Annotated in this window: 49 protein-coding genes and 8 pseudogenes (1 of these 57 running past the window's edge); 32 read left to right on the top strand and 25 right to left on the bottom strand. The window is 47.4% G+C overall.

What is annotated here, in order from left to right:
* From BGE37_RS21500 to fimA, 3 genes are all read right to left on the bottom strand, one after another.
* On the bottom strand, positions 1-1,026 hold the 5' end (the start) of the coding sequence (locus tag BGE37_RS21500; RefSeq protein ID WP_105288425.1) for a fimbria/pilus outer membrane usher protein. Its footprint begins 1,626 nt before the window's first position; the window shows 1,026 of its 2,652 coding nt (coding positions 1-1,026); it begins with the start codon at positions 1,024-1,026; its stop codon lies beyond the left edge, outside the window.
* A gap of 43 nt (positions 1,027-1,069) precedes the next feature.
* Positions 1,070-1,780: a fimbria/pilus periplasmic chaperone gene (locus BGE37_RS21495; RefSeq protein ID WP_105277016.1), complete on the bottom strand. Its 711-nt coding sequence runs from the start codon at positions 1,778-1,780 to the stop codon at positions 1,070-1,072.
* 361 nt (positions 1,781-2,141) lie between these two features.
* On the bottom strand, positions 2,142-2,705 hold the full coding sequence (gene fimA / locus BGE37_RS21490) for a type 1 fimbrial major subunit FimA (protein ID WP_024218640.1): 564 nt from the start codon (positions 2,703-2,705) through the stop codon (positions 2,142-2,144).
* Between the two features lie 456 nt (positions 2,706-3,161).
* Here fimA and BGE37_RS25240 point away from each other — a divergent pair.
* The 4 genes and pseudogenes from BGE37_RS25240 to BGE37_RS21480 form a co-directional block, all read left to right on the top strand.
* Positions 3,162-3,332: pseudogene (locus BGE37_RS25240) on the top strand (alpha/beta hydrolase); the annotation flags it as partial.
* Positions 3,289-3,444, top strand: a complete 156-nt coding sequence (locus BGE37_RS25350) for a hypothetical protein (RefSeq protein WP_157944755.1) — start codon at positions 3,289-3,291, stop codon at positions 3,442-3,444. The pseudogene BGE37_RS25240 and the gene BGE37_RS25350, both read left to right, overlap by 44 nt.
* Positions 3,422-3,568 (top strand): annotated as a pseudogene (locus BGE37_RS21485) (IS481 family transposase); the annotation flags it as partial. The gene BGE37_RS25350 and the pseudogene BGE37_RS21485, both read left to right, overlap by 23 nt.
* A gap of 85 nt (positions 3,569-3,653) precedes the next feature.
* Positions 3,654-3,791: pseudogene (locus BGE37_RS21480) on the top strand (helix-turn-helix domain-containing protein); the annotation flags it as partial.
* Between the two features lie 55 nt (positions 3,792-3,846).
* On the opposite strand, the gene BGE37_RS21475 reads toward BGE37_RS21480, so the two are convergent.
* Entirely contained in the window at positions 3,847-5,802 is a 1,956-nt protein-coding gene (locus BGE37_RS21475) for an ankyrin repeat domain-containing protein (protein WP_105288424.1), read from the bottom strand.
* Between the two features lie 169 nt (positions 5,803-5,971).
* On the bottom strand, positions 5,972-6,361 hold the full coding sequence (locus BGE37_RS21470; RefSeq protein WP_105277015.1) for a hypothetical protein: 390 nt from the start codon (positions 6,359-6,361) through the stop codon (positions 5,972-5,974).
* A gap of 192 nt (positions 6,362-6,553) precedes the next feature.
* Here BGE37_RS21470 and BGE37_RS25705 point away from each other — a divergent pair.
* From BGE37_RS25705 to BGE37_RS21445, 3 genes and pseudogenes are all read left to right on the top strand, one after another.
* Positions 6,554-6,697, top strand: a pseudogene (locus BGE37_RS25705) (helix-turn-helix domain-containing protein); the annotation flags it as partial.
* A 246-nt stretch (positions 6,698-6,943) separates the two neighbouring features.
* The gene (locus BGE37_RS21460) at positions 6,944-8,539 is read left to right on the top strand and encodes a hypothetical protein (RefSeq protein WP_105288423.1); all 1,596 of its coding nucleotides are present in this window, start codon (positions 6,944-6,946) and stop codon (positions 8,537-8,539) included.
* Positions 8,540-9,477: 938 nt separating this feature from the next.
* Positions 9,478-9,672 (top strand): MbcA/ParS/Xre antitoxin family protein, encoded by a 195-nt coding sequence (locus BGE37_RS21445; RefSeq protein ID WP_000956368.1) that lies wholly within the window; start codon positions 9,478-9,480, stop codon positions 9,670-9,672.
* Positions 9,673-9,787: 115 nt separating this feature from the next.
* Here BGE37_RS21445 and BGE37_RS21440 read toward each other — a convergent pair.
* Positions 9,788-10,173 (bottom strand): annotated as a pseudogene (locus BGE37_RS21440) (hypothetical protein).
* Between the two features lie 230 nt (positions 10,174-10,403).
* On the opposite strand from BGE37_RS21440, the gene BGE37_RS21435 reads away from it, so the two are divergent.
* Together BGE37_RS21435 and BGE37_RS21430 are read left to right on the top strand one after the other, a co-directional pair.
* Positions 10,404-11,804 (top strand): ISNCY family transposase, encoded by a 1,401-nt coding sequence (locus BGE37_RS21435; RefSeq protein WP_105277013.1) that lies wholly within the window; start codon positions 10,404-10,406, stop codon positions 11,802-11,804.
* 206 nt (positions 11,805-12,010) lie between these two features.
* On the top strand, positions 12,011-13,363 hold the full coding sequence (locus BGE37_RS21430) for an SIR2 family NAD-dependent protein deacylase (protein ID WP_001544475.1): 1,353 nt from the start codon (positions 12,011-12,013) through the stop codon (positions 13,361-13,363).
* A gap of 198 nt (positions 13,364-13,561) precedes the next feature.
* Here BGE37_RS21430 and hipA read toward each other — a convergent pair whose 3' ends face one another.
* From hipA to lsrR, 5 genes and pseudogenes are all read right to left on the bottom strand, one after another.
* Positions 13,562-14,884: a type II toxin-antitoxin system serine/threonine protein kinase toxin HipA gene (hipA, locus tag BGE37_RS21425; protein WP_001125414.1), complete on the bottom strand. Its 1,323-nt coding sequence runs from the start codon at positions 14,882-14,884 to the stop codon at positions 13,562-13,564.
* Entirely contained in the window at positions 14,884-15,150 is a 267-nt protein-coding gene (hipB, locus tag BGE37_RS21420; RefSeq protein WP_001296726.1) for a type II toxin-antitoxin system antitoxin HipB, read from the bottom strand. The genes hipA and hipB overlap by 1 nt, the downstream gene beginning before the upstream one ends.
* Before the next feature lie 214 nt (positions 15,151-15,364).
* Positions 15,365-20,785, bottom strand: a pseudogene (locus tag BGE37_RS21415) (ECSE_1600 family autotransporter).
* Between the two features lie 529 nt (positions 20,786-21,314).
* Positions 21,315-22,907, bottom strand: coding sequence for an autoinducer-2 kinase (gene lsrK / locus BGE37_RS21410; protein WP_000113145.1), 1,593 nt, complete (start codon positions 22,905-22,907; stop codon positions 21,315-21,317).
* A gap of 78 nt (positions 22,908-22,985) precedes the next feature.
* The gene (gene lsrR, locus BGE37_RS21405; protein ID WP_000154346.1) at positions 22,986-23,939 is read right to left on the bottom strand and encodes a transcriptional regulator LsrR; all 954 of its coding nucleotides are present in this window, start codon (positions 23,937-23,939) and stop codon (positions 22,986-22,988) included.
* A gap of 249 nt (positions 23,940-24,188) precedes the next feature.
* On the opposite strand from lsrR, the gene lsrA reads away from it, so the two are divergent.
* Genes lsrA through tam form a run of 7 tightly spaced genes read left to right on the top strand, consistent with a single transcriptional unit; the run spans position 24,189 to position 30,803 of the window.
* On the top strand, positions 24,189-25,724 hold the full coding sequence (gene lsrA, locus BGE37_RS21400; protein ID WP_000958013.1) for an autoinducer 2 ABC transporter ATP-binding protein LsrA: 1,536 nt from the start codon (positions 24,189-24,191) through the stop codon (positions 25,722-25,724).
* Positions 25,718-26,746 (top strand): autoinducer 2 ABC transporter permease LsrC, encoded by a 1,029-nt coding sequence (gene lsrC, locus BGE37_RS21395; RefSeq protein ID WP_021552079.1) that lies wholly within the window; start codon positions 25,718-25,720, stop codon positions 26,744-26,746. The genes lsrA and lsrC overlap by 7 nt, the downstream gene beginning before the upstream one ends.
* A complete protein-coding gene (gene lsrD / locus BGE37_RS21390) occupies positions 26,746-27,738 on the top strand; it encodes an autoinducer 2 ABC transporter permease LsrD (RefSeq protein WP_105288422.1) in 993 nt (330 codons plus the stop codon). Before lsrC ends, lsrD begins: the two co-directional genes overlap by 1 nt.
* A gap of 11 nt (positions 27,739-27,749) precedes the next feature.
* Positions 27,750-28,772, top strand: coding sequence for an autoinducer 2 ABC transporter substrate-binding protein LsrB (gene lsrB, locus BGE37_RS21385; protein WP_072686653.1), 1,023 nt, complete (start codon positions 27,750-27,752; stop codon positions 28,770-28,772).
* Between the two features lie 26 nt (positions 28,773-28,798).
* Positions 28,799-29,674 (top strand): 3-hydroxy-5-phosphonooxypentane-2,4-dione thiolase, encoded by an 876-nt coding sequence (gene lsrF, locus BGE37_RS21380; protein WP_000774178.1) that lies wholly within the window; start codon positions 28,799-28,801, stop codon positions 29,672-29,674.
* Positions 29,675-29,697: 23 nt separating this feature from the next.
* The gene (gene lsrG / locus BGE37_RS21375) at positions 29,698-29,988 is read left to right on the top strand and encodes a (4S)-4-hydroxy-5-phosphonooxypentane-2,3-dione isomerase (protein WP_000558527.1); all 291 of its coding nucleotides are present in this window, start codon (positions 29,698-29,700) and stop codon (positions 29,986-29,988) included.
* Between the two features lie 56 nt (positions 29,989-30,044).
* On the top strand, positions 30,045-30,803 hold the full coding sequence (gene tam, locus BGE37_RS21370; protein WP_105288421.1) for a trans-aconitate 2-methyltransferase: 759 nt from the start codon (positions 30,045-30,047) through the stop codon (positions 30,801-30,803).
* A gap of 3 nt (positions 30,804-30,806) precedes the next feature.
* On the opposite strand, the gene BGE37_RS21365 is transcribed toward tam, so the two are convergent.
* The 6 genes from BGE37_RS21365 to sad form a co-directional block, all read right to left on the bottom strand.
* Positions 30,807-31,721: a bestrophin family protein gene (locus BGE37_RS21365; RefSeq protein WP_039021838.1), complete on the bottom strand. Its 915-nt coding sequence runs from the start codon at positions 31,719-31,721 to the stop codon at positions 30,807-30,809.
* Between the two features lie 196 nt (positions 31,722-31,917).
* Positions 31,918-33,369 (bottom strand): tagaturonate reductase, encoded by a 1,452-nt coding sequence (gene uxaB / locus BGE37_RS21355; protein WP_105272077.1) that lies wholly within the window; start codon positions 33,367-33,369, stop codon positions 31,918-31,920.
* 227 nt (positions 33,370-33,596) lie between these two features.
* Complete coding sequence (locus BGE37_RS21350) at positions 33,597-35,015, bottom strand: sensor domain-containing diguanylate cyclase (RefSeq protein WP_123057346.1); 1,419 nt, start codon at positions 35,013-35,015, stop codon at positions 33,597-33,599.
* Positions 35,016-35,153: 138 nt separating this feature from the next.
* Positions 35,154-35,513, bottom strand: coding sequence for a DUF4186 domain-containing protein (locus BGE37_RS21340; protein WP_001191038.1), 360 nt, complete (start codon positions 35,511-35,513; stop codon positions 35,154-35,156).
* A complete protein-coding gene (gene glsB / locus BGE37_RS21335; RefSeq protein WP_000257402.1) occupies positions 35,513-36,439 on the bottom strand; it encodes a glutaminase B in 927 nt (308 codons plus the stop codon). Before glsB ends, BGE37_RS21340 begins: the two co-directional genes overlap by 1 nt.
* Positions 36,440-36,502: 63 nt before the next feature.
* Positions 36,503-37,891, bottom strand: coding sequence for a succinate-semialdehyde dehydrogenase (gene sad / locus BGE37_RS21330; RefSeq protein WP_105288420.1), 1,389 nt, complete (start codon positions 37,889-37,891; stop codon positions 36,503-36,505).
* A gap of 100 nt (positions 37,892-37,991) precedes the next feature.
* On the opposite strand from sad, the gene ptrR reads away from it, so the two are divergent.
* The 3 genes from ptrR (at position 37,992) to ydeA (ending at position 41,404) form a co-directional block, all read left to right on the top strand.
* A complete protein-coding gene (gene ptrR, locus BGE37_RS21325) occupies positions 37,992-38,873 on the top strand; it encodes a putrescine utilization regulator PtrR (RefSeq protein WP_105288419.1) in 882 nt (293 codons plus the stop codon).
* Between the two features lie 77 nt (positions 38,874-38,950).
* Entirely contained in the window at positions 38,951-40,066 is a 1,116-nt protein-coding gene (gene yneK, locus BGE37_RS21320) for a putative protein YneK (protein ID WP_088541883.1), read from the top strand.
* Between the two features lie 147 nt (positions 40,067-40,213).
* The gene (gene ydeA, locus BGE37_RS21315) at positions 40,214-41,404 is read left to right on the top strand and encodes an L-arabinose MFS transporter (RefSeq protein ID WP_088541882.1); all 1,191 of its coding nucleotides are present in this window, start codon (positions 40,214-40,216) and stop codon (positions 41,402-41,404) included.
* A 24-nt stretch (positions 41,405-41,428) separates the two neighbouring features.
* On the opposite strand, the gene marC is transcribed toward ydeA, so the two are convergent.
* Positions 41,429-42,094, bottom strand: coding sequence for an NAAT family transporter MarC (gene marC / locus BGE37_RS21310; RefSeq protein WP_000885033.1), 666 nt, complete (start codon positions 42,092-42,094; stop codon positions 41,429-41,431).
* A 211-nt stretch (positions 42,095-42,305) separates the two neighbouring features.
* On the opposite strand from marC, the gene marR reads away from it, so the two are divergent.
* Genes marR through marB form a run of 3 tightly spaced genes read left to right on the top strand, consistent with a single transcriptional unit; the run spans position 42,306 to position 43,394 of the window.
* Positions 42,306-42,740, top strand: coding sequence for a multiple antibiotic resistance transcriptional regulator MarR (gene marR / locus BGE37_RS21305; RefSeq protein WP_000843424.1), 435 nt, complete (start codon positions 42,306-42,308; stop codon positions 42,738-42,740).
* A gap of 20 nt (positions 42,741-42,760) precedes the next feature.
* Entirely contained in the window at positions 42,761-43,144 is a 384-nt protein-coding gene (marA, locus tag BGE37_RS21300; RefSeq protein WP_000091199.1) for an MDR efflux pump AcrAB transcriptional activator MarA, read from the top strand.
* Between the two features lie 31 nt (positions 43,145-43,175).
* Positions 43,176-43,394 carry a multiple antibiotic resistance protein MarB gene (gene marB / locus BGE37_RS21295; protein ID WP_088541881.1) on the top strand — a complete coding sequence of 73 codons (219 nt, stop codon included), beginning with the start codon at positions 43,176-43,178 and terminating at the stop codon, positions 43,392-43,394.
* Positions 43,395-43,424: 30 nt separating this feature from the next.
* Here the strand turns inward: marB and eamA are convergent, their stop codons facing one another.
* Complete coding sequence (eamA, locus tag BGE37_RS21290; RefSeq protein WP_088541880.1) at positions 43,425-44,324, bottom strand: O-acetylserine/cysteine exporter; 900 nt, start codon at positions 44,322-44,324, stop codon at positions 43,425-43,427.
* 194 nt (positions 44,325-44,518) lie between these two features.
* Here eamA and ydeE point away from each other — a divergent pair, with 194 nt between their 5' ends.
* The 3 genes and pseudogenes from ydeE to mgtT all read left to right on the top strand — a co-directional run bounded on the left by ydeE (position 44,519) and on the right by mgtT (position 46,033).
* On the top strand, positions 44,519-45,706 hold the full coding sequence (gene ydeE, locus BGE37_RS21285; RefSeq protein ID WP_032184271.1) for an efflux MFS transporter YdeE: 1,188 nt from the start codon (positions 44,519-44,521) through the stop codon (positions 45,704-45,706).
* Between the two features lie 126 nt (positions 45,707-45,832).
* On the top strand, positions 45,833-45,928 hold the full coding sequence (mgtS, locus tag BGE37_RS21280; RefSeq protein ID WP_000901364.1) for a protein MgtS: 96 nt from the start codon (positions 45,833-45,835) through the stop codon (positions 45,926-45,928).
* Positions 45,928-46,033 (top strand): annotated as a pseudogene (mgtT, locus tag BGE37_RS25700) (protein MgtT). The gene mgtS and the pseudogene mgtT overlap by 1 nt, the downstream one beginning before the upstream one ends.
* 114 nt (positions 46,034-46,147) lie before the next feature.
* Here the strand turns inward: mgtT and dgcZ are convergent.
* Together dgcZ and ydeI are read right to left on the bottom strand one after the other, a co-directional pair.
* The gene (dgcZ, locus tag BGE37_RS21275) at positions 46,148-47,038 is read right to left on the bottom strand and encodes a diguanylate cyclase DgcZ (RefSeq protein ID WP_088541879.1); all 891 of its coding nucleotides are present in this window, start codon (positions 47,036-47,038) and stop codon (positions 46,148-46,150) included.
* A gap of 254 nt (positions 47,039-47,292) precedes the next feature.
* The gene (gene ydeI / locus BGE37_RS21270) at positions 47,293-47,685 is read right to left on the bottom strand and encodes a YdeI family stress tolerance OB fold protein (protein ID WP_000671737.1); all 393 of its coding nucleotides are present in this window, start codon (positions 47,683-47,685) and stop codon (positions 47,293-47,295) included.
* 275 nt (positions 47,686-47,960) lie between these two features.
* Between ydeI and BGE37_RS21265 the strand changes: the two genes are divergently transcribed.
* Entirely contained in the window at positions 47,961-48,479 is a 519-nt protein-coding gene (locus BGE37_RS21265) for a 2-oxo-tetronate isomerase (protein WP_001024558.1), read from the top strand.
* Between the two features lie 44 nt (positions 48,480-48,523).
* Here BGE37_RS21265 and dcp read toward each other — a convergent pair whose 3' ends face one another.
* Positions 48,524-50,569, bottom strand: a complete 2,046-nt coding sequence (gene dcp / locus BGE37_RS21255; protein WP_105288429.1) for a peptidyl-dipeptidase Dcp — start codon at positions 50,567-50,569, stop codon at positions 48,524-48,526.
* A 136-nt stretch (positions 50,570-50,705) separates the two neighbouring features.
* On the opposite strand from dcp, the gene ydfG reads away from it, so the two are divergent.
* From ydfG to ydfZ, 3 genes are all read left to right on the top strand, one after another.
* Complete coding sequence (gene ydfG, locus BGE37_RS21245; protein ID WP_000636571.1) at positions 50,706-51,452, top strand: bifunctional NADP-dependent 3-hydroxy acid dehydrogenase/3-hydroxypropionate dehydrogenase YdfG; 747 nt, start codon at positions 50,706-50,708, stop codon at positions 51,450-51,452.
* 88 nt (positions 51,453-51,540) lie between these two features.
* Positions 51,541-52,227 (top strand): DNA-binding transcriptional regulator rspR, encoded by a 687-nt coding sequence (gene rspR / locus BGE37_RS21240; protein ID WP_000215540.1) that lies wholly within the window; start codon positions 51,541-51,543, stop codon positions 52,225-52,227.
* A gap of 176 nt (positions 52,228-52,403) precedes the next feature.
* Positions 52,404-52,607: a putative selenium delivery protein YdfZ gene (ydfZ, locus tag BGE37_RS21235; protein WP_000214712.1), complete on the top strand. Its 204-nt coding sequence runs from the start codon at positions 52,404-52,406 to the stop codon at positions 52,605-52,607.
* Positions 52,608-52,642: 35 nt separating this feature from the next.
* Here ydfZ and BGE37_RS21230 read toward each other — a convergent pair whose 3' ends face one another.
* A complete protein-coding gene (locus tag BGE37_RS21230) occupies positions 52,643-54,103 on the bottom strand; it encodes a mannitol dehydrogenase family protein (protein ID WP_088541878.1) in 1,461 nt (486 codons plus the stop codon).
* An 89-nt stretch (positions 54,104-54,192) separates the two neighbouring features.
* Positions 54,193-55,476 (bottom strand): annotated as a pseudogene (gene ydfJ / locus BGE37_RS21220) (MHS family MFS transporter YdfJ); the annotation flags it as partial.
* Positions 55,477-56,079: 603 nt separating this feature from the next.
* On the opposite strand from ydfJ, the gene BGE37_RS25235 reads away from it, so the two are divergent.
* From BGE37_RS25235 to BGE37_RS21210, 3 genes are all read left to right on the top strand, one after another.
* On the top strand, positions 56,080-56,193 hold the full coding sequence (locus BGE37_RS25235; RefSeq protein ID WP_120795384.1) for a YnaM/YnfT family protein: 114 nt from the start codon (positions 56,080-56,082) through the stop codon (positions 56,191-56,193).
* Positions 56,194-56,261: 68 nt separating this feature from the next.
* Positions 56,262-56,495 carry a cold shock protein YdfK gene (ydfK, locus tag BGE37_RS21215; RefSeq protein ID WP_000836768.1) on the top strand — a complete coding sequence of 78 codons (234 nt, stop codon included), beginning with the start codon at positions 56,262-56,264 and terminating at the stop codon, positions 56,493-56,495.
* Between the two features lie 316 nt (positions 56,496-56,811).
* Positions 56,812-57,402 (top strand): recombinase family protein, encoded by a 591-nt coding sequence (locus BGE37_RS21210; RefSeq protein ID WP_105288418.1) that lies wholly within the window; start codon positions 56,812-56,814, stop codon positions 57,400-57,402.
* 97 nt (positions 57,403-57,499) lie between these two features.
* Here BGE37_RS21210 and BGE37_RS21205 read toward each other — a convergent pair.
* A partial coding sequence (locus BGE37_RS21205; protein WP_032354230.1) for a tail fiber assembly protein occupies positions 57,500-57,671 on the bottom strand: 172 nt, incomplete at its 5' end.

The raw sequence follows: 57,671 nt of genomic DNA, 5'->3' as shown, positions 1-57,671 counted from the left end.
AGAGTTAATATCATCAATAGTAAAAGGGCCGGGAGGGACCGTAGTCTGATAAACATCGTATCCGTTCTGTTTAACACTGACTTGGGCTGTGCCACGGGCTATACCATGAATCACCGGAGCAAAACCATGTTGGCTATCGGGCAACATCGCTTCCGTTGAGTTTATTTTAAGGCCACGAAAGTTCACACTTTCAAAAATATCGCCATCGGTATAACTATCACCCACCGTTAACCGTGAGCGTAAGGGAATAATGTCACGTTCAGCAGACGTATTGATATGTTGCCATTTATTTCTGTCAGATGGGTTGTTACTCCCACTGTTATAACTCCACGTTGAGTTATCACGTAGTCGCCAGCTGCCAATGTTGATGCCACTCTGCAAATTCAGATATGCATAGTTGGTTTTGCTGGCGTTATGGTTACTACGATTGTTGATAGAATTACCATTAAAACTATAGTTCAGTAGGCCTGCGTTTATTCCTTCTTCCCACAGGTCAGGAGAGACATAACCACGGGCCATTCTGCCGACATAAATCTGCGGAACGGAAAGCGACAGATGTTGCTGACCAACATCAAACTCAGTAGATGCATCAGCCAAACGATCCTGAAGTGGTGTACATGCGTTGTTATCCGGCACATTTTTTCCTGCCAAATGGTCCTTATTGGCTAATAACGCTGATTTTTTTATGCCAAGACTGACAAGAAGGTCTGTACTCAGACATGGGGTGAGATCTGAGTTATTCTCATCTGCAACAAAAGTAACATCCCGAGTGGTCATAAATTCGTCGTTCAAATAAATATCGACCCGATATGTACCAGGTGGTGCCTCGCGTCCCTTAGCAAAGGCAGATAAATCAACAGACTCAGCAAGATCATTGCTTAAAAACCGTGGATTAAAATAATACTCTGCTTCTACGGGAAAAACCGCTGTAGCTAAGCCAAGGGCAAAGGTAAGCCGTGCAAAGCGAGGCAATAGTAACACATGATGCATACGATATGCCTTAAATGCGGCACGAAAGGCTGTCATTATTAGTTCCGATTGAGTTTATGCTTATTAATTAGGTCAGTTCTTAATGCATGGTTGCCTTAATACGCGGTGTTAATGCACCGTAATCATTGATCGTCTGAAAGCTGATATCCCCGGATGTACCATGAGGAAAATCCACCGAAATTTCACCTTTTGGAGGCACCATGGTGTTTGGGAGATCGCTATTTCCTGCTTTCATATTCGTTACGGTAATGAAGTAGGGGGTCGGATTAATAAGTGTCAGTTTGCTACCACTGCGGCGGAAACGAAGCATTTCCGGAGCTTGGTCAGGTGCTATTGCCAAATTCATTGGGCGATAGAACATTTTTATGCGGCTAATAATTGCGAGCTGTAATGTATTTGCATTTTTCTGATCTTTTTCCATAGCAGGAATAGCTTTGACATTTACCCAAAACAGGCTTTCCCGGTCGCCCGGTAACTGATGATTAGTGGCGTTGATAATCCGCAGCGTATTCTCTTTTTTGCCTTGCATAGAAAAAAGCGGTGGGGTAATGACAAACTGGGTATCTTTTTGGTCACCCGCATTTTCTATCCATGACTGAATAAGATAGACACTGGCAGGATCATTATTCGTGACAGGCAATAAAACCTGTTTCTGATTTGCTGGAAATATTACACGAGTTGCACCTAGAGCTACCGCTGCATTGGCAATGGTACTATGGCAAAGAAAGATCAATGAAAGTAATACTGTCGCCATAAAAGAAACAGAGTAGGGCGTACGAGTCGTCTGCATCTGATGTGTTCTCCATGTGTTGATAGGCTAAGCGGGGGAAACCGTCACATCAGAAAATGGTAAATATTGCTAATGCTATGGCGGATGGCCGGGTTTCCAGACTTAATGCGCTGGTAATAAAACTTGGTTCTCTATTGAAATAAAAAATTGTCTTCAGAGTGATTTTTAAAATCACAGTAATTTTAACTGCCTTGTTTATTAATCGTTTAGATACTCTATGATTTTTTCATATCGTTCCAAAATATAAGTCATTCCTTAGTAATAATGAGATAAACATTGATGAATTTTTTCGGGTGTGAGTAGCCATGCCACACACACCCTGTTTTAATTTCAGATGACGTATAGCCACCTGAATACTGAATTATAGGTATTGGACTTTGAAGGTCGCATCTGCATTTGCAGTACCGGCCACTGACTGCCCGAGGGCAATATAACGAGCCTGGAATGGCAGTATATTCGTGCCATCAATCAAGTCAGTTTTAGCGCTAAAAGTTGCCCCATCCAGTATTAATACCTCCCCCGTACGGTCCAAAATTTGGATACCGACATTCTGGGCAGAGCCTGCCGCTGAACTCTGAAGCGCCAACGTATCGTCATTACTGGTGACAGTAGTCCCAAGGAATGCAACAGCCGCATTACTGGAAACATTGGTATCACAATCATTCAGCTTGATATTGAAGCCTACAGCGCTACTGAGGTCACCCGCTTTAGCCAGGCGAGAAGAACGGACCTGACCCAGCTCAACCGTTTGGTTCATTGATTCTGAGTCAATCGCACAAGCGGCATTTACCACTTCACCTTTAAAATGAATAACACCGCCATTTACGGTGGTCGCAACTGACTCATCACCTTCGGCTGCGTTAACCGCAGCCGAAGACATCGCCAACACAGATACGACAATCATTCCGACATGTTTGAGTTTCATAATTCTCCAAAGTTTATATTTAAGCAGCTGAATAAAGAAATATAACAATTCAGTCATTCGGTTATTGCTTATAAAAAAGAATCATTCTTGATTAGCCTGTCACCCTGAAAATATAATTTCCTGAGTTATTACATCTGATGAAGAACGATAATATCTTTAAATCACAAGGACGCTCAGTCACAACAAGCTTATAACTGCACTTGTTGTAGAGAGTATTTTCAAAGACTTTTTTATATCGCCAAATAACATGACGATTTCATTATGCATGATGTTTATAAACAACGTCTAAACAGAATATGATTGCGAATATGGAAAATGTCAGGAAAGGTCAAGAGTTATTAATGTTTTATATGGCCAAATAACATTAGGAATGCTTGATGTTTTTTGTTGTCATTATTTCTTGATGGATTATTATTTGGCAATCTATCATCCACGCACCAATCTTATTGTTGAAGTATCATGTTATCCGGTATTTGCGGCTGGGGAGGTATGGTTTTGAACGACGCCGCAATGGATACCCGCGTGAAAGCGATGGCTACTAACGTGATGTAAGACATGAGCCGGGCGCTGGGCCATGGCGTAGGTGAGGGCAAAGACCGTTATTTCACCGCCGACCGTCGTTCTGTTTACAGTCAGCAGGAAAGTCGTTGCCGCAGGCGACTGTGTGAATCGTCAGTTCGTGGCAGAACATCCTGACCAGCTGTGGGTGGCTGATAACTCCGATGGCGGGCTACTTTGAACTTGCTAAGAAAACGCCATACTCTGATGCCGTTCACGCAAACTATCAGCCCAATGAGGAGCATATACAGGAACAGAATAACCAGCTTGAACTTGAGCTGAGAAAATTGAAACGATGTCTATGAATCACACAATTTATTATCGAATACGGTGACCGCCTGAGCGGCCACCTTTAATCGTGGGCAGTTACACAGAATTATTTACAGGGTCCGTCACTACGGCATTTCTCCTGCCACGAGCTACAAGTGGCTTAAACGTTGGACCGATGAAGGTTTATCCGGTCTTCAGGACCAGATACGTACTCTTCAGCCTTCCCCGAACCGTTCGTCCTACGACCTCATTGCGCTTTTTCTTCCGCTTTCCATGCTATAGCCATGCAGGGGGCCACGGGATGTGCAGGACCTTACTCCACAACAGTGAGCCCCGGCACTTTTACATTATCCCGCATCTCTACGCCGAGGGGAGTAAGCCCGTCTGGGGTCAGGTAGGGTTTGACAGTGTCCACATTAATGTTTAGGTTCCGACAGTAATCCTCTAAACTCCTGGCCGCCCGCCGTACACACGGTTCACTCCATTGCCGGAGTTGTCCGTAGGTGAGTCTGGTTTCAGACTGCCTTGCTATTTCGTCTGTTTTTGGTTTTCCAGTTTCTGTCAATACAATATGGCTGACAATATTTAATTCCCTCAGCAAATCAACAGGAATATCTGACTTATTATCCATCAGTATGTTATCGAACAGCATTTTGTACATGCTTATCAGTTTGTCCTTATTCCCTCTGTCCATACCTTTGGTCCAACCCGAGATGTCTTCGTCGATTTTTGCAAACAGAAACTTTTGTATATCCGCGCCGGTAATGTCAAAATTATCATTCAGCATGGGGAGCGCGTCCAGTATGGTCTTCAGTATTTCCACATGTCCGTGCGCTATGGCTAAAGATATCCCTGTCCAGCCGTTGCCGTTTTTTGAAGCCAGTATATTATTGAGGACATAGTCTTTGGTAATATTAAACTCCCCCTTCATCGAGCAGAGACGGTCCAGCATGGCCTTCACTATTTCCACATGACCATAAGACATAGCATGCGCCATCCCCGTCATGCCATTCGCATTTCTTACAGCCAGGAAACCCAGAATATCCTCTTTGGTAAATACCTCCTCCGGTAGCGCGCAGAGATTATCCAGCATGAACTTCAGCATATTTACCTTCCCATGTGACATGACCTTAAATAAACCCGAGGGGTTTTGGGAAGTTTTATCGTTGAATGAAGACAGTATATTAAAGACATCCTCTTTGCTGAGTTGTAATTTCTCGGCATGGTCGGGGAGTAACCGTTGCATAGCGGTCACTATGTTTTCTTTCCCATTAAGCATGGCTTTGCTCAAAGCACGATCATCACCCCTACGTGGATTGATTAAATCCCGCATCTCATCATTGGTAATTCCAAACCTCTTGACCACGTCGGGAAGCATTTCCAACATCGTTATCAGTATTTTATCATGTCCTTCCGTCATAGCAATTTCCAACCCTTCAATCGAATTAGATCTCGGATCAGAGTTTTTTGCTTTCAGTAACCTCAGTACATCATTTTTGTTAATGTTATAATTATCGGGCAGTTTGGCGAGCAAGCCCAGTATTGTATCCAGCATGTCATAGCGTCCGTTCTTCATGGCCATATACAAACCCGGGGTACCCCCTTCGCTTGACGCCTCCAGTAATTTTAGCATCTTACTGGAGGTGAGTCCGCCTTTACCGGTAAGTTCGGACAGGTGAAGGCTTTCAATCAAATCTGTATCCCCGTCCCGCATAGCCCTGAACAAAATGCTCTCACCCCTGTTGTCGCAAGCCATCAGCTCTTCTAAAATGTCATACCTGTAAAGCTTGTTCGCAACCAGATCATAGGACGTTTGGTAATTTCTCGGACAATATTTTTCTATGAGGTTTTGTTTAACGTTTGTAAACTCTTTTTCTGTACAACATATTGATTCTTTCCCCCCGGCACAACTGATGAACAACTGTTTCGCTTCCGGGTCAAAGTTTATTTCTACATAAACCTCGCCACTCTCATCCCGGATGACATATCTGTACTTCTCTTCCTGAATGGCGCTTTTAAAAATCAACTTAAGATATTCCATGCCTTCCCGCATATTCTCATTGTTCGGAATTTTTTCGCTTCCTAACAAATGAGCAATAGCATATAATAACTTTTTGACCCAACTGGAAAATCCTCCGGTACTTGTATCAAGTATGGCTTTGACACCCGCCAGTGGCATCATGTTTCCATCATAGTACAGGTCTTTTGTAGTATTTGTAGTAGAAGATCTGAGTATTATAGTGTGGACATCACCATTAACGGACATCATAATAATCACCTTTTAATTTATCGAACCCATTACTGACATTAACAGAAATCTGAATATTATCCCGGATAATGTCGGGATAAAGATTCACCTGATACTATTGATACTATTTTAAAACCGGAGAAAAACTATCAAATATCGCTCATTTTAAATGATTTCTTTTATGCCTTTGTCATTCAGAAGTTACCCCACCTGGGGCACCTGCCTCACGATATTCGAATTCGAGTTTCTCCACAGGGATACCAGACAGGTCGGTTTTGTCGAAACAGTCACTGGCTGGTATATTCAGCTTAAGGCAGGCGCTGATACTCAATCTCTGTAAATTTTTTATTACTTTTTTCCAATCCGTACCAGGTGCCATACAATGAGGTTCGCCAAATAATTCCCCGTCGCTATTGTCGCAGTTTGTATTATTCACATCAAAATCATCCCGGGAAATTCTATCCACCAGGGAAACCCAGTCTTCTTTTAGCGAAATAATATCATTGTAAATTTTATCCTTCACAGTCGGCGGTGTAGAAATACCGCGATACTGGTCATTTACACTATGAACAGGTTGCATGGTTGTAGCTCCGTTAAACGTCTGACTAAAAGTAAACTATTATCCACAGATGCAGGTAAAACATTCTCAGGTGTTCATCTGAATTCAAAAGAAAAAAGCAACTGACTTGAACGAGAAATTTACGGGGTCACATGATGATACGATTCATTCCATTCTTCGTTCTAAGCATTCGAGGCAAATGAAGATGAATCAGTGTCTGAAAAAAATCCGATACCAGAGCGACTTAAGGAAGCGAGATGCAGGGCGGGATTATCACAGCGCTCTCTGGGTCTCCTTGTTGGCTTTGACCCTGCATCGGCTAGCAGTCGTATGAATCATTATGAGACAGGACGCCATTTTAAGCCGCCATTGACGATGCATCTTGGTTCATGAAGTAAGTTAACAGTCAATATGATTTAACTTATGTTGAGTATAAATGTGCCGTTGCTAGCGATTGTAGCTGGTGAACTGCAAAACCACCGGAAACGCACCAGATAAATTTTAACCACATGAATACCTGGCAAAATGCGCGAATTTTGATAGCCGGTTCACGGGAATATGGACAGAATCCGGCTTTTCATCAACACATTTTTGTGAGGTATCATGCTCCAGCCTACTTCTTTATCCGGTGCATCCGGTGTATATGTTAAACCCAATGAAAATGAATATTGGGCACCCGATGAATCCAGCCAGACAGCAAACCGTCTTCATATCGGCTATGTATTAACCGATTTATTAAACAATTCATTAAACGATATCGCAGCCAGCAAGACCAGCAAGACCAGCAAGACCAGCAAGACCAGCAAGACCAGCAAGACCAGCAAGATAGAAAACTGGGATGATTTATCCTCATCAGATTATACAACCATATTACACAACGCATCCGAAGAAACTTTCATCCACATGGTTTGTCGTTCCCTCCTTCACGATCAATGTTTGACCAAAAGTGATCAGCTGACAAATATGTTCCTGAGCTTCGAGTCCACAGACAATCCCAATATTTACACCATCCCGGCCAAAAAGGAAGACCCGCCGATAGGGCTCTTACTGAACCTGTCCGTCGTCGATGAGCCCATCATGACAATGTACATACCAGGTATGCCAAAAGTAGCGTTGTCTGTAACTCTGACTGGCGATAAACCACACTGTAAACTGCTCCGGAAGTATATCGATAAAGTCCCGGACTGGGTGGCCCAGATAACGGCATGGCGTGCCTGGGCCAAGGTGAATGCTCCCGGGGAATACAGGGCAGAAGCTCTTAGTAGGGTGAAGGCATATATATACAATAGAGCATGCAATAGAGCTTCAGCACTGGAACTAGAACTGGCAAATCTGATGCTGACCAGCCTGCCGGAGCTGCCCGCCGGGCTGGAGAAGCTTGATGTGAGTGGAAACCAGCTGTGCAGCCTGCCGGTCCTGCCCACCGGGCTGGAGGAGCTTTATGTGAGAAGAAACTTGCTGGACAGCCTGCCGGTCCTGCCCGCCGGGCTGAAGAAGCTTGATGTGAGTAGAAACCGGCTGTGCAGCCTGCCTGTCCTGCCCGCCGGGCTGAAGCACCTTAATGTGGGTGGAAACAATCTCTTCAGGTCCACCGGGCTGGAGCTGCCCACCGGGCTGGAGGAGCTTGATGTGAGAAGAAACTGGCTGGACAGCCTGCCGGTCCTGCCCGCAGGGCTGAAGCATCTTTATGTGTGTAAAAACCAGCTGTGCAGCCTGCCGGTGCTGCCCGCCAGTCTGGAGAAGCTTGATGTGAGTAGAAACCGGCTGTGCAGCCTGCCGGTCCTGCCCGCCGGGTTGGTGATGCTTGATGTGAGTAATAATCAGCTGTCCGGCCTGCCGGCGCTGCCCGCCGGGCTGGTGACGCTTGATGTGCGTTTTAACCTCATGAGCAGCCTGCCGGAGCTGCCCGGCTATATGAGGACGCTTAATGTGAGTAATAACCAGCTGATCCATCTGCCGGTGCTGCCCGTCAGGCTGAAGGTGCTTGATGTGAGTAATAACCAGCTGACCAGCCTGCCGGACCGCCTGCCCAGCGGACTGGAGATGCTTAATGTGTGTTGGAACAAACTGACCAGCAAGCCCAGCCGGCCGCCCAGCCGGCCGAACGCTTGGTACTTTGGCTGTACGATTAATTATGAACCCCAGAGGCCTCGCTCCGGGGAAAACCCGTCTGCTGAGGTATCGGACTATACGCCCTGAAGCAGTACAGAGAACAACCAGAACCGTTTGATTTTCCGGGGGGCACCGACTACATCGGCGAATTGCGCAATGATAAAGCGGCAGTCATGAGGAAAACCATGCGAAGTCGACGCATTGCGCAACTGAAGGCTATAAAACAGGCGCACCGTAAAAACAGTTTGACCAGTACACCCGGATTAACCGGTGCGCAACAATTTCACCTCATATTCTGGTGGAGACAGATGTAGTGCGTATGGTGTTATATCAATAATTGAAGGAAATCCACCCGCTGTCAGATATGTCAGTAAAACAGGGTATATATCATTGATTGAGCAATTCAGGAGCGTTACTTTTATCCGTATCAGTGCACTGTCTACACGTTTGTGGCTATTCGTTGTTTAATTTGTTGCGTTGAAGTGTTAAAGGTTGCATCTGGGACTGGCTGAGATTATATTTTTCAGGTCTAGCATACAGTGGTACGCGCTGCTAACACTCCTATTAGTGAGGCTTATCAGTGCATGAAGGGAGAGGGCGGGGTCGGCTTTGCCCTCTCTTTTTCATGACTGTATTAAACTTCAAATCCTTTTTAAAATTCATTGCCTTATTGTAATATTTTTATTACCAATCCTAATCAGTGTTTTTATTTTTTCATTTATCTTAATATGTGTTTTATCTTGCTCAAGAGAAAGTTTCCGGAATTCATTTTCTCTGCTCGGCACGGCAATTATCAATTCTTCATGTTGGCTTTGATCCCGCATCGGCTAGCAGTCGTATGAATCATTATGAGAAAGGGCGCCATGTCCCCGATATTGATACGATTCGACGGATGGCGGCAGAGTTAAACGTGCCTTTTTGTGATGATCAGACAACAGCAGAACTTGCATTGCTCATATCCCGGATGACAGAGGAAGAGCGAAGTAGTCTTATCGAAGCACTCAAAACGTCTTCAGGTGTAAAACATGCTGACAAAAAATGATGTTCTTCAAAAGGCTATTGATCTTTTTGAAGGTAACGAAAGTGCAGCATTAAACTGGTGCAATGAACCAAACAGAGCATTACAGTGGAAAACGCCCTCTGAGATAATGGACTCAGAAGAGGGGGTGTTGAAAGTTGCCATGCTCATTTTTCGAATAGAGCAAGGGGTTTATTCATGATTTACGACTCATCTAATTTCTCCAACTAACGGTTGGAGAAATTTGGGAAGGTAAGCAATATACAGAATGACGGAAATAAATCGTCCATGCCCTTTGCCGAAAATTATAACCAGCATTATGACGACTTGTGTAACTCCCGAATTACATGTTTGGCAACAGACTTTCCACCGGAATAACCGTATTGATTTTTACCGCTTTGACAATTTCTATCAACGATAGGGTATTCTGCGCCAGTTGGTCTTGCAGTTCACTGACTTCCGCCTGCAACTGCTGGTTTCTGGCCAGCAAGGCCTGACGGGTTTTGCGGTTGACGTATTGCTGTTTTTCTTTTGGGCGTAGATTCAACGGGCCAAGTTGCTGATCAACATAGGCAGCAATTAGGCGTTTTCGCTCAAGGCTGCTCAGCGTACTTAAACCACCGTTAACGATACCTTTTGCCTTGAGCCGAATATGCAGGGCCTTGGCGGAAATAGGGGACTTGTCAAAGCCTTCAGCCAGCATCAGTTGTAATTCGTGCTTGATCAGTGTGTCCAGTTCCTTTCGTGAGAGGCAATGGAGAGATATGAAGTTGTTTACCATCGTAGGCTATTTAACATAATATACATTATGCGCACCAACATTGTAGAGGCTCAATGCTAATGTCTATTTGTGGCTCATTGGAATGTCCAGGCTATAGTTCTCAGACCTGTATGTCTAGACAACGACTCACTTTTCCTGATGAGGAGTTTTCTATGGCTATACATGACGCCGGGATGTTCAACGTGAAAGAAATCAACCGCCTCAAAATCCTTCAGGATGTCATCGATCGCAATCTGCGTCCTGGCCAAGCTGCGGAGATGCTCGGCATTACACCACGTCATTGCAGCCGACTGCTGAAACGCTATCGTCAACTCGGACCGCTTGGCATGAACAACCAGAGTCGTGGCCGCACTGGTAACCGTCTGTTGCCAGCGTCACTGACAGATCAGGCTCTCAGTATAATCAGGGAGCAATACCGTGATTTTGGCCCCACGCTGGCGCGGGAAAAACTGGAGGAAGTTCACGGTCTGGTCCTTGGCAAAGAAACCATCCGACGTCTCATGATAAAAGCCGGACTCTGGATCCCACGCAGACAGCGCGCACCTAAAATTCATCAGCCTCGTTACCGGCGGCCTTGTACTGGCGAGCTGATACAAATTGATGGCTGTGACCACCACTGGTTTGAAAACCGGGGTCGACCCTGTACAGCTCTTGTCTATGTTGACGATGCCACCAGTCGCCTGATGCACTTGCTGTTTGTGAAATCTGAATCCACATTTACCTATTTTGAAGCAACTCTTGGCTATATCGAAAAACATGGTAAGCCCATGATCCTCTACAGCGACAAAGCCAATGTCTTCCGGGTAAACAATAAGCATGCTACCCTCGGTCCCGGTGAAACTCAGTTTGCCAGGGCCATGCGCTCCCTCAATATCACACCGCTGTGCGCAGAAACCAGTCAGGCAAAAGGCCGTGTGGAACGTGCTCATCTAACCCTTCAGGACCGGCTGGTTAAGGAACTCAGGCTTAGGGGAATCTGTACTATAGAAGCGGCCAATGGATTTGCAGAAGAATACATTGCGGATTACAACCGACGCTTTGCCAAAGCGCCCTTGCATGATTTTAACGCGCACCGGCCACTGGCACTAGACGATGACCTTGATGCGGAATTTACCTGGCGAGAGCCCCGGCGTGTATCAAAAAGTCTGACTGTACAATACGATAAAATCCTCTATCTGATTGAGGACAGCGAATACAGTCGAAGAGCCATCGGCAAGTACATTGATGTCTGGCATTATCCTGACGGACATAAGGAGCTGCGACTAAATGGCATGCTGCTGCCCTACTCCACCTATGACCGGCTTTCTGAGGTTGAGAGCGTCGCCATTGTAGATAACAAGAGACTTGGCCATGTGTTGGATGTTGCCCGTCAGATCCAGACAAAACGGGACAATAATCGCTCACAATCGTTACCTTGTTCTGGTGATGAGCCTTCCCGCAGACGGCACGCCCCTAGCATCAACAAATCTCAGCGCTCACTGAACGAAGATGACCTACTTGAAGCCATGATAAAGCTTCAGGGAAGCTCTGAAGCCATCTTTGGTAAAAGGTGAACTTGGCGGAAACCTCGTACTAACTGACCAACGGCGATGTGTGCGCTATCTTTCGGCTATAGCAATTAAAGCCAGAGAAGATTTCTGAGAAATGCAAATAACTTCAATGATATTATATAACCGAGGTAAAATTCGAGTGTCACAGAACCCCGAACCGCTCCGCGGCGATTTACTACTCCAGCATCTCACATCCTAAAGGCTAAAGTATGGACTTCTCTGAATATCAGACAGAAATAATTGAAGATATCAAATCATGTCTTGAAGGTTTACAGGTACAGCCAATTCTCTTTATGGGTGCAGGGGTATCTCAACGCTACTTGAAAGCTCCTGATTGGGAAAACCTGTTAAAGTATCTCGCTGAAACTTGCCCATTAATCACTCGCCCGTATGGTTACTACAGTCAAACAAGAAATGACAATAAACCATTGATAGCAAGTGATTTTTCTGAGTCATACGCTGAGTGGGCTTGGGATGTGGGGACATCTCGTTATCCTGAACAGTATTTCAATGGAAAAAGCTCTAAAGATATTTATATCAAGCATGAGATTGCAACATTGTTGAATAACCTTTCAGACTCGGTTGATTTTTCAGCAATGGAGTACACTGAAGAAATTGAAAAGTTAAAAAAAGTAAGGCCCCATGCCATTATTACAACAAACTATGACGATCTGCTTGAAAAGATATTTGATAACTACCAACCGATAGTTGGCCATAATGTTGTGACTGTTAACTATACTACATACGGTGAAATCATGAAGATTCACGGCAGTAGTAAAGAACCAGAAAGCATCATTATAACAAATGAAGATTATGTTGAGTTTTATAAGCGTAAAAAGTATATCAGTGCAAAACTTTTAACATATTTCGTCGAGCATCCGTTGTTCTTCATTGGCTATAGTATTAATGATGAGAATATTAAAGCCATCCTGTCTGATATTGATGAGATAATTGCGCCGAATAACGCTTTGATTCCGAATATTTATTTGGTTTCCTTTAGTCCAGAATGTGAAGGTACAGGTTCACACCAGAAAGAGATTTTGATTGGTGTTGGTGAAAATAAAAGCATCCGAATCAAAGTGATCTATGCCAATGATTTCGGTTGGATTTATGATGCCCTATCGTCAAATACGCCAGAAATCAGTGTTAACCCAAAATTAGTCAGGGCGCTATTAGCCAGAACCTATACATTTGCCTCTCAATCTCTTGTAAAACAAGAGCTTCCATATGATTTTGAAATGCTTAAGAACATTGCTGAGCAAGATAACGTGTTAGCGAAACTTTATGGAATTGCAGAGTTAAATAATGGTCAAGCACTTAACGCAAGCTATCCCTACACCATATCTGAACTTGCAAAATTACTTGATATGGGATCTTGGCATTACGTCCATAAAGTATTAGAAAGAATACACAAGGAAACTGGTTTTAATATTAAATCCTCAGATAATAACTATCATGTGCTAGTGAAAACGGGGAAGGAAGGTGTTCATAAATATTCCCCCGCTGCATTAGAGTTAATCAAAAAAATCATTAATGGTCAGAAGTATAAACTCAAACCATAATTGGTTCGCATAATGACGTTATGCTAAAGAGGCCGCTGCGGGAGGGTTTTTCGCAGCGGCCTTTTCAACATATGGACATTTCTAATGAGCCAGTGATTAGACATTTTCACTGAGCTTTGACAAACATAAACCAAGGCAGAATCCAGTCGTTGGCGGTCATGATTGTCCTGCTCATTAACAACGTCCAAACCCCATATCTTACTTAATACCGTATTCTCGGCTTAACCGACGGTGCAACCTCAACACATTGGTTTCAACTGCCGTCACCACGTTCTCCGGAAAATCTGTCGGTAATGAAGTCTTCACGTTATCCAGTGCTGCCGGAATCATTCTGGCAAAGTCACTCAGGATTTCATGCATCTGCACTTCCGGAAATTTCAGCACCTTTGCTGTCGCCAGAAAATGTCGCGGATAAATTTTATCGATTGCCGTTTTTTTGCCTTTGGATGCGTTAAGCCCCATTGCCAGTTTGAGATCGCTGATGTGTATTCCTGCGCCACCCAATACCGGAAATGCTGAAATGATGTCGTAAAATGGCGTGAGTCGATAACTGCCGCCAGCCTGAATAAATACGGAGAAGTTTTTTGCATGGCCATCCGTTGCGCCAATCAACCACTGGAACACCTGAAACTTCATAAAATCATAGCGATCTTTCAGCGCCTCGCTGGACCCCATCAAAAAAGCCATGATCCGCGCGATGCCTGGGCCTCCATCTGATTCATATTTCACCGATGAAGGTAAACCGAATGTCTGACACATATCCTCCTGTGGCAAGCGAAGTAAAACCGTTCGCTCAGCATTCCAACGCCTGTCAAAACGTTCGACCGCTAACGCGCGCACATTTCCCGCTTTAATGATTTCTGCGTCCGGCACATTCAACCCAAGTTCTTTCGCCAGCAGCAGACAGTAATACTCATTATCAACGCTTTGGCTGAGATCGAGCGTCGCATTGGGCTGCCTGATTTCGCCAATCGGTAATTTAATGATGTGCGTCGTCGGCGTTATTCCTTTCGGAATGCACCAGTCATTGCCTATTCTGAGCAGCGCTGTCTTCTCCTGCGCGCCAGCAACCGAGATGCGAAAGTCATTTTCTTCTCTAATCATGCCTAGAGGGATATCTGCTTTATAAGCCGTTAATACTTCTTCAAGCCTGGCTTCAGTGAGCTGTTCCCATGCCATTATCGGGCGCGTTATGGTTTCATTTTCGGGTAATAACGTTACGGCACCAACGCTATCTCGCCCTATTTCTGACAATAAATCAAACGGTTGCTTGGATTTAGCATGATAACGTTTAACGATCCGGTCACGTACAATCGGGCTATCGGGTAACAGGTTATCGAAGAAGTTAAATACGGCATCAGAGGTGATATTCCCCCTCTGCAATGGCAGCGAAAGTGATAACGGTCTGGCATAACGGTTGGCTAACCACTCCGGTGCATACTTAAAGGTGTGCGCGCCATTGGCTAACTTCGTTAACTCGCCTACCCGCTGGTTGTTCATCCAAGTGACAAGTTTAGGCATTACCACTCCAGATCTTGCTGTTCTGTTGATTCTGGCGAGGCATTTTTCGTGTCGCATAGCGTCATTGAGAGTTCAAGCGACTGTAAAATCTTAAAAAATGTCGTGAGCGTGGTATTGTCAGGATTGTTTTCGAAATTGGAAATTGTCGCCTGCTTAATACCGATTTTTTTCGCCAGCTCGCTCTGCGTCCAGCCATTTTGCTGACGAACCAGTTTCATTGCATTCGCTAATTGCGTTGGGCTATAGATCTTCTGAAAGCTCATCATGTCATACGTCCACAGCATATTTATCCGTTCAAGGGGATATTATCAGTTTTATCCTTTAGTGGGGATAAAGTCAATCAGGAAACACATCTTATCCGCTCTACGGGATAAACACTGTGATATCCGCGATCGCGGATAAAAAGGAGGATTTAAAAGTCGTTTGAAGTCGGCAATATTAAGCAGCCGCATGCCATCTTCGACATGCGGCTTATACGGTTTACCAGCTATATTTCACACCCAGCATGCCCTGAGTATCGCTATAGCCTTTATCACCTAGTTGCACACCGACATTCCCCCACAGGCTAAGGTTGTTATTTACTTTCGCCTCAACCCCGGTACGTACTTCACCGAGATTACGCGCACCATCACGGCTTACGGTTTGACCATTCATCTTCACGGCGTAGACTTTGCTGTTGTTGATCCAGTTCGCTTCAATGTAAGGCTGGAACTCACGCTGTTTACCATTGTCACGCTGGTGATGACTGTTCAAGTAGGTTTTCACCCCAAGTCGCGTTTGCACGTTTCCGTCACCTTCCGTTTCAATGCGTGTTCCGTCTTTCCGGGTATGGTCAGAATCTTTCACACCCATCCAGGTGATTTGCACCTGTGGCTGGACGTACCAGGTATTCAGCGTCCCTTCGCTGCCGCTAAATGTTCCCGCTTCAAAGGTATATCCACCCTCAACAGAGGCCGTCACACCGCGAGAATCATAGTCGTCAGCAGAACGGTTATCGGAACTGACGCTGTTATCAAACCAGTTATACAGCGCCCAGCTGTCAACATAAGCGCCGGTCTTATTCGCATCGTTCTGATACCAGGTCGCGTACATCCCAGCGCTGTAACCGCTGATGCGCCCATCCGATTTATAACCCACACGATTACTCTGAGTATTACTGTGCTGATTGGCATAGCCTGCCATGACGCCGAGATGCCAGCGATCCTGCGCGTTGCTACTCCACTGCGCCAAATCGCCGCCTAGCTGCAATACATAGCGGTTAGCCTGAGTATTTAGCTGACCGTCACCGGCCCTTGAACGTTCGTGCCCTCCGACATGACGCATCCACATACTGCTTGCCGAATCCTGAGAATGCAGTGAATCTGTATACTGCGGCTCACCCAGACGGTCGTGTAAACGATGGCTAAACAGCGAGTTGGCTGCGGCAATGTTGCTGATATAGCTTCCGGCCTCCGGGCGATAAACTGATGGGCCTTCCGGATCCACAGCAGGAGGATTATTGATGGGATCGGGTGTATCCGGTGGCGTTACGCCTTCCTATTTACTGGTTAGATACCAGTTTTTCTCGTCATTCCCCTTCCCTTTAGCCAGTGTGTAGACGTAAGCCCCAGCTTCGACAGTTCCGGTGGTCAGCGCGAAGTTACCTGCAGAATTACCGCCAACCTCAATGAGTTCAATACCGTTGACCGTTTGTGCACCGACGCCGCCAATGTTATCAACCCGAACGCGAGTGTTCCCTTGGGTATCGCCTTTCACGTTCATTTTATCCGTGGGTGAATTATCGCCGCCCAGCGTCGCGTTGAACGTCATCAGGCCATTGTTTCCGGTATAGTTGCCGTTAACGGTCAGTACATTCCCCGGTTTCCCCCCTTCGCTATTCATTTGAACCGTGCCACCATTCTCCAGATTGCCGCCGATAGTGGTTTTGGCGACACGCAGTGTCCCCCCAGGCATAATGTTCACATCACCTGCAGTGGTGACATTTCCCGACATCACACCGCTGTTATGGATATTAATGTGCTGACTTGCCATATTAATGGCAGAGTCGGAACCGAAAGCAATTTCACCACCCACGATATCCGTCGTACCCTGATACGCCGCGGAATCGTTGTTAAGAGTCAGGATCCCGGTCCCCAGTTTTGTCACATCGCCGCTACCGGTGATACTGTGCGTCATCGCCCAGCTACGCTCAGTGGCGATGGTGAGCAGGCCATTATTGATAACGGAAGCATCACCCAGGTTTTTCTGCTCGTTGACGCTGAGCGCGCTGCCTGCATCGATGTTGAATTGCCCCACAAAGCGGCTATTATCGCCATCCAGCTCTATGTCTGTGCTGGCGGTTGCGCTCACGATACCTTTACCGCTTATGCTATTGCGCAGTTCGCCGGTCACGTTTTTTAGCGTTAACAGACCGTCATTGGCAATATTCCCTCTGCCTAACCCCTGCGTATTGTCGAGGCTGACTTCCGCATTTGGGCTAATGCTGGTTAACGCATTGTAGCGTGCATTAAGCCCCTCGATAGCCAGTGTTCCCCCTGTAACATTCAGGTTTCCGCCACCTGTCAGTTCGCCCTGACTGATCCCACCTTTATTCACCGTCAGCGAACCTTCTTTGAACAAAATAGTCGAACCCATCAGCCCGGTGAATGTCTCTACCGTCTGCTCCGATCCATTAAGATCGACGATGGCCGCGTTGCTGATGTTCAGTTCCCGAGTATTGCCCAGCGCGCCATCCGCATCGGTACGTAATGTCCCCATCTGAACATAGGTTGCCCCCTGATAGTCGTTCTGACCGTTGGAAAGCGAAACCTGTCGCACCGTATTGATTGCCAGATCCCCTTCACCACCGATTTTTGCCGACATATCGGCCGTTGCGCCATAGGCTCCGCCATGTTCGGCTAACGTCAGCGTCTGCCCACCATGGATGTTCAGCGCTTTCAGCCCATAGTTAACATACAAACCATCACCAGGTGCGGTCGTGAGTCGGAATCCATAATCACCCTCGGCGACCACTGTTCCGTTTTGTGCAATGTGTAACGTTTTGTCCGCTTCCACCTCGTCACCCTGTAAATCACGTAACGTTAATGAGCCACCCGACCCAATAACCGTTTGCGCCTTCACCAGTTGAACGCCGACATGGCTATCATCGTGTTCCAGCAAATTGAGCGTAGTCAGAGGGTTATTCGCCATGGGATCATTCCACGGTTTAGGCACGTCGATAAGCACGTCGCCCGTCCCGTTTACCTGATAGTTACGGCCTTTCCAGGTGTAGTCACCCGCGCCGACAACCAGTGTATCGACGCTGATATATCCCTCCGCAAGCGTCGCAGCAGGTATATCCGTATCGAAAGTGAGCGTACCGCCATTCATGGCTAGTCCACCAATGGATTGCTCTCCCACTTTTACCGATGTGGTATTTTCACTGTCAGACTGAAGCATCGCGTGAGTAAGCACAGCGGTGTTGTCGCGTTCCAGTGTGAAGGTACTGTCTTTCAGTTGGGCAACACCGGCGAATTCAGTTCCTGTTGCATGGGTAAAGCCAAACATTTTGTCGGAGGATGACAGCTGCACTCGCATCAAGCCATCGCCTTTGAGCGCATTGGTCAGCGTGTAATCTCCTGCGCTGTTCGTTGATGCGAGAATGTCGAGCGTACCGGGGCTTGCAATGGTTACTTCACTCGAACCCATGCCTGTTACCCCATCTGCCGTATGTGACGCAATAGTCAGGAGGCCGTCATTGACCAGCGTTTTGCCGCTATAAGTATTCCCTGCAGTGAACACCGTATGGCCTGCATCATGCATCACTTTTCCGTCTTTATCGTCACCCGTAATCAGCATATCGACCTGGTAGCCGGCATCACTGTTATTGGTATGATTAAAGACAAAAACGCCTTCGCCAAGACCGAACTCCACCTTCGTCGCATTGGTGATAAACCCGGCATCTGCCGCAGCCTCACCGTGGGCAGCACCAATGTTTAGCGTTCCTACAGCAGGCTCAAAAACACCTAAGTAAACTTCTCCACCTTCGACATTCAGCGTGCCGTTATTCGTCAGGGTTAACGTACCTGTGCCAGTCGTCCCTACGTTCATATTGAATGTTTCAAGAAGAGAGTTCTGCCCATCCACCCGCACGTCGCCCTTACTTTTGTCATTGAGAGCTATCTGTGTATCACGCGCTTTAACTATACCTCCGGTGGTAATATTCAGTTCACCCGTGCCTAATACACCGACCTGTAGCAATTGGGCGTTAGTAGATGACGTTTTTAAATTCCAGAGACTATCCGTTGAAATATTAACTATCCCCTTACCGGAGGCATTTCCTCCGATAAATCCATAGCCCGTTGAATTAAGGGTGGCACCATTACTGACATTTACGATGCCGCTACCAAAATTACCGATATTGATACCTACAGTATCGAACGATGATGTCGCATCCATCAGGTTCAGTGTGCCGATACCGCTTGCTTTATCGCCCAAAAAAGTAATATTTTGCGATACGAACTTACCGCCATCGCTGATATTGAGGTTTCCGACGCCCGCAACACCAATAGTGGTATAGACATTCTTATTGACCTCCCACATCCCCCCCGTGGTGATGTTAACCTTCCCGACGCCGGTTTCTCCATAACCGAGTGAGCTTCCTCCGTTGCTGACAACAAGCCCCTCATTACTGATATTCATTTCGCCGTGGCCGTCATAACCAAGATTAGTTCCGAGATTAGTGATAACGGAGTTCTTATCCTTAACAGTAATGTTGCCTGTGCCTGTTTCTTTCATCCCCGCAGTGATAATTCCCGAATCTACTTTGCCTTCACTCGAGACATTAAGTTCACCGTCGCCAGCATCACCGATATAGATATAGCGGAAAGCTTCGCCCGTTCCGAGGAAATTCCAATGCCCTTTATCGGTCACGTTGACGACACCGTGGGACCCGTCCTGAACGCCCACCAATGAATATTCTTTATTATTAATCAGTCCATTATTGGAAATGTTGACTGTGCCATTACCGAAATATCCATTATAGAGTCTGCGTACCGTGATGACAGAGTCTTGATCCTGCACATTCAGGGTTCCGATACCGGTGAGGTTGCCACCGATAATCGTATTTTCAGCCGTAATCAGCCCCCCATCGCGAATAGTTGCTTCGCCCGTCCCTTGATTACCAATTTGAAATTCAATTGAGGAATCATTATTTTTTATTAGCCACTCGCCACCCTTTTCAACGACAACCTTACCATTACTGTTCGCCTGATATCCTACAATGGCGACTATTGAACTCGTGACGTAACCCTTATCCGTAATATTTAATGAGCCTGTACCGTAACTCCCTATTTCGAATAATTCGGTCGTCAGAACCGAGTCCTCTCCTTCAACATTGACCGTCCCGACGCCTCCTGTCGAAGAACCTATCCTTAAATATCCTCCGTCAACGTGACCCTTCTGTTTAATATTCAGCGTCCCCGTTCCGGATTGCCCCACATTTAAAGGCCTTGCATTATTTCCGCTATCATACAATCGCCAGGTGCCACCCAAAACGTTAACGGTGCCCTCTGAGTCCTCATTACCACCAATGACGCTGGTAGTAATAGTGGTTAAGGAGGCATTACCGCCAGCCAAAATATTAAGCACTCCAGTGCCATACCACCCAACCAGGTAGGCATCGTAAGCAACATCAGTATTAATATTGGTAATCTGACCATTATCAACTTCCAGACTCGCACCAGACGCTGAACCGCTTAGTGCCAGCAAAACACCCAGCGTCAATCTACTGAATTTCGTTGTCAATCCAGAGGATTTACGCAAATTAACCGTTGATGTTTTACCTACCCTGCGAGTTAATTCCGAGCAGGCCTGAAATACCTGTAGGGTGCAATTCCATATCACGCGAAAGATTCTATTCATATAAACGCTCCATATACAAACAATACAGCCACGAAAGAGATGAGTCATCAGACGTTAAAAATGAAACTTATTAAGTTGTCAGAGGTCTGTATTGAGTGTTGGTTGGAGGTGGGAAGGTGTCAATTTGGCTAATTTGCTAATACTTTCTAATCGATAGATTAAAAATTGCATAGTTCTTATTTTATTTAAAAATGAACCATGAGTTATTGTTGCTTAATAAGAAAACTGTTTCTTTCAATAAGAAGATTATCATCATCATATTTAACAAAGAATAGCACTAATTGCTAAAAACAGAAGTTTATTAAAACCCTTTTTAATCCATTAATGCCTTTAGGAATATTCGCTATAAAATAAGGGTTATGCTTAATGCTTTAAGAAAAATAGCGATTTTCCCTTGAATATAGTACTGGTGATGGAACGATGAATCTGCAAGCTGGCATTTAACAAGCCAGCTCTAAAGAAGGGAAATAAGAATACCAATACTCAAAAACTAACAGCCACAGTCATCATGATGTGGCTGTCAATGAAACTATAACCCAGGCGCTTTCCATAACGACGTCGTCAGTCCATGATCAACCAGCCCCAGCTGATCCTGATAAACTGCCTGCCACTTATCGCGTGAATCCTGATAAAGTTCATGCTTTTCCGGGTCTGGTGTGTGCGTCCGTTCCCAGCGAACCAGGCGTTCTCCGGTTTCTGCCATTGATGAAAAAATTCCGGCACCGACGCCAGCTGCAATGGCACATCCTAATGCGGTGGCTTCTTTGACCACCGGAATATTGACGGGTAATCCCGAGACATCAGCGAGAATTTGACTCCATAATTTCCCTTTTGAACCTCCGCCTGCAAAGACTAACGATGAAGGATGAATATTCGAGAAATCAGCGATTTGCTGCAAGTTACACGCTGATACAATCGCCGCATTTTCTTCCAGCGCACGGAACAATGTCGCTTTGTTACATTTATCCGGGTCAATAGACAAATTAATAAAGGAAGGCGCAGCGTGATACCAGGTTTTAAAGCGCATTCTGTCGGAGAATATCGGCATTACGCCCCACGACCCAGGCGGCACACGACTTGCCATCTCTTCAAGCAACGTATAGGTGTCGATGCCTAAACGTTCGGCAATCAGTTTTTCTTCGGCACAGAAAGCATCGCGGAACCAGCGCATGGTGAGTCCGGTAAAAAAGCTAATAGATTCAGCTTGTACCATGCCAGGAATAACATGAGGATTAACGCGCACGTTCATTTCTGGGTCTGTCACCGGCGCGGCTAAATTTACAACTTGCTGCCAGAATGTACCGCCAAGAACAGCGGTTTGTGCCGGACGGACAACGCCTAACCCCAGGCAACCAAGTTGCACGTCGCCTCCTCCAACGACCACCGGAGTGCCCGCCTTCAGACCGCAGAGTTCCGCCGCTTGTGAACTTACCACGCCCAGCAATGTGCCGGTTTCTTTGACAGGAGAAAGAATATCGGCCCGCAGTCCGGCCATATCCAGCAATGCAGGTTTCCAGTCACGGGTGGTTAGATCAAGAAGTCCCGTGGTGCCAGCGTTAGAGGGATCCACCGCCAGTTCACCGCTGAGCATATAGGCCAGCCAGTCGCTGATCATGGTGATGGTCGACGCCTGTCGGTAGATATCAGAACGATGGTGCGCCAGCCAAAGTAATCTGGGAATAGCGCTTAAAGCCAGCGTTTGTCCGGTGGCGCGATAAACTTCGTTTTCAAAGGTATTGTTGTGCAGTTCTTTAAGTTCGCTAACTTCGCGCGCCGCTCTGGCATCCACATTGGCGCAGGCCCAGATCGGTGTTCCTTCATTGTTATATAAAACAATGCCTTCGCGCATCGAACATGCCGAAACGGCAGCGATATACTCCGGGGCTATGCCGGCGTTGTGCAGCGCCTGGCGCATACACTCACACGCCAGTTGCCAGTTTTTGTTGAGATCAAATTCCATAGAACCAGGAACGTCCGGTACTGCCAGATGCCGCCACTCCGCCTGTCCCACTGCTATTTGATTGCCTTCCAGGTCGAATATCACAGCCCGAATACTTCCGGTGCCTGCATCCAGCGCCATCAGGTAGTACTTTGATTCTGAAGGGGTAAAGAGTCGAGCCATTAGATTATCCTCGGCTTATGCGTTCTGTCTGTTCCTCTATACGTTCTCCATCATTCCCGGTAATAAGGTCATGCAAATTTAACTACGTAAAATCGCCGCTGCTGTGTCCTGATCGGTAACCAGTGCGTTGATATAGCCGCCTTTAATTGCAGCGGCGATGGCTTCGGCTTTATTTTCTCCCCCTGCCACGCCAACCCGGACGGGAATGGTCTTCAGCGCGCTTAAAGGTAAGCCAATCAGTTCGTTATGTATTTTGATATCCGTGACAACGTCACCTTTTGCATCAAAAAAGTAGCCTAAGATGTCGCCAACCGCCCCTTTTCGACCAATCATTAACTGTTCGCCCTGACTGATATAGCCGGAGCGAATGATCGTCGCGTCGTCTTGTTGACTCACGGCCCCAATGCCGACAATCGCCACATCCGCAGCTTGTGCGGCTAACAGAACATCTTTGACGCAATTTTCATTTTTTAGCGTATGGGCAATGTCAGCGGAGGATGCCCGCAGCGGAGCCGGAATAATATTCACACTGCACGCCGCATTAAGCTGCCCGATACCCGTCATATAAGAACCGACGCCACCGGAGAGCGTGACCAGGCGAATTTGCTGCGACGAAATAAAACCACTTAAGCGTTGCAGCGTATTCATGGTTGCCTCGCCAAAACCAATCGCCAGCATCTGTTGTGGTTGAAGTAAACTCATCAACATATGCGCCGCGCCTATCCCTAGTCGCCCGCCGACATCAGCATCCGCAAGCCCAGGGATCACCCGGACATGTTGCAGCGAAAACTGACAACGTAATTGAGTTTCATATTCCAGACAGCCTTCAAAGCGAGAATTAATCTGCACGCGAATAATGCCGGACTGATGCCCTTTTTCCAGTAATCGCGACACTTTCAAGCGAGTCAGCCCGAGACGCTCGCTGATCTCGCTCTGGGTCAGCCCGTCGTGATAGTAAAACCACGCGATCCGCGCGACCTGTTCTTCTTCACACATTCCCTGTTCTGAAATTGCCGAATCGTTGATTGTCATAATTCATTCTTCACTTTGAACATATTTAAATCTTTAATGCAATTGTTCAGTTCTTGCGCATTTATATCTGTGATAGCAACCACAGTTTGACTCTACGAGCATGAACAAACGCAACCGTGAAAATCAAAATAGCATAAATTGTGATCTATTCGTCGGAAATATGTGCAATGTCCACCTAAGGTTTATGAACAAATTGAAAGCAGAAATACATTTGTTCAAAACTCACCTGCAAAACTGAACGGGGGAAACATGCTAACGAGTGATACCCGCGCGTTACCGCTACTTTGCGCCCGCTCGGTTTATAAACAGTATTCAGGGGTTAATGTCCTGAAAGGCATCGATTTTACGTTGCATCAGGGGGAAGTCCACGCCCTACTTGGCGGCAATGGTGCCGGTAAATCGACGTTAATGAAGATCATTGCCGGTATTACCCCTGCTGATAGCGGTACGCTGGAGATTGGGGGCAACAACTACACCAGATTAACGCCAGTTCATGCTCATCAGTTGGGTATTTATCTCGTTCCCCAGGAACCGCTGCTTTTCCCAAGCCTGTCGATAAAAGAAAACATTCTGTTTGGGCTGGCAAAAAAACAGCTCTCCATGCAGAAACTGAAGAACTTGCTGGCGGCGCTGGGCTGCCAGTTTGATCTGCATAGTCTGGCAGGATCGCTGGATGTCGCCGATCGCCAAATGGTGGAAATCCTCCGCGGGCTGATGCGCGACTCGCGGATTCTGATCCTCGATGAACCTACCGCCTCGCTTACCCCCGCCGAAACCGAACGTTTGTTTAGTCGCTTGCAAGAGTTGCTTGCTACTGGCGTGGGTATTGTTTTTATCTCGCATAAGCTGCCGGAAATTCGCCAGATTGCCGATCGAATTAGCGTGATGCGCGACGGAACCATCGCCTTAAGCGGCAAAACCAGCGAACTGTCTACCGACGATATTATTCAGGCCATCACGCCAGCGCTACGGGAAAAATCGCTCTCTGCCAGCCAAAAATTATGGCTGGAGTTACCTGGCAACCGCCCACAACATGCCGCCGGAACGCCGGTGCTGACACTGGAAAACCTGACCGGCGAAGGTTTTATGAATGTCAGCTTGACGCTTAATGCCGGAGAAATTCTGGGTCTGGCTGGGCTGGTGGGGGCCGGACGCACAGAACTGGCCGAGACGCTCTATGGTCTGCGTACTTTGCGTGGCGGACGCATTATGCTGAATGGTAAAGAGATCAATAGATTATCCACTGGAGAACGTTTACTGCGCGGTCTGGTTTATCTGCCGGAAGATCGCCAGTCATCCGGACTGAATCTCGATGCTTCGCTGGCCTGGAATGTCTGCGCCCTTACTCATAACCTTCGTGGATTCTGGGCGAAAACCGCGAAAGATAACGCCACACTGGAACGTTATCGTCGGGCTCTGAATATTAAATTTAACCAACCGGAACAAGCTGCGCGGACCTTATCCGGCGGCAACCAGCAAAAAATCCTGATTGCCAAATGTCTGGAAGCTTCGCCGCAAGTTTTGATTGTCGATGAGCCGACGCGCGGCGTGGATGTCTCGGCCCGTAATGATATCTACCAGCTGTTGCGCAGCATCGCCGCACAAAATGTGGCTGTGCTGCTTATCTCCTCTGATCTGGAAGAGATCGAACTGATGGCAGATCGCGTATATGTGATGCATCAGGGCGAAATTGCCCACTCTGCATTGACCGGACGCGATATTAATGTCGAGACCATTATGCGCGTTGCCTTCGGCGATAGTCAGCGTCAGGAGGCATCATGCTGAAGTTTATCCAGAACAACCGTGAAATCACGGCACTGCTGGCGGTGGTGTTGCTGTTTGTATTACCCGGTTTTCTCGACCGCCAGTATTTAAGTATGCAAACGCTGACCATGGTTTATAGCAGCGCGCAAATCCTGATCCTGCTGGCAATGGGCGCGACGCTGGTGATGCTCACGCGCAATATCGATGTTTCGGTAGGTTCGATTACCGGAATGTGCGCAGTGCTGTTGGGAATGTTACTGAACGCGGGGTATTCACTACCTGTTGCTTGTGTCGCGACTTTACTGCTTGGTTTGCTCGCGGGATTTTTCAACGGTGTCCTGGTCGCGTGGCTAAAGATCCCTGCCATTGTTGCCACGCTCGGTACATTAGGATTGTACAGGGGCATCATGTTGCTGTGGACTGGCGGTAAATGGATTGAGGGGTTACCCGCCGAACTGAAACAACTCTCCGCCCCGCTGCTGTTTGGCGTTTCAGCAATTGGTTGGTTGACGATAATTCTGGTGGCATTTATGGCCTGGCTGCTGGCGAAGACGGCGTTTGGACGCAGTTTTTATGCCACGGGCGATAATTTGCAGGGCGCTCGTCAACTGGGCGTTCGTACGGAAGCCATTAGGATTGTGGCATTTTCGTTGAACGGCTGCATGGCGGCACTGGCGGGGATTGTGTTTGCTTCGCAGATCGGTTTTATTCCCAACCAGACCGGTACCGGGCTGGAGATGAAAGCGATTGCAGCCTGCGTGCTGGGCGGTATTAGTTTGCTCGGCGGTTCCGGTGCGATCATCGGTGCGGTACTCGGCGCATGGTTCCTGACGCAGATCGATAGTGTACTGGTGCTGTTGCGCATTCCGGCATGGTGGAATGATTTTATCGCGGGCCTGGTTCTGCTGGCGGTGCTGGTGTTTGATGGACGCCTGCGTTGTGCGCTGGAACGTAATCTACGGCGGCAAAAATATGCCCGCTTTATGACGCCACCGCCATCCGTTAAACCCGCTTCGTCAGGTAAAAAACGGGAGGCCGCGTAATGCGTATTCGCTACGGTTGGGAACTAGCTCTTGCCGCACTGCTCGTTATTGAGATTGTCGCATTTGGTGCAATTAACCCGCGGATGTTAGATCTCAATATGTTGCTGTTCAGCACCAGTGACTTTATCTGCATTGGCATTGTCGCCCTACCGCTGACGATGGTGATTGTCAGTGGCGGGATCGATATTTCGTTTGGCTCGACCATCGGCTTGTGCGCCATTGCATTAGGCGTACTGTTTCAAAGCGGCGTGCCGATGCCGCTGGCGATTCTTCTGACCTTTCTGCTCGGCGCATTGTGCGGGCTGATTAACGCCGGATTAATTATCTATACCAAAGTTAACCCGCTGGTGATTACGCTTGGCACGCTGTATCTGTTTGCCGGAAGCGCTCTGCTGCTTTCCGGGATGGCCGGAGCGACGGGGTACGAAGGTATTGGTGGATTCCCGATGGCGTTTACAGATTTCGCTAACCTGGATGTGCTGGGACTCCCCGTTCCGCTGATTATCTTTCTGATATGTCTCCTCGTTTTCTGGCTCTGGCTGCATAAAACCCATGCCGGACGTAATGTGTTTTTGATTGGGCAAAGCCCGCGCGTGGCGCTTTATAGCGCGATTCCAGTTAACCGCACCTTATGTGCGCTCTATGCCATGACGGGGCTGGCGTCTGCGGTCGCCGCTGTGCTGCTGGTATCGTATTTTGGTTCAGCACGTTCCGATCTCGGTGCGTCGTTTCTGATGCCCGCCATCACCGCCGTGGTGCTTGGCGGTGCCAATATTTATGGTGGTTCCGGTTCGATTATCGGCACCGCCATTGCGGTTTTACTAGTGGGATATTTGCAACAAGGTTTGCAAATGGCAGGAGTGCCAAATCAGGTGTCCAGCGCCCTTTCCGGTGCGCTGCTTATCGTCGTTGTCGTAGGTCGTTCCGTTAGCCTGCATCGCCAGCAAATTAAAGAGTGGCTGGCGCGTCGGGCCAATAACCCATTGCCATAAAGGATATCTTCATGACACTTCATCGCTTTAAGAAAATCGCCTTACTTAGCGCTCTTGGCATTGCCGCAATCTCTATGAATGTGCAGGCCGCAGAGCGTATTGCTTTTATTCCCAAACTGGTTGGCGTGGGATTTTTTACCAGCGGTGGCAACGGCGCACAACAAGCGGGTAAAGAGCTGGGCGTTGATGTGACCTACGACGGGCCGACAGAACCCAGTGTTTCTGGTCAGGTACAGTTGATTAATAACTTCGTCAATCAGGGTTATAACGCCATTATCGTTTCTGCGGTTTCGCCTGATGGCTTGTGTCCGGCACTGAAACGCGCCATGCAACGTGGTGTGAGAGTGCTGACCTGGGACTCTGATACTAAACCGGAGTGCCGCTCTTACTACATTAATCAGGGAACGCCCACCCAGTTGGGAGGTATGTTGGTGGATATGGCGGCGCGTCAGGTGAATAAAGACAAAGCCAAAGTCGCGTTTTTCTACTCAAGCCCCACCGTTACGGACCAAAACCAGTGGGTGAAAGAAGCGAAAGCGAAAATCGCCAAAGAGCATCCAGGCTGGGAAATTGTCACTACGCAGTTTGGCTATAACGATGCCACTAAATCGTTACAAACCGCAGAAGGAATATTAAAAGCGTATAGCGATCTCGACGCCATTATCGCCCCCGATGCCAATGCCCTGCCAGCTGCCGCACAAGCCGCAGAAAACCTGAAAAATGACAAAGTTGCGATTGTCGGATTCAGTACGCCAAACGTGATGCGTCCGTATGTAGAGCGCGGCACGGTGAAAGAATTTGGCCTGTGGGATGTGGTTCAGCAAGGCAAAATTTCAGTTTATGTCGCGGATGCATTATTGAAAAAAGGATCAATGAAAACGGGCGACAAGCTGGATATCCAGGGCGTAGGTCAGGTGGAAGTCTCGCCAAACAGCGTTCAGGGCTATGACTACGAAGCGGATGGTAATGGCATCGTACTGTTACCGGAGCGCGTGATATTCAACAAAGAGAATATCGGCAAATACGATTTCTGATGTGCATTACTTAACCGGAGTACGTTATGGCAGATTTAGACGATATTAAAGATGGTAAAGATTTTCGTACCGATCAACCGCAACAAAATATCCCTTTTACCCTGAAAGGTTGCGGTGCGCTGGATTGGGGAATGCAGTCACGCTTATCGCGGATATTTAATCCGAAAACGGGTAAAACCGTGATGCTGGCCTTTGACCATGGTTATTTTCAGGGGCCGACTACCGGACTTGAACGCATTGATATAAATATCGCCCCGCTGTTTGAACATGCCGATGTATTAATGTGTACGCGCGGCATTTTGCGCAGCGTAGTCCCCCCGGCGACCAATAAGCCGGTAGTACTGCGGGCGTCTGGTGCGAACTCTATTCTGGCGGAATTAAGTAATGAAGCCGTGGCGTTATCGATGGATGACGCCGTGCGCCTGAACAGTTGCGCGGTGGCAGCGCAGGTTTATATCGGCAGCGAATATGAACATCAGTCGATCAAAAATATTATTCAGCTGGTCGATGCCGGAATGAAAGTAGGAATGCCGACCATGGCAGTCACTGGCGTGGGCAAAGATATGGTGCGCGATCAGCGTTATTTCTCGCTGGCTACCCGAATCGCCGCTGAAATGGGGGCGCAGATTATCAAAACTTATTATGTCGATAAAGGTTTTGAACGGATTGTTGCCGGATGTCCGGTACCCATTGTTATTGCTGGCGGTAAAAAATTACCGGAGCGCGAGGCGCTGGAAATGTGCTGGCAGGCTATCGATCAGGGCGCTTCTGGTGTGGATATGGGGCGTAATATTTTCCAGTCTGACCATCCGGTGGCGATGATGAAAGCCGTACAGGCGGTGGTACACCATAACGAAACGGCTGATCGGGCATATGAACTCTATCTGAGTGAAAAACAGTAACTGCGGATTTAAGGAGAAGAATTATGCACGTCACACTGGTTGAAATTAACGTTCATGAAGACAAGGTTGACGAGTTTATCGAAGTTTTTCGCCAGAACCACCTGGGCTCGGTACAGGAAGAAGGCAATTTGCGCTTCGATGTCTTACAGGACCCGGAAGTGAATTCGCGCTTTTATATCTACGAAGCTTATAAAGATGAAGACGCAGTGGCGTTCCATAAAACCACGCCCCACTACAAAACCTGTGTCGCAAAACTGGAATCTTTAATGACCGGGCCGCGTAAAAAACGTCTGTTCAATGGATTGATGCCGTGAGGCGAATTTATCAGTTTTATCTACAATTGGGGTAACGCGCTGACGGGAGTAAAAATATGTCTGACTGGAACCCCTCTTTATATCTGCACTTTGCCGCTGAACGATCGCGTCCGGCGGTGGAGCTGCTTGCCAGAGTGCCGCTGGAGAATATCGAATACGTTGCCGATCTTGGCTGTGGCCCAGGTAACAGCACCGCCCTGCTACATCAACGTTGGCCTGCGGCCAGGATAACAGGCATCGACTCGTCTCCGGCGATGATTGCTGAAGCGCGCAGTGCTTTGCCAGACTGCCAGTTCGTGGAAGCAGACATCCGCAACTGGCAACCGGAACAGGCACTCGATCTGATTTTTGCTAATGCCTCGCTGCAATGGCTGCCCGACCATTACGAACTGTTCCCTCATCTGGTTTCGTTACTCAGTCCGCAGGGCGTGCTGGCGGTACAAATGCCGGATAACTGGCTAGAGCCAACCCATGTGCTCATGCGCGAAGTCGCCTGGGAACAAAATTATCCGGATCGCGGGCGTGAGCCGCTGGCTGGCGTTCATGCTTACTACGATATTTTGAGCGAAGCCGGATGTGAAGTCGATATCTGGCGAACCACCTACTATCACCAGATGCCGTCGCACCAGGCGATTATTGACTGGGTGAGCGCCACTGGATTACGTCCGTGGTTACAGGATCTGACCGAGAGCGAACAGCAGCATTTTCTTACGCGCTACCATCAGATGCTGGAAGAGCAGTATCCACTGCAAGAGAACGGAGAGATACTGCTGGCATTTCCGCGTCTGTTTATTGTTGCCCGGCGTACGGAGTAAATATTACGTCAGCTGGTAATGACGATCGGGAAGAATTTTTGCTGGAATTTCTGCTTCATCGTTCATCTGTAACAGGTCAATTTCAATAGCGTTGCAGATGGCATCCAGCGGTAAATCATTGTTTTCAGTACCGAAGGGATCTTCCAGTTCTTCCGCCAGACAATCCAGCGAAATAAAAGTGTAGGATATCAGCACAGAGATAAAAGGCGTCATGTAATGCAGGTCCACGACCAGCGCGAACGGCAGCATGATACAAAACAGATAAACGGTACGATGCAAAATCAGGGTGTAGGCAAAGGGAATTGGCGTATAGGCAATGCGCTCGCAGCCTGCCAGAACCGCTGAAATATCGTTAAGCCGATCGTTGAGGCTAATAAACAGGATATCTGAAAGCTGCCCATTGCGGCGCTGAACCGCCAACCACTCCCCCATTATCAACAAAATACGGTTAGCTGGAGTGTTTGAAGCCAGTACACGCTGAAGATCTTCAGTCTTGAGATAATGTGCCAGCACTTCCGCCTGTGGTTGTTTGCGTAATGTCATGCGTAAACAGTGGGCGAAGGCGATTTGCAGCCGGGCAAACTCCCTTACACTTGCCGAATCCGGCAATGTCGTTTTTACCTCACGCAGTAACGACCGAGAGGCAATCATCAACTGTCCCCAAAGTTTTCGCGCTTCAACATAACGGGCGTAACCGGCGTTATTACGAAAACCAAGGAAGATGGCGATGGCGACACCGAGAATGCTGAATGGTGCGAGGGTAAATTTAATACCCAGATGCGTGTACCAGGGCAGCATGAAAATAACAGCGATAGAAAAGAGAAAATTGAGTAGTAAGCGCGAGGATATCTTGGATAATACTGAACCGTGCCAGACAAAAATACGGCGCAGCCAGTGTTGTTGTGGACGAACGATCATGGTTATCTTCAGGCGTGGAAAAGTCGCCCTATTAAACGTGATTACGATCACATTCTCAAGACACTACTTACAAATTACCTATAAGCTTACAACATTAACAGGTGCTGCATGTGGCACCTGTTAATGATAAAGGCAAATAGGATGTTGTAACTAATATAGTGAAATAAGAAACCCGGTCGAAACCGGGTTCAGAGTATTAGCACAACGGACGTACAGCTTCGCGCATTCCTTTTTCGAGAATCGCATCCAGGTCATTAGCAACCAGCTCGACCAGACCAGGCACTTGCGTCAGGTCCTGCTCCCAGTGGTCTTTTTCAGCCAATACAATAGCAACCAGTTCCTGGGTGCCGATAACACCGTCACGATGCTGGCTCCAGAGTTGCTGATAACGTTCCAGCCAGTGCGCATCGTCCTGTACCGGATATGTTTCTCCATTACGCTCACCGCGATAGAACGCAATCAATGCCGCTAATGCGAAAGTAAGGCGCGCCGGAAGTGTGCCATTTGCCTTCTGCCCTGCCAGCAGCTGCGGCAGGATACGGGTGCGGAACTTGGTCATACCGTTAAGCGCGATAGACAGCAGCTGATGCTTGATGTACGGATTACGGAAACGTCCGGTGACTGCACTGGCGAAAGATTCCAGTTCATCACGAGGCAAATCCAGTACCGGAATAATCTCTTCGTAGATGGCTTTTTCAACGAATGCACAAATTTCAGCATCGTTCATCGCTTCACCTACAGTATCCAGCCCTGCCTGGAACGCCACCGGCACCAGCGCCGTGTGTGCACCGTTGAGGATTGCCACTTTGCGCTCTTTATACGGTTTAATATCGTCAACAATCAGCACGTTGAGCGGATATTTGTCCAGACGCAGCTCAGTCGCTAAGGATTTCGGCCCCTGAATCACAAACAGGTAAAAGTGTTCAGCGGTGTCGAGGAAACCATCGTGATAACCCAGTTCTTCTTCCAGTTTAGCCACTTCATCACGCGGATAACCGGTAACGATACGGTCCACCAGCGTAGAACAGAAGCTGTTAGCCTGATCCAGCCATTGAATAAATGCTTCTGGTAGTGCCCACTCTTGCGCGTAGCGCAGCACCAGTTCACGCAGTGCATCGCCGTTATAGTCGATCAGTTCACATGGGATGATGATCCAACCTTTATCCTGCGCTCCGTTGAAATGGCTAAAGCGTTCGAACAGCAGACGGGTCAGTTTTGCCGGATAACTTACCGCTGGCGCGTCATCGAATTTATCGCCCGCATGGTAGCTGATACCCGCTTCGGTGGTGTTAGAGAAAACAAAGCGCATTTCCGGGTTGTGCGCCAGTTTCAGGAATTCATCGTATTCACTGTAGACGCTGATTTCACGATTAACCGAGCGAATCAGACGCGCGTCGCTGACCGCCTCCCCCTTCTCATTCAAACCACGGATAATGGTGGTGTACAGACCATCCTGCGTGCTCAATGACGGCGGGAATGAAGTTTCAATCGGACGAACAACGACCACGCCAGAATTCAGATCGGTGTGCTCATTCAGGAGATCGATTTGCCAGTCAACAAAGGCGCGCAGGAAGTTACCTTCACCAAACTGAATGATACGTTCTGGATACTGTGCACCGGGAAAATCGCGACGATTTAGTGTTTTCACAATGGGTTCCCTTCTGATTAGTCATACAACCTGTTTGAATTGGTACGACAGGTTAGCAAACTTTAATACGCCGAACCCCTGTTTTGATCAACTCCTGATGATTAATGAGCAGTTTTATGAGAAAAGTGTGGAGCGGATCATGGTTTAATCGAGGAACTACGCCTTTTATTCGCTCAATAAAGTGGTAGAACACATTCCGTTAAAATCGCTCTGCATGAATAAAGATGTCAGACAACTTCCTCACCGTAACGCATAGTGCTGGTACGGTTGCGCCCATCTTTCTTCGAGCGATACAGACATGTATCGGCTTCGACCATCAATTTATTAAAGTCATCGGTCAGCGTTCGGTACGATGCGCAACCACTACCGACGCCAATACTTACCGTGAGATAAAGCGTTTTTTGTTGCCAGGTGAACGGTTGCAGTTCAACGCCTTTACGGATTTTTTCCGCCATTAGCAGACCATCGACAGGATTCACCGAGGGCACTGCAACAGCAAATTCTTCGCCGCCCATTCGCGCCACCAGCCCCTTATCACCGACAATCTTTTGAATATGCTGGGCAAACACGCTTAACACTTTATCGCCACATTCATGTCCATAGTTATCGTTAATGCTTTTGAAATAGTCGATATCAAGCAGCATGACAGTCAGATGTTGTGTCTGTTTCAGCGATGGACTTTTCAGCGCCTCATAAAGACCGGACCGTGAGTAAACCTGAGTCAGAAAATCAAAGTCGGCTCGCAGCGCAACTTGCTTTATTAGCGAATTGATCGCTGCCACGCTAAAAGAAACCATAATTGGGCATATCGCCATCGTGGCAATACCGAGACGTGCGGAGAACATTTGCGGAATGGAGAACGGCGAACCGACCGATATATCAATCACCGAATTTGCCACCAGTACGATTTCCACCGCACCGGTGACAAAGGTCAACAGACATGTTACCTGCGGCGTATAGCGCACTGCACACCAGATTAATGCAGGCAGCGGGAACGCCAGACTCCCCGCTCCGCCAATGACTACCGAGGCAAAAACCGACACAATAAGCGCGATAGCGGGCATCATCTGTTCTGCTTTAAAGCGCGGCAGCACTCCAGGAATTGCCAACGTCAGCATACAAGGCACGATCAACACGCCCGTTGAGAATTGCTCACTGAACCAGTCGGCAAGCAAAGGCCAGAAATCCAGACTATCAATACTGACCGAACCAATCGCCCCGACAATAGCGCATAATAATGCGGCAATCAGACAGTAATTAAATAGCCGTAAGGCACTTACTGGCTCGTACTTATTTTTCCCCAGACGCTTATCCCGCGCGACCAGTAAGGCGACGGTAACAATAAACATCATATTGGAGAAATTGATAGCCAGTGAAACCAGCCCCCATTCGGTGGTTATGGCATCATAAACCAGCATTGCCACATAACTGATCGCATAGTAATGCAGTCGATTAAGCCAGACATAGCGGGCAAACACCCCCGCCATTACGCCATTCAGCGGCCAGAAAAGAGAAAGTTCGTGAACCAGCCGTAACTCTGCACCAATAAAATAGAACAGCGTGGTTAGCACAAAAATAGCGATGCTATTACGTAGCAGATGACCTTCCTGGAACAAACGGAAAGTTGAAATGGGCTGTACATGCATTAATTATCTGTCCATACAATTGCGGGTGGCAATTATCTCAACGTAATAAGTAAATTCTCATAAAGGATAGCATGTTCGCTGACAGCGGCGGCAAATAAAGATATCCTGGGAATGCTATTTTATCGTTTTCCGCAATTATCATGGCTGATTCATCTGTATAACCAACCAGTGATAGATTACCGACACGATATAACGTTGTTGTTCCTCGCTTAACGAAACACCCTGCGGAATGTTATGCCACTTAGCCAGACAACCGCGACAACAGGTTGCAGTAGCGTGCTGAGCGATAAACACCGGATGCCCGCGCATGGGGGTTTGCTTACCGTCGTTAGCCGGTAATGCCGGAGCAAGACGTTTAGAGACAAAATCCGCCGCATGTTGTTCGATGACTGGCGCGCCTTTCTCCAGACAATACTGACGCTCTTTCACACCCAAACGAAAGCGAGAGCGAAATTTTGAACGGGATAAACGCGCGAAGAGTGGATCGAGAGACTGCATTAATAAACCGAACGCCCTAATTGTTTCGTCAATTGTTCAAGGACAGCAATTCCCGCAAGCGAGTTACCGGCATCATCCAGTTCCGGGCTCCAGACTGCGATGGCCATTTCATGCGGAACAATCGCCACAATACCGCCACCAACGCCAGATTTTGCCGGTAGTCCCACCCGCCAGGCAAACTCCCCCGCGTTCTGGTACATACCACTGGTCGCCATCAGTGCGTTAATTTGCCGCGCCTGCATTGGCGTCACCACAGGTTCATCAATATGAATAGCTTTCCCCTGATTAGCCAGAAAGACAAACGTCCGGGCCAGCTCTATACAGCTCATTTTCAGAGCGCAGTAATGAAAGTAGTTTTGCAGAACGGTTGTCACGTCATGATGGAAATTGCCAAACGACTTCATCAGCCAGGCGATAGCCGCATTTCGCGCGGAGTGTTCAAATTCGGAACGCGCTACCACCGTATCGTAGGAAATATCAGACACACCGCTTAAGCCGCGCACGACTTCCAGCATACGTTGCCGAGGAGCGCTTAATCGCCCTTGCAACATATCGCAAACCACCAGCGCACCGGCATTAATAAACGGATTACGCGGAATACCCTGCTCCATTTCGAGTTGCACTAAAGAATTGAACGGTGATCCAGACGGATCTTTGCCGACGCGTTGCCAGATTTCCTCTTCGGAGTAATGACGCATGGCGACAACGAGACTCAGCACTTTGGAAATAGACTGAATGGAAAAACGTTCTTGTGCGTCTCCGGCCTGAAAAAGCTGTCCGTCAACGGTACAGATAGCAATGCCCAGCCGGGAACCATCAACCGTCGCCAGCGCCGGAATATAATCCGCGACTTTACCCTGACCAATGAGCGGCCGCACTTGCCGCAAGATGTTTTCTAAAATTGCATTATCCATGGCGACTGCCACTTTCTACTCCTGGACCGCAGGTCTGAAAAGACCTGCGAGTATATCAGAGCTGAATATGTAGCGTCAGATCCGGTCTTTCCACACCGTCTGGATATTACAGAATTCGTGTAAGCCGAAATGGGAAAGCTCACGACCAAAGCCACTCTTCTTCACGCCACCAAAGGCGACTCGCGCGTCGCTGGCACAGTAACCATTGATAAACACCCCACCGCATTCCAGACGTGCCGCCATCTGTCTGGCCTGTGTTTCGTCGGTGGTGAAAATGGTCGCTGAAAGGCCGAACTCGCTATCATTAGCCAGTTCCAACGCATGTTCTGCATCCTTTGCAATAGTGATTGCCGCAACGGGGCCAAACATCTCTTCCCGAAACGCAGTCATTTCTGGTGTGACATTCGACAGAACCGTTGGCGGATAGTAGTTACCTGCCCCAGCCAGCTTTTCCCCGCCCAGTAACAAACGTGCACCTTGAGCCAGAGTTTTTTCTACCTGATGATGTAGCTCATCACGCAAATCAAAGCGAGCCATGGGTCCGAGATCGTTCTCTTCATCACGTGGATCGCCCATTTTCAAGGCTGCCGCAGCTGCTACAAAACGTTCAGTAAATGCCGAAGCAATTCCCTCTTCGATGATAAAGCGTTTTGCCGCCGCACAAACCTGTCCGGTATTCTGATAACGTCCGGCTACCGCCGCTTTCACCGCAAGTTCCAGATCGGCATCGTTAAGCACAATAAACGGATCCGAACCGCCCAGTTCCAGTACGCATTTTTTCAGTGCCGCTCCAGCCTGTGCGCCAATAGCCGCTCCCGCACGAACACTTCCGGTCACCGTGACTGCAGCAATGCGCGAATCTTTAATCATCTGACTCACACCGTCATTGTCGGCATTCAGCCATCCATATACGCCTTGTGGGATACCGGCATCTTTAAACACCTGAGCAATGAGCTGTGCACAGCCCATCACATTCGGCGCATGCTTAAGTAAGTAACCGTTACCTGCAAGAATGATGGGCACCGCGCCACGCATCACCTGCCATAACGGAAAATTCCACGGCATAATCGCCAGAATCGTCCCCAACGGTCGATACTCAATAACCGCCTGCTGATTTTCCACCAGCGTAGGTTCCGCCTTCAGCATCGCCGGACCATGTTCTGCATACCAGTCACACAAATTCGCCGATTTCGCCACTTCAGCACGCGCCTGGTTGATCGGTTTGCCCATTTCACGGGTGATCATTTGCGCCATTTCTTCGCTACGGGCGCGCAGAGCCTTACCGATATCACGCAGTTTTTCAGCACGATAATCTATATTTGTCTCGCGCCAGTCGCGAAAGCCTGCTGCCGCCAGCTGAAGTGCGTTTTCTATATCGTCAGCGCCAGCCCACGGCAGCACAGAAAGTTGTTCACCAGTGGCAGGATTTATCGAAATTGCATGGGTTGCCGGAGTAATGGTCATCGGGGTATCTCCTTTATGGGTTATGGTAAAAAGATACGCAGATTTACTCTTGCTTGAAAATGAATAATATTAAGCCACTTATTCACGAATTGAGAATGCCATGGATCTGACCCAACTGGAGATGTTCAACGCGGTTGCCGAAGCTGGCAGCATTACCCAGGCTGCAGCAAAAGTGCATCGCGTCCCGTCGAATCTCACTACCCGTCTACGCCAGCTGGAAACAGAACTGGGGGTTGATCTGTTTATTCGCGAGAATCAGCGTTTACGTCTCTCGCCTGCCGGGCATAACTTTTTACGCTATAGCCAACAAATTCTCGCGTTAGTGGATGAAGCGCGGAGCGTTGTCGCTGGCGATGAGCCGCAAGGTTTATTTTCTCTTGGTTCGCTGGAAAGCACCGCTGCAGTGCGCATTCCGCCCACGCTGGCGGAATTTAACCGTCGTTATCCCAAAATTCAGTTTTCACTTTCCACCGGCCCTTCCGGCACTATGCTGGAAGGGGTGCTGGAGGGAAAACTGAATGCGGCGTTTATTGATGGGCCCATTAACCATACTGCCATTGACGGGATACCGGTGTACCGCGAGGAGTTGATGATTGTCACGCCACAAGGACATGCACCAGTAACCCGCGCCAGTCAGGTTAATGGCTGTAACATTTATGCATTCCGTGCCAATTGTTCATATCGTCGCCACTTTGAAAGCTGGTTTCATGCCGACGGTGCAGCGCCGGGGACCATCCATGAAATGGAGTCGTATCACGGTATGTTAGCCTGTGTGGTTGCGGGTGCGGGCATTGCACTTATCCCACGCTCAATGCTGGAAAGTATGCCGGGGCATCACCAGGTTGAAGCGTGGCCGTTGGCTGAGCAATGGCGTTGGTTAACAACCTGGCTGGTCTGGCGCCGCGGTGCGAAAACACGTCCTCTTGAAGCGTTTATTCAACTGCTCGATGTGCCTGACTCAGCAAAACAGTCTTCCCAATGAGCTATTTTTGATAGTTCTTGCAGCTCATATGCTCTATATAGTGATGTTCCGATGACTTATGACTATATGGGGCAAATATGGTTACGCCAGTAAGCATCAGCAATTTCATCTCACTTCCTGATGATTTTCCCGTTCGCAATATTGCACCTCAGGTAAAAGAAGTTTTGAAGGATTTTATTGATGCGCTCAGCATTATAATATGTGATGAGGAGTGGCGTACGTCTTTAAACATCAATTCAAACACCAAAAAGATATTCAATAATCTTGATAACCTATCTTATATACAGAGGACAACTTTCCGAGATAACGACACGCTATACAATGAAAAGGTTCAATTTAAACTCACTTATCCTGTTAAGAATGGAAGACATAAAGAAAACATTGAATTTCAGGTAGTAATAAATTTAAGCCCTATTTATTTAGATAATTTTCGCCACGATGGGGAAATTAATATTTATTGTGCTCCCGACCCAAAGCCTGTCACTATGGGTCGGGCCTTTCAGACCGGCGTCGAGCGTGTGCTCTTTCTGTTTCTTAATGACTTTATTGAACAATTTCCAATGATCAGCCCCGGCGTCCCCATCAAAAGGTCTCATACTCCACATATTGAACCTCTTCCTCCTGAGCATCATACCGCTGCAGATTACTTACGTCAGTTTGATTTATTCGTACTGAACTTTATCTCTCGTGGTAATTTTGTCATACTCCCCCGACTATGGAATAAGCCGCAGGTCCACAGGTGGTTCGCGAATAAAAACCCAAACTTAATCACCGCCATCTACGACATAAAGGATAACCCATTAAAAGAGGAGTTATTACAAAACCTCATGGATTCATTAGGTTCTAACAAACAAGTACTACCTGAAGTTTGTATCTGCTTTTTATCGCTTTTATCAAACAAAGAAATACCTCACTTTCAGAGTCTATTCTTATTTTTTACAAATATGTTATTGCACTTTCAAATTTTTATGAAACCTAATGAAAATGACCTGAATGATGTGTTGATACCGGCATTATTAAGTGAAGATAAAAGTATCCATCGTATGGCACGCAAGATTTTAAAACTTTTTGTAAAAAATGAAATTCCGCCCAAAATTAGTAACGAAGAACTACTGGACAATAGGCCTCGTTCCCCTGTGAGGCCACCTTTACCATCAGCCACCAAAACGCCAGACCTTCCTGATCGTCATTAAAATGTGATGTTAACAACTCTCTGACGCGTGACAGAACAACCGTCAGAGAGATGGAAATGCGATCTAGATCACAAATGCATTGTATTCACATCATTAACCGTTTTAAGATCATTTCATTACTTTTCGCAACTCACCCGATAATCTGTTATGACAACAAACACTGTTTCCCGCAAAGTGGCGTGGCTACGGGTCGTTACGCTGGCAGTCGCCGCTTTCATCTTCAATACTACCGAATTTGTCCCTGTTGGCCTGCTTTCTGACATCGCACAAAGTTTCCATATGCAAACCGCTCAAGTCGGTATCATGTTAACCATTTATGCATGGGTAGTGGCGCTAATGTCATTGCCTTTTATGCTAATGACAAGCCAGGTTGAACGCCGCAAATTACTGATCTGCCTGTTTGTGGTGTTTATTGCCAGCCACGTACTGTCGTTTTTGTCGTGGAGCTTTACCGTTCTGGTGATCAGTCGCATTGGTGTGGCTTTTGCACATGCGATTTTCTGGTCGATTACGGCGTCTCTGGCGATCCGTATGGCTCCGGCCGGAAAGCGAGCACAGGCATTGAGTTTAATTGCCACCGGTACAGCTCTGGCGATGGTATTAGGTTTACCTCTCGGGCGCATTGTGGGGCAGTATTTCGGTTGGCGTATGACCTTCTTCGCGATCGGTATCGGGGCATTTATCACCCTTCTGTGCCTGATTAAGTTACTTCCCTTACTCCCCAGCGAGCATTCAGGGTCGTTGAAAAGCCTTCCGCTATTGTTCCGCCGCCCGGCATTAATGAGCATTTATTTGTTAACTGTGGTGGTTGTCACCGCCCATTACACGGCATACAGCTATATCGAGCCTTTTGTGCAAAACATTGCGGGATTCAGCGCCAACTTTGCCACGGCATTACTGTTATTACTCGGTGGTGCGGGCATTATTGGCAGCGTGATTTTCGGTAAACTGGGTAATCAGTATGCGTCTGCGTTGGTGAGTACGGCGATTGCGTTGTTGCTGGTGTGCCTCGCACTGCTGCTACCTTCGGCGAACAGTGAAATACACCTCGGGGTGCTGAGTATTTTCTGGGGGATCGCAATGATGATCATCGGGCTTGGTATGCAGGTTAAAGTGCTGGCGCTGGCACCAGATGCCACCGACGTCGCGATGGCGCTATTCTCGGGAATATTTAATATTGGAATCGGCGCTGGCGCGTTGGTAGGTAATCAGGTCAGTCTGCACTGGTCAATGTCGATGATTGGTTATGTGGGCGCGGTGCCTGCTTTTGCCGCGTTAATATGGTCAATCATCATTTTTCGCCGCTGGCCAGTGACACTCGAAGAACAGACGCAATAGTTGAAAGGCCCATTCGGGCCTTTTTTAATGATACGTTTTAATGATTTCCAGGATGCCGTTAATAATAAACTGCACACCCATACATACCAGCAGGAATCCCATCAGACGGGAGATCGCTTCAATTCCCCCCTTGCCCACCAGCCGCATAATTGCGCCAGAGCTGCGTAGACTTCCCCACAAAATAACCGCCACCAGGAAAAAGATCAGCGGCGGCGCAACCATCAGAACCCAATCAGCGAAGGTTGAACTCTGACGCACAGTGGACGCCGAGCTAATAATCATCGCAATGGTTCCCGGACCGGCGGTACTAGGCATTGCCAGAGGTACAAAGGCAATATTGGCGCTGGGTTCATCTTCCAGCTCTTCCGACTTGCTTTTCGCTTCCGGTGAATCAATCGCTTTCTGTTGCGGAAAGAGCATCCGAAAACCGATAAACGCGACGATTAAGCCGCCTGCAATTCGCAGACCGGGAATCGAAATGCCAAATGTATCCATCACCAGTTGCCCGGCGTAATACGCCACCATCATGATGGCAAAGACGTACACCGAGGCCATCAACGACTGACGATTACGTTCGGCACTGTTCATGTTGCCTGCCAGACCAAGAAATAACGCGACAGTTGTTAATGGGTTAGCTAACGGCAGTAACACCACCAGCCCCAGGCCTATTGCTTTAAACAAATCTAACATTAGTGGTTGTTATCCTGTGTATCTGGGTTATCAGCGAAAAGTATAAGGGGTAAACAACGATAAAGTGTCACTCTTTAGCTAGCCTTGAATCGCATTGACCAAAACTTGAACCGATTTAGCAAAACGTGGCATCGGTCAATTCATTCATTTGACTTATACTTGCCTGGGCAATATTATCCCCTGCAACTAATTACTTGCCAGGGCAACTAATGTGAAAAGTACCAGCGATCTGTTCAATGAAATTATTCCATTGGGTCGCTTAATCCATATGGTTAATCAGAAGAAAGATCGCCTGCTTAACGAGTATCTGTCTCCGCTGGATATTACCGCGGCACAGTTTAAGGTGCTCTGCTCTATCCGCTGCGCGTCGTGTATTACTCCGGTTGAACTGAAAAAAGTGTTGTCGGTCGACCTGGGAGCGCTGACCCGTATGCTGGATCGCCTGGTTTGTAAAGGCTGGGTGGAAAGGTTGCCGAACCCGAATGATAAGCGCGGCGTACTGGTAAAACTTACCACCAGCGGCGCGGCAATATGTGAACAATGCCATCAATTAGTTGGCCAGGACCTGCATCAAGAATTAACAAAAAACCTGACGGCGGACGAAGTGGCAACACTTGAGCATTTGCTTAAGAAAGTCCTGCCGTAAACAAAAAAAGAGGTATGACGATGTCCAGACGCAATACTGACGCTATTACCATTCATAGCATTTTGGACTGGATCGAGGATAACCTGGAATCGCCACTGTCACTGGAGAAAGTGTCAGAGCGTTCGGGTTACTCCAAATGGCACCTGCAACGGATGTTTAAAAAAGAAACCGGTCATTCATTAGGCCAATACATCCGCAGCCGTAAAATGACGGAAATCGCGCAAAAGCTGAAGGAAAGTAACGAGCCGATACTCTATCTGGCAGAACGATATGGCTTCGAGTCGCAACAAACTCTGACCCGAACCTTCAAAAATTACTTTGATGTTCCGCCACATAAATACCGGATGACCAATATGCAGGGCGAATCGCGCTTTTTACATCCATTAAATCATTACAACAGCTAGTTGATAACGTGACAACGTCACTGAGGCAATCATGAAACCACTTTTATCCGCAATGGTAACTGCGCTTATTCTCTTCTCCGCGCAGAGCTTTGCGGAACAAACCACGCAGCCGGTTGTTACTTCCTGTGCCAATGTCGTGGTTGTTCCCCCATCGCAGGAACAACCACCGTTTGATTTAAATCACATGGGTACTGGCAGTGATAAGTCGGATGCGCTCGGCGTGCCCTATTATAATCAACACGCTATGTAATTTATTCTGGCCCCGACATCTCGGGGCCTTTTAGCCTCTCACTTTCACGGCTTTACGCCACCGCATACCAAACACATTGATATATAGCCCGGTCATAATGAGCACCGCACCAAAGAATTGCAGACCCGTTAAGCGTTCATCCAATAATAGTGCTGCACTTGCCAGTCCTACTACGGGCACCAGTAACGATAACGGTGCAACCCGCCAGGTTTCATAGCGTCCCAGTAACGTCCCCCAGATCCCATAACCAACAATTGTCGCCACAAACGCCAGATACATCAGAGACAAGATGGTGGTCATATCGATAGTGACCAGACTGTGAATCATGGTTGCGGAACCATCGAGAATCAGCGAGGCAACAAAGAAAGGAATGATCGGGATTAATGCGCTCCAGATGACCAGCGACATCACTGCCGGACGCGTTGCGTGCGACATGATCTTTTTATTGAAGATATTGCCGCACGCCCAACTAAATGCTGCCGCCAGGGTCAACATAAAGCCGAGCATCGCTACATGCTGACCGTTAAAACTATCTTCGATTAACACCAGTACGCCAAAAATCGCTAACGCGATCCCCGCCAGTTGCTTACCGTGCAGCCGTTCGCCAAAAGTAAACGCACCGAGCACAATAGTAAAAAACGCCTGTGCCTGTAACACAAGCGAGGCCAGCCCAGCTGGCATACCAAAGTTAATGGCACAGAACAGAAAGGCAAACTGCGCAAAACTGATGGTTAATCCATACCCCAGCAGCAAATTCAGTGGTACTTTCGGTCGTGCGACAAAAAAGATGGCCGGAAAAGCGACCAGCATAAAGCGCAAACCGGCCAGCATCAGCGGTGGCATGTTATGAAGCCCCACTTTGATGACCACAAAATTTAGCCCCCATACGACCACTACCAGTAGCGCCAACACCCCATCTTTTCGCGACATTCTACCGCCTCTGAATTTCATCTTTTGTAAGCAATCAACTTAGCTGAATTTACTTTTCTTTAACAGTTGATTCGTTAGTCGCCGGTTACGACGGCATTAATGCGCAAATAAGTCGCTATACTTCGGATTTTTGCCATGCTATTTCTTTACATCTCTAAAACAAAACATAACGAAACGCACTGCCGGACAGACAAATGAACTTATCCCTACGACGCTCTACCAGCGCCCTTCTTGCCTCGTCGTTGTTATTAACCATCGGACGCGGCGCTACGCTGCCATTTATGACCATTTACTTGAGTCGCCAGTACAGCCTGAGTGTCGATCTAATCGGTTATGCGATGACAATTGCGCTCACTATTGGCGTCGTTTTTAGCCTCGGTTTTGGTATCCTGGCGGATAAGTTCGACAAGAAACGCTATATGTTACTGTCAATTACCGCCTTCGCTAGCGGTTTTATTGCCATTCCTTTAGTGAATAACGTGACGCTAGTGGTGCTCTTTTTTGCCCTTATTAACTGCGCCTACTCCGTTTTTGCTACCGTGCTGAAAGCCTGGTTTGCCGACAATCTTTCGTCCACCAGCAAAACGAAGATTTTCTCAATCAACTACACCATGTTAAACATTGGCTGGACCATCGGTCCGCCGCTCGGCACGCTGTTGGTCATGCAGAGCATCAATCTACCTTTTTGGCTGGCTGCTATCTGTTCCGCGTTTCCCATGCTTTTCATTCAAATTTGGGTAAAGCGCAGCGAGAAAATCATCGCCACGGAAACAGGCAGTGTCTGGTCGCCGAAAGTTTTATTACAAGATAAAGCACTGTTGTGGTTTACCTGCTCTGGTTTTCTGGCTTCTTTTGTTAGCGGCGCATTTGCTTCATGCATTTCACAATATGTGATGGTGATTGCTGATGGGGATTTTGCCGAAAAGGTAGTCGCGGTTGTTCTTCCGGTTAATGCTGCCATGGTAGTTACGTTGCAATATTCCGTGGGCCGCCGCCTTAACCCGGCTAACATCCGCGCGCTGATGACAGCAGGCACCCTCTGTTTCGTCATCGGTCTGGTTGGTTTTATTTTTTCCGGCAACAGCCTACTATTGTGGGGTATGTCAGCTGCGGTATTTACTGTCGGTGAAATCATTTATGCGCCGGGCGAGTATATGTTGATTGACCATATTGCGCCGGCAGGAATGAAAGCCAGCTATTTTTCCGCTCAGTCTTTAGGCTGGCTTGGTGCGGCGATTAACCCATTAGTGAGTGGCGTAGTGCTAACCAGCCTGCCGCCTTCCTCGCTGTTTATCATCTTAGCGTTGGTGATCATTGCTGCGTGGGTGCTGATGTTAAAAGGGATTCGTGCAAGACCGTGGGGGCAGCCCGCGCTTTGTTGATTTAAGTCGAACACAATAAAAATTTAATTCAGCCTTCGTTTAGGTTACCTCTGCTAATATCTTTCTCATTGAGATGAAAATTAAGGTAAGCGAGGAAACACACCACACCATAAACGGAGGCAAATAATGCTGGGTAATATGAATGTTTTTATAGCCGTACTGGGAATAATTTTATTTTCTGGTTTTCTGGCCGCGTATTTCAGCCACAAATGGGATGACTAATGAACGGAGATAATCCCTCACCTAACCGGCCCCTTGTTACAACTGTGTACAAGGGGCCTGATTTTTATGACAGCGAAAAAAAAACCGCCAGTAAACCGGCGGTGAATGCTTGCATGGATAGATTTGTGTTTTGCTTTTACGCTAACAGGCATTTTCCTGCACTGATAACGGATCGTTGACACAGTAGCATCAGTTTTCTCAATGAATGTTAAACGGAGCTTAAACTCGGTTAATCACATTTTGTTCGTCAATAAACATGCAGCGATTTCTTCCGGTTTGCTTACCCTCATACATTGCCCGGTCCGCTCTTCCAATGACCACATCCAGCGGCTCTTCAGGAAATGCGCGACTCACACCTGCTGTCACGGTAATGTTGATATGCCCTTCAGAGTGTGCGATGGCATGGTTATCGACTAACTGGCAAATTCTGATACCTGCACGACATGCTTCTTCATCATTAGCCGCTTTGACAATAATGATAAATTCTTCGCCCCCGTAGCGATAAACCGTTTCGTAATCGCGCGTCCAACTGGCTAAGTAAGTTGCCAGGGTGCGTAATACTACATCGCCGATTAAATGCCCGTAGGTATCATTAACCAATTTAAATCGGTCAATATCCAACAACATTAAATAAAGATTCAGAGGCTCAGCGTTGCGTAACTGATGATCAAAGGATTCATCAAGAACCCGACGACCCGGCAATCCCGTCAAAACATCCATATTGCTACGGATCGTCAGCAAATAAATTTTGTAATCGGTTAATGCCGCAGTAAAAGAAAGCAACCCTTCCTGAAAGGCGTCGAAATGCGCGTCCTGCCAGTGATTTTCAACAATAGCCAACATTAATTCCCGACCACAGTTATGCATATGTTGATGGGCAGAATCCATTAGCCGAACGTAAGGTAATTCATCGTTATCGAGTGGCCCCAGATGATCAATCCACCGACCAAACTGGCACAGTCCATAAGAATGGTTATCCGTTATTTCTGGCTTACTGGCATCTCTCGCGACCACGCTGTGAAACATACTTACCAGCCACTGGTAGTGGGCATCGATAGCCTTATTGAGATTTAACAAGATGGCATCAATTTCCGTTGTCTTCTTGATCATTGCCACTCCTTTTTCACAGTTCCTTGTGCGCGCTATTCTAACGAGAGAAAAGCAAAATTACGTCAATATTTTCATAGAAATCCGAAGTTATGAGCCATCTCTGAGATAACATTGTGATTTAAAACAAAATCAGCAGATAAAAAAGTGTTTAATTCTATAAAGTAACTCTGCATTATCGCAATTAAAAGGATGACAAATAGCATAACCCAATACCCTAATGGCCCAGTAGTTCAGGCCATCAGGCTAATTTATTTTTATTTCTGCAAATGAGTGACCCGAACGACGGCCGGCGCGCTTTTCTTATCCAGACTGCCGCTAATGTTGATCATCTGGTCCGGCTGAACTTCTCGTCCATCAAAGACTGCCGCAGGAATAACAACATTAATTTCACCGCTCTTATCGCGAAAAACGTAACGGTCCTCTCCTTTGTGAGAAATCAAATTACCGCGTAGTGAAACCGAAGCGCCATCGTGCATGGTTTTTGCGAAATCAACGGTCATTTTTTTTGCATCATCGGTTCCGCGATAGCCATCTTCTATTGCATGAGGCGGTGGTGGCGCTGCATCCTGTTTTAAACCGCCCTGGTCATCTGCCAACGCATAAGGCATGACAAGAAAACTTGCTAATACAATGGCCTGAAATTTCATACTAACTCCTTAATTGCGTATGGTTTGACTTATTAAGTCTGGTTGCTATTTTTATAATTGCCAAATAAGAATACTGCCAATTGTTATAAGGCATTTAAAATCAGCCAACTAGCTGTCAAATATTCAGAGAATTTAACTCACTAAAGTTAAGAAGATTGAAGAGTCTTAAACATATTTTCAGAATAATCGGATTTATATGTTTGAAAATTATTATATTGGACGAGCATACAGAAAAAGCAAATCACCTTTACATATAATAGCGTGGACAAAAAACAGTGAACATTAATAAAGATAAAATTGTACAACTCGCAGATACCGACACTATTGAAAACCTGACATCCGCGTTGAGTCAAAGACTTATCGCGGATCAATTACGCTTAACTACCGCCGAATCATGCACCGGCGGTAAGTTGGCTAGCGCCCTGTGTGCAGCTGAAGATACACCCAAATTTTACGGTGCAGGATTTGTTACTTTCACCGATCAGGCAAAGATGAAAATCCTCAGCGTAAGCCAGCAATCTCTTGAACGATATTCTGCGGTGAGTGAGAAAGTGGCAGCAGAAATGGCAACCGGTGCCATAGAGCGTGCGGATGCTGATGTCAGTATTGCCATTACCGGCTACGGCGGACCGGAGGGCGGTGAAGATGGTACGCCAGCGGGTACCGTCTGGTTCGCGTGGCATATTAAAGGCCAGAACTACACTGCGGTTATGCATTTTGCTGGCGACTGCGAAACGGTATTAGCTTTAGCGGTGAGGTTTGCCCTCGCCCAGCTGCTGCAATTACTGCTATAACCAGGCTGGCCTGGCGATATCTCCAGGACAGCCATTGGTGGTGTTTATACGTTCAAGCCACGATGTTGCAGCATCGGCATAATCTGAGGAGCCTTACCGCGCCATTGTCGATACAGGCGTTCCAGATCTTCGCTGTTACCTCTGGAAAGGATCGCCTCGCGAAAACGCAGCCCATTTTCACGCGTTAATCCGCCCTGCTCAACAAACCACTGGTAACCATCATCGGCCAACATTTGTGTCCACAGATAAGCGTAATAACCTGCGGCATATCCGCCACCAAAAATATGGGCGAAATAACTGCTGCGATAGCGTGGCGGTATAGCAGGAAGATCCATATTTTCCGCCACCAGCGCCCGCAATTCGAAATCATCGACATCCTGCATTGCTTCGTTTTCTTCCAGGCAATGCCAGCGCATATCGAGAAGCGCGGCGCTAAGCAGTTCGCTCATCTCATACCCTTTATTGAACAGGCTGGCATTACGCATTTTCTGTTGCAGTTCGTCAGGCATTGCTGCCCCGCTCTGATAATGCCGGGCGTAGCGAGCGAATACCTGCGGATACGTTGCCCAGTGTTCGTTGATTTGCGATGGAAATTCGACAAAATCACGCGGCGTGTTGGTACCGGAAAGCGTGGCATAACGCTGGCGGGCAAAAAGGCCGTGCAGCGTATGACCAAATTCATGGAATAAGGTTATCACATCATCCCAGAGTAACAACGCAGGCTCCCCAGCGGCGGGTTTCTGATAATTGCAGACGTTATAAATTACCGGATGCGTTTCATTCAGCGTTGATTGCTCAACAAAATTGCCCATCCATGCACCGCCGCTTTTTGAATCACGGGCGAAGAAATCACCGTAAAATAACGCCAGCCCCACGCCATTATGATCAAAAATTTCCCACACACGAACGTCAGGATGGTAGACAGGAATATCAAAACGTTCGACAAACTTAATACCGAAGAGCTGATTCGCGGTCCAGAATACACCTTCATTCAACACCGTGTTTAATTCAAAATATGGCTTGAGCTGCGCCTCATCAAGATCAAATTTCTCCCGCCGTACCTGTTCGGCATAAAATGCCCAGTCCCACGGCTGCGCGCTAAACCCGCCCTGCTGCTTATCGATAACCGACTGTATGGAGGCTAATTCATCGCTCGCACGTTGACGCGCCGCTGGAACAATTTCCCGCATAAAGTTGAGTGCTGCTTCTGGCGTTTTTGCCATCTGATCGGCGATTTTCCATGCGGCATAATGAGGGAAGCCAAGCAGTTTTGCCTGCTGCGCGCGGATCTCCACAAGCCGTTGAATAATGGCACGGGTATCGTTAGCGTCATTTTTTTCTGCCCGCGTCCAGCCCGCAGTGAATAGTTTTTCACGCGTCGCGCGATCGCGAAGTTCAGCAAGCGCCGGTTGCTGGGTGGTATTCAGCAGCGGAATAAGCCATTTGTTATCCAGACCTTTCTCGCGAGCCGCCTCTGCCGCCAGCGCAATCTCCTGTTCGCTCATCCCAGCCAGTTGCGCAATATCGTCCAGAACCAGACCGCCGGATTTATTTGCCGCAAGTAACCGCTGATTAAACTGGCTGGTCAGGGTCGCAGCTTCTGTATTAAGAACTTTTAATTTTGCTTTATCAGCTTGTGCAAGTTTGGCTCCGGCAAGGACAAAACGTTGATGAATAACCTCCACCAGGCGAATGGATTCACTATCAAGCCCCTCGGATTCACGGCGCTGCCAGACAGCATCTACTCGCGCGAATAATTCACCGTTCAGATAGATATCATTAGCCAGTTCTGCCAGTTCAGCGGAAAACTGCTCATCAAGACGCTGTAATTCATCATTGGTATGCGCCGCAGTCATCGCAAAAAAAACGCTGGTGACGCGGGTCAGCAGTTCCCCACTCTGCTCCAGTGCCAGAATAGTATTGTTGAAATCAGGTGTTTGCGGGTTGAGCGCAATGGCGGCAATTTCGGCCCGCTTTTGCTGCATTCCCTCATCAAATGCCGGTCGATAGTGATGATTGGCAATTTGATCAAAATGGGGAGCCAGATACGGCAGTGTGCTTTGCACAAGGAAAGGATTCATTGTTGTCATTTTCTTCTCCTGAACGCGAGGTGTTCCATAGCGTAGGCTTACTGATAACGGAGTGCAATCTTGCAAACCAGTATTACCCGCTCTTAAGCATCACGTGCTATGTTATTGACACACAAAAGCGTTGAGGAACAGTGAGATGATCGTTTTAGTAACTGGAGCAACGGCAGGTTTTGGTGAATGCATTACTCGTCGTTTTATTCAACAAGGGCATAAAGTTATCGCCACTGGCCGTCGCCAGGAGCGGTTGCAGGAGTTAAAAGACGAACTGGGTGATAATCTGTATATCGCCCAACTGGACGTTCGTAATCGCGCCGCTATTGAAGAGATGCTGGCATCGCTTCCTGCCGAGTGGTGCAATATTGATATCCTGGTAAACAATGCCGGTCTGGCGCTGGGCATGGAGCCTGCGCATAAAGCCAGCGTTGAAGACTGGGAAACGATGATTGATACCAACAACAAAGGCCTGGTATATATGACGCGGGCCGTCTTACCGGGTATGGTTGAACGTAATCATGGTCATATCATTAACATTGGCTCCACGGCAGGCAGCTGGCCGTATGCTGGTGGTAACGTTTATGGTGCGACGAAAGCGTTTGTTCGTCAGTTCAGCCTTAATCTACGCACAGATCTGCACGGTACGGCAGTACGTGTCACAGACATCGAACCGGGACTGGTGGGTGGCACCGAGTTTTCTAATGTCCGCTTTAAAGGTGATGACGGTAAAGCCGAAAAAACCTATCAAAACACAGTTGCATTGACGCCAGAAGATGTCAGCGAAGCCGTCTGGTGGGTGTCAACGCTGCCTGCTCACGTCAATATCAATACCCTGGAAATGATGCCGGTTACCCAAAGCTATGCCGGACTGAATGTCCACCGTCAGTAATTTTTATACCCGGCGTAACTGCCGGGTTATTGCTTGTCACAAAAAAGTGGTAGACTCATGCAGTTAACTCACTCACAAGCAAGAACGAATGACCGTCGAAACGCAACTTAATCCCACACAGCCTGTCAATCAGCAGATTTATCGTATTCTTCGCCGCGACATTGTCCATTGCCTGATTGCACCAGGCACGCCGTTGTCGGAAAAAGAAGTTTCTGTTCGTTTCAATGTGTCACGCCAGCCGGTTCGTGAAGCCTTTATTAAACTGGCGGAAAACGGCCTGATTCAAATTCGTCCGCAGCGTGGCAGCTACGTCAACAAAATTTCCATGGCCCAGGTGCACAACGGCAGTTTTATCCGTCAGGCCATTGAGTGCGCGGTGGCGCGTCGGGCGGCGAGCATGATTACCGAAAGCCAGTGCTACCAACTGGAACAAAATCTTCACCAGCAACGCATTGCCATTGAGCGCAAGCAACTGGATGATTTTTTTGAACTTGATGACAACTTCCATCAACTCCTGACGCAGATTGCCGACTGTCAACTGGCGTGGGATACCATTGAGAACCTGAAAGCGACCGTTGATCGCGTGCGCTATATGAGTTTCGACCACGTTTCTCCACCAGAAATGCTGTTACGCCAGCATCTTGAGATTTTCTCTGCCCTGCAAAAACGTGATGGCGATGCGGTAGAACGTGCAATGACGCAACATTTGCAGGAAATCAGCGAATCCGTGCGCCAGATCCGCCAGGAAAACAGCGACTGGTTTAGCGAAGAGTAATTCATTTCCTCTCATCCCATCCGGGGTGAGAGTTTTTCCCTCCGTCATATGGCTCATGCATGCATCAAAAAAGATGTGAGCTTGATCAAAAACAAAAAATATTTCACTCGACAGGAGTATTTATATTGCGCCCGTTACGTGGGCTTCGACTGTAAATCAGAAAGGAGAAAACACCTATGACGACCTACGATCGTAACCGTAACGCAATCACCACTGGCAGCCGTGTTATGGTTAGCGGCACCGGTCACACTGGCAAGATCCTGTCGATTGATACTGAAGGTCTGACCGCTGAGCAAATCCGCCGCGGAAAAACCGTAGTTGTTGAAGGTTGTGAAGAGAAACTGGCACCACTGGACCTGATTCGTCTCGGCATGAACTAAGCGTGTGAATGCCGCCGATGGCGGCATTGCTTTTTTTACTTCACGGAATATTTCGCCACGGTCGCTTTCGCGCCATGCGCTAATAAAGACAAGTACGCTTCCGTTACTTTTGTCGTAAACAAACTATTGCCTGGTAAATCATCACCAAAGATCGCCTTAATTGCCAGCAATGACTGGACGCGCGCTGTCCCTTCAGCACTACTTTGTACTGCCTTCTGAATAACAGGTAACAGTGGGTCACTGATTTCTATCTGATTTCCCTGTTCATCAACACCACCGACATAACGCATCCAACCCGCGACGCCCAGCGCCAGCAGATCGAACTTGCTGTCATGCGCCAGATGCCAGCGAACAGAATCCAACATCCGCTGTGGCAATTTCTGGCTGCCATCCATCGCAATCTGCCAGGTTCGATGACGTAGCGCCGGGTTGCTATAGCGTTCAATTAATCGGTTAGCGTAATCTTGCAAATCAACGCCCTGCACTTTCAACGTCGGCGCTTGTTCCTGCAACATCAAGGCATACGCTGCATGATGATAATGTTCATCTTCCATGCAGTCATTAATGTGCTGATATCCGGCAAGATAACCCAGATACGCCAGGAATGAATGACTGCCGTTGAGCATGCGCAACTTCATCTCTTCATAAGGCAGCACATCACTAACCAGTTCGGCTCCCGCTTTTTCCCATTCCGGACGTCCGGCAACAAAGTTATCTTCTATTACCCACTGGCGGAAAGGTTCACAGGCAACGCCAGCAGGATCGCGCACACCGGTAAGTTGTTCGATTTTCGCCAGCGTATCCTCCGTCACTGCGGGCACAATACGGTCCACCATTGTTGATGGGAAAGTCACGTTTTCTTCGATCCATTGTGCCAGTTTTACATCAACAGCTTGCGCGTAGGAAGTGACAACGTCACGCATAACATGACCGTTTTCTGGCATATTGTCACATGACATTACGGTAAATGCGGGAAGTCCTGCCGCTTTACGGCGAGCCAGCGCCTCAACGATCACCCCTGTTGCAGTTTTCGGCTGGTGGGGATTTTGCACGTCGGCAACGACCATCGGGTGATCGAGCATTAACTGTCCGGTCGCCGGAGAGTGGAAATACCCTTTTTCGGTGATTGTCAGAGAGACAATCGCGATTTGCGGTTCACACATCGCAGCCAGCACGGTTTCTAAGCCATCTATTTGTATGTGCAAGGCTTTTTTAACGACGCCAACGACGCGAGCCGTCCACGCATCGGCCGACATTTCCGCAACGGTATAAAGATTATCTTGCTGTTGTAAATCGGCAATTTGCTGTTCGCCGCCGATTAAATTGACCTCATAATATCCCCAGTCACTGAAATGTTCCGTAGCAAGAATATCGGCATACACGCCCTGATGCGCACGGTGAAATGCACCAAAGCCTAAATGAACAATTCTTGGGGCCAGGTTATTACGATCATAAACAGGGAGCGTCGCTTTTGCTGATAACAAATTATTTCCCATAACAATTCCTTAAATTTAAATATGGCAAGCTGCATGTTTTGTTATATGAATAAAAAATCCCCTCTCCGGTAAGAGAAGGGATGGAGGATTTACAGACTTCTTGAAGGTTGCGCAGCTGTTACAACACGCGGTTGATCTTCCGCGGCATCTTCCAGTGCACTTAAATCACGGTCTTTCACTTCTGGCATTTTCAGCGCAGAGATTAAACCAATCACTGAATATGCCATGATCATAATGGCGATCGGATACCAGGATTCCGTCATGGTGCAGAAAATACCCGCCAGGATAGGACCAAAACCGGAAGCGATAAGACCACCAATTTCTTTAGAAATGGCCATCCGGGTAAAGCGATTTTTACAGCCGAACATTTCTGCCATGGTAATGTTTTCCAGAGCAAATAATCCCAGCACCGCACAGTTATGAATCACAATCAGTGCAACCATAATGGTGCTCGGGGCATAGCTTTTATCTACGATGATAGAAAGCATTGGCCACGCCAGCACAATCGCAGAGGTATTCATAATAATATACGGGATCCGGCGACCAATTTTATCGGATAACCAACCAAGGAACGGAATGGTCATAAAGCCGAGAATCGAACTGATCATCAATGCATCTGTTGGAATTGCTTTGTTAAACAATAACGTCTGCACTAAATAGCCTGCAAGGAAAGTCTGAATTAAACCTGAGTTACCAGCCTGACCAAAACGCAGCCCTGTTGCCAGCCAGAAGGATTTGCTCTGGAACATGCTACCAGCAGGTGCAGGTTTTGCTGTCGGTTGGTTGCTGTCGTTAACCTTCTCAAAGACCGGGCTTTCTTTCAGATTCATACGCAACCAGATAGCAAAGACCATCACGACAACGCTCGCCAGGAACGGTATACGCCATCCCCATGCCAACAGTTCCTCTTTACTGAGAATGAAGAACATAAAGGCCCAGATTGCCGTTGCGCTCAAGGTTCCGCAGTTAGTCCCCATAGCAACAAATGAGGAGATAATTCCGCGCTTACCTTTTGGCGCATATTCCGCCAGCATCGTACCGGCACCGGAAATTTCCGCGCCTGCCCCCAGCCCCTGAATAATACGCAGCGTCACCAGCAAAATTGGCGCAAACACACCAATTTGTGCATAGGTCGGCAGCACACCAATTAAGGTGGTACAGATCCCCATCATAGTGATGGTAATAAAGAGCACTTTTTTACGCCCGATTCTGTCGCCCATTTTGCCGAAAATAAATGCTCCGACAATACGCGCCACATAACCTGCACCGTAGGTTCCCATTGCCAGAATTAACGCCATTGCCGTTGATGATTCAGGAAAAAATATTTCATGAAACACTAACGCTGCGCCGAGCGAATATAACTGGAAATCCATGATTCACAGGTGTTTTTTCCCATCCTGTGGTTTCCTTGGCGTTTTCTAGGTTTTTTCAGATAGTTGCATTTTTTAAAAAGCATCCTAAGTTCGATCTCAGTGTCTATCTGGGGCCTATTTCTGTCCCATATATGCCCCAAAAAAACTCCCCAACAGATAAGTAGTTTTTTCATGGATTTATGCGTAAAATCAAGAACGGCTGGAAATCATTCAATACTCACACTATCGAAAAATTTACCAGCCAACCGCAGCACGTTCTTGCATAAGGCGTGTCTGCGGTTTTTCAACTATTCAGATACATCACTCCCATCACATTCATTCCTCCGCATCAAAGGCATATAGGCTAAATCACCTTGATATTTTTCTTTTTCAGATAAAAACTGTTATCTATGTATACTTTTAAACCCAATCCGTGTAGAGTCTCTGCATAAGATAGTTTGCAGTTGCCGCTTCAGCTTGCGCCATAAACCGCCTGATTTTTGCTGCCACCTGTTAGCATTCCTGTATACCTGAAACGACAATGTTTATCTACGAACTTTAAGAACACCCAAGATAAAAATTGTCAACTATATCATATATAACACATTACTAATTCGAGGCTATATGAACAGCATACTGATAATCACATCTCTCCTTATCATATTCAGCATTTTTAGTCATGCCCTAATAAAATTAGGGATTGGCATATCCAATAACCCAGACAAAACCGATGTATAAGTCAACATATCCTGAATCAGACATACAATATCGCAATGAAAATCAATAATATTTTAAGGAATATCTTCATGAAATCAAAAGACACCCTAAAGTGGTTCCCTGCGCAGCTTCCTGAAGTAAGAATTATCCTAGGGGATGCTGTAGTGGAAGTAGCAAAACAGGGAAGACCTATCAATACCAGAACATTGCTTGATTACATTGAAGGAAACATAAAGAAAAAATCATGGCTGGATAACAAAGAATTATTACAAACAGCGATATCAGTTCTTAAAGACAACCAAAATTTAAATGGTAAAATGTAATATAATAAACTTACTTTTTTATCATTTTTCCACTTTAACAACATTTTGCTCCACTTTTCCACGACCAAACAACTTGAAATCTGGTTAAAATAACACGCAACACTATTCTTCTTCCTTGAGTCCGCCCGGAACTCGAAAAACAAACCGAGTTAAAGCCATTTTTCACAAAATCGATTTTGGGTCTCACCAAAATTACGGGGTTGCATACGCATTCGTTTATTTTCGAACGTGTACATACAAATATGCACAAAAATAATCATAATTATTTTCTGAGATGCATTATGATATGAACACCAATTTCGTATAGAGTCTCACTATGTCTCAAATTTTTGCTTACTGTCGGATATCAACGCTGGATCAGACCACCGAAAATCAACGCCGGGAAATCGAAAGTGCAGGTTTTAAAATCAAACCTCAGCAAATAATCGAAGAACACATTAGCGGCTCAGCAGCAACCAGTGAGCGTCCTGGTTTTAACCGGTTGCTTGCTCGCCTGAAATGTGGTGATCAATTGATTGTGACAAAACTGGATCGCCTTGGTTGTAATGCAATGGATATCAGGAAAACAGTGGAACAACTGACCGAAACAGGTATCAGAGTGCATTGCTTAGCATTGGGGGGCATTGACCTGACCAGTCCAACAGGAAAAATGATGATGCAAGTAATTTCAGCAGTCGCTGAATTTGAACGAGACCTTTTACTTGAACGCACTCATTCCGGGATAGTAAGAGCCCGGGGCGCAGGGAAACGTTTTGGTCGACCACCTGTGTTAAATGAAGAACAGAAACAGGTGGTATTCGAACGAATTAAGTCAAGTGTAAGTATAAGTGCCATTGCCCGGGAATTCAAAACCTCGCGGCAAACCATTTTAAGAGCCAAAGCAAAACTTCAGACACCTGACATATAAAAAATAATCTCGGTGTGAGATGCTTTACGTCTTCCAAGCCACCTTCCTTGCCGTAAATGGAAAGATACATCTAATTATAGAATTTATATGTTTTACCCTACGGCAGTGCTGGCCATTCAATATCCTGTGCAGTTGACGTATCAACACGGTTCAGCAATACCCGATACTTTTTCCATGCTTCCAGCAACGAGATTTCTTCCTCCGTTGCAATTTCCAGATCTGCAGCATCCTGAAGCGGCGCAATATGCTCACTGGCTACCTGCATCAGG

Source organism: Escherichia sp. MOD1-EC6300 (assembly GCF_002965045.1).
GTDB lineage: Bacteria > Pseudomonadota > Gammaproteobacteria > Enterobacterales > Enterobacteriaceae > Escherichia > Escherichia coli_F.
Note: the sequence above shows the minus strand (reverse complement) of the source record. Positions and strands in the feature narration are given on the sequence as shown.

What these genes read in the sequence shown, in the direction of transcription:
- tam (WP_105288421.1), top strand. Translation starts at nt 30,045, where the DNA reads ATGTCTGACTGGAACCCCTCTTTATATCTGCACTTTGCCGCTGAACGA.
- mgtS (WP_000901364.1), top strand. Translation starts at nt 45,833, where the DNA reads ATGCTGGGTAATATGAATGTTTTTATAGCCGTACTGGGAATAATTTTA.
- dgcZ (WP_088541879.1), bottom strand. Translation starts at nt 47,038, where the DNA reads ATGATCAAGAAGACAACGGAAATTGATGCCATCTTGTTAAATCTCAAT.
- BGE37_RS21230 (WP_088541878.1), bottom strand. Translation starts at nt 54,103, where the DNA reads ATGGGAAATAATTTGTTATCAGCAAAAGCGACGCTCCCTGTTTATGAT.
- rspR (WP_000215540.1), top strand. Translation starts at nt 51,541, where the DNA reads ATGACCGTCGAAACGCAACTTAATCCCACACAGCCTGTCAATCAGCAG.
- ydeE (WP_032184271.1), top strand. Translation starts at nt 44,519, where the DNA reads ATGAACTTATCCCTACGACGCTCTACCAGCGCCCTTCTTGCCTCGTCG.
- lsrB (WP_072686653.1), top strand. Translation starts at nt 27,750, where the DNA reads ATGACACTTCATCGCTTTAAGAAAATCGCCTTACTTAGCGCTCTTGGC.
- BGE37_RS21460 (WP_105288423.1), top strand. Translation starts at nt 6,944, where the DNA reads ATGCTCCAGCCTACTTCTTTATCCGGTGCATCCGGTGTATATGTTAAA.
- marA (WP_000091199.1), top strand. Translation starts at nt 42,761, where the DNA reads ATGTCCAGACGCAATACTGACGCTATTACCATTCATAGCATTTTGGAC.
- BGE37_RS21475 (WP_105288424.1), bottom strand. Translation starts at nt 5,802, where the DNA reads ATGATGTCCGTTAATGGTGATGTCCACACTATAATACTCAGATCTTCT.
- BGE37_RS21430 (WP_001544475.1), top strand. Translation starts at nt 12,011, where the DNA reads ATGGACTTCTCTGAATATCAGACAGAAATAATTGAAGATATCAAATCA.
- BGE37_RS21435 (WP_105277013.1), top strand. Translation starts at nt 10,404, where the DNA reads ATGGCTATACATGACGCCGGGATGTTCAACGTGAAAGAAATCAACCGC.
- lsrG (WP_000558527.1), top strand. Translation starts at nt 29,698, where the DNA reads ATGCACGTCACACTGGTTGAAATTAACGTTCATGAAGACAAGGTTGAC.
- ydeI (WP_000671737.1), bottom strand. Translation starts at nt 47,685, where the DNA reads ATGAAATTTCAGGCCATTGTATTAGCAAGTTTTCTTGTCATGCCTTAT.
- hipA (WP_001125414.1), bottom strand. Translation starts at nt 14,884, where the DNA reads ATGCCTAAACTTGTCACTTGGATGAACAACCAGCGGGTAGGCGAGTTA.
- ptrR (WP_105288419.1), top strand. Translation starts at nt 37,992, where the DNA reads ATGGATCTGACCCAACTGGAGATGTTCAACGCGGTTGCCGAAGCTGGC.
- ydfG (WP_000636571.1), top strand. Translation starts at nt 50,706, where the DNA reads ATGATCGTTTTAGTAACTGGAGCAACGGCAGGTTTTGGTGAATGCATT.
- ydfZ (WP_000214712.1), top strand. Translation starts at nt 52,404, where the DNA reads ATGACGACCTACGATCGTAACCGTAACGCAATCACCACTGGCAGCCGT.
- ydfK (WP_000836768.1), top strand. Translation starts at nt 56,262, where the DNA reads ATGAAATCAAAAGACACCCTAAAGTGGTTCCCTGCGCAGCTTCCTGAA.
- BGE37_RS21365 (WP_039021838.1), bottom strand. Translation starts at nt 31,721, where the DNA reads ATGATCGTTCGTCCACAACAACACTGGCTGCGCCGTATTTTTGTCTGG.
- lsrD (WP_105288422.1), top strand. Translation starts at nt 26,746, where the DNA reads ATGCGTATTCGCTACGGTTGGGAACTAGCTCTTGCCGCACTGCTCGTT.
- BGE37_RS21210 (WP_105288418.1), top strand. Translation starts at nt 56,812, where the DNA reads ATGTCTCAAATTTTTGCTTACTGTCGGATATCAACGCTGGATCAGACC.
- lsrA (WP_000958013.1), top strand. Translation starts at nt 24,189, where the DNA reads ATGCTAACGAGTGATACCCGCGCGTTACCGCTACTTTGCGCCCGCTCG.
- BGE37_RS21445 (WP_000956368.1), top strand. Translation starts at nt 9,478, where the DNA reads ATGCTGACAAAAAATGATGTTCTTCAAAAGGCTATTGATCTTTTTGAA.
- marB (WP_088541881.1), top strand. Translation starts at nt 43,176, where the DNA reads ATGAAACCACTTTTATCCGCAATGGTAACTGCGCTTATTCTCTTCTCC.
- lsrR (WP_000154346.1), bottom strand. Translation starts at nt 23,939, where the DNA reads ATGACAATCAACGATTCGGCAATTTCAGAACAGGGAATGTGTGAAGAA.
- hipB (WP_001296726.1), bottom strand. Translation starts at nt 15,150, where the DNA reads ATGATGAGCTTTCAGAAGATCTATAGCCCAACGCAATTAGCGAATGCA.
- sad (WP_105288420.1), bottom strand. Translation starts at nt 37,891, where the DNA reads ATGACCATTACTCCGGCAACCCATGCAATTTCGATAAATCCTGCCACT.
- lsrF (WP_000774178.1), top strand. Translation starts at nt 28,799, where the DNA reads ATGGCAGATTTAGACGATATTAAAGATGGTAAAGATTTTCGTACCGAT.
- ydeA (WP_088541882.1), top strand. Translation starts at nt 40,214, where the DNA reads ATGACAACAAACACTGTTTCCCGCAAAGTGGCGTGGCTACGGGTCGTT.
- BGE37_RS21495 (WP_105277016.1), bottom strand. Translation starts at nt 1,780, where the DNA reads ATGCAGACGACTCGTACGCCCTACTCTGTTTCTTTTATGGCGACAGTA.
- lsrC (WP_021552079.1), top strand. Translation starts at nt 25,718, where the DNA reads ATGCTGAAGTTTATCCAGAACAACCGTGAAATCACGGCACTGCTGGCG.
- dcp (WP_105288429.1), bottom strand. Translation starts at nt 50,569, where the DNA reads ATGACAACAATGAATCCTTTCCTTGTGCAAAGCACACTGCCGTATCTG.
- BGE37_RS25235 (WP_120795384.1), top strand. Translation starts at nt 56,080, where the DNA reads ATGAACAGCATACTGATAATCACATCTCTCCTTATCATATTCAGCATT.
- BGE37_RS21340 (WP_001191038.1), bottom strand. Translation starts at nt 35,513, where the DNA reads ATGCAGTCTCTCGATCCACTCTTCGCGCGTTTATCCCGTTCAAAATTT.
- lsrK (WP_000113145.1), bottom strand. Translation starts at nt 22,907, where the DNA reads ATGGCTCGACTCTTTACCCCTTCAGAATCAAAGTACTACCTGATGGCG.
- yneK (WP_088541883.1), top strand. Translation starts at nt 38,951, where the DNA reads ATGGTTACGCCAGTAAGCATCAGCAATTTCATCTCACTTCCTGATGAT.
- eamA (WP_088541880.1), bottom strand. Translation starts at nt 44,324, where the DNA reads ATGTCGCGAAAAGATGGGGTGTTGGCGCTACTGGTAGTGGTCGTATGG.
- BGE37_RS21470 (WP_105277015.1), bottom strand. Translation starts at nt 6,361, where the DNA reads ATGCAACCTGTTCATAGTGTAAATGACCAGTATCGCGGTATTTCTACA.
- fimA (WP_024218640.1), bottom strand. Translation starts at nt 2,705, where the DNA reads ATGAAACTCAAACATGTCGGAATGATTGTCGTATCTGTGTTGGCGATG.
- marC (WP_000885033.1), bottom strand. Translation starts at nt 42,094, where the DNA reads ATGTTAGATTTGTTTAAAGCAATAGGCCTGGGGCTGGTGGTGTTACTG.
- BGE37_RS21350 (WP_123057346.1), bottom strand. Translation starts at nt 35,015, where the DNA reads ATGCATGTACAGCCCATTTCAACTTTCCGTTTGTTCCAGGAAGGTCAT.